48 protein-coding genes and 2 pseudogenes (1 of these 50 running past the window's edge) are annotated in these 56,371 nt (G+C 54.6%); 17 read left to right on the top strand and 33 right to left on the bottom strand.

What is annotated here, in order from left to right; all coding sequences use genetic code 11:
• Window positions 1-123: 123 nt before the first annotated feature.
• The 3 genes from ACUTSU_RS18670 to ACUTSU_RS18660 all read right to left on the bottom strand — a co-directional run bounded on the left by ACUTSU_RS18670 (window position 124) and on the right by ACUTSU_RS18660 (window position 2,497).
• Window positions 124-534: a putative T6SS immunity periplasmic lipoprotein gene (locus ACUTSU_RS18670; RefSeq protein ID WP_445654560.1), complete on the bottom strand. Its 411-nt coding sequence runs from the start codon at window positions 532-534 to the stop codon at window positions 124-126.
• 9 nt (window positions 535-543) lie between these two features.
• Window positions 544-1,065, bottom strand: coding sequence for a type IV secretion protein Rhs (locus ACUTSU_RS18665; protein ID WP_445654559.1), 522 nt, complete (start codon window positions 1,063-1,065; stop codon window positions 544-546).
• 151 nt (window positions 1,066-1,216) lie between these two features.
• Window positions 1,217-2,497 (bottom strand): tyrosine-type recombinase/integrase, encoded by a 1,281-nt coding sequence (locus ACUTSU_RS18660; protein WP_445654558.1) that lies wholly within the window; start codon window positions 2,495-2,497, stop codon window positions 1,217-1,219.
• A gap of 232 nt (window positions 2,498-2,729) precedes the next feature.
• Between ACUTSU_RS18660 and mutS the strand changes: the two genes are divergently transcribed.
• Complete coding sequence (mutS, locus tag ACUTSU_RS18655; RefSeq protein WP_445654557.1) at window positions 2,730-5,291, top strand: DNA mismatch repair protein MutS; 2,562 nt, start codon at window positions 2,730-2,732, stop codon at window positions 5,289-5,291.
• Between the two features lie 80 nt (window positions 5,292-5,371).
• Here mutS and rpoS read toward each other — a convergent pair whose 3' ends face one another.
• From rpoS to surE, 4 genes are all read right to left on the bottom strand, one after another.
• Window positions 5,372-6,370 (bottom strand): RNA polymerase sigma factor RpoS, encoded by a 999-nt coding sequence (gene rpoS, locus ACUTSU_RS18650; protein ID WP_445651429.1) that lies wholly within the window; start codon window positions 6,368-6,370, stop codon window positions 5,372-5,374.
• Between the two features lie 52 nt (window positions 6,371-6,422).
• A complete protein-coding gene (gene nlpD, locus ACUTSU_RS18645; protein WP_445651428.1) occupies window positions 6,423-7,409 on the bottom strand; it encodes a murein hydrolase activator NlpD in 987 nt (328 codons plus the stop codon).
• 324 nt (window positions 7,410-7,733) lie between these two features.
• Window positions 7,734-8,360: a protein-L-isoaspartate(D-aspartate) O-methyltransferase gene (locus tag ACUTSU_RS18640; RefSeq protein WP_012005278.1), complete on the bottom strand. Its 627-nt coding sequence runs from the start codon at window positions 8,358-8,360 to the stop codon at window positions 7,734-7,736.
• A complete protein-coding gene (gene surE, locus ACUTSU_RS18635; protein WP_445654556.1) occupies window positions 8,354-9,115 on the bottom strand; it encodes a 5'/3'-nucleotidase SurE in 762 nt (253 codons plus the stop codon). The genes ACUTSU_RS18640 and surE overlap by 7 nt, the downstream gene beginning before the upstream one ends.
• Window positions 9,116-9,393: 278 nt before the next feature.
• On the opposite strand from surE, the gene ACUTSU_RS18630 reads away from it, so the two are divergent.
• Window positions 9,394-10,500: an acyltransferase family protein gene (locus ACUTSU_RS18630; RefSeq protein ID WP_445651425.1), complete on the top strand. Its 1,107-nt coding sequence runs from the start codon at window positions 9,394-9,396 to the stop codon at window positions 10,498-10,500.
• Window positions 10,501-10,538: 38 nt separating this feature from the next.
• Here the strand turns inward: ACUTSU_RS18630 and truD are convergent, their stop codons facing one another.
• Genes truD through ftsB form a run of 4 tightly spaced genes read right to left on the bottom strand, consistent with a single transcriptional unit; the run spans window position 10,539 to window position 13,105 of the window.
• Window positions 10,539-11,585: a tRNA pseudouridine(13) synthase TruD gene (truD, locus tag ACUTSU_RS18625; RefSeq protein WP_445654555.1), complete on the bottom strand. Its 1,047-nt coding sequence runs from the start codon at window positions 11,583-11,585 to the stop codon at window positions 10,539-10,541.
• Window positions 11,586-11,589: 4 nt separating this feature from the next.
• A complete protein-coding gene (gene ispF / locus ACUTSU_RS18620) occupies window positions 11,590-12,063 on the bottom strand; it encodes a 2-C-methyl-D-erythritol 2,4-cyclodiphosphate synthase (RefSeq protein ID WP_006317702.1) in 474 nt (157 codons plus the stop codon).
• 10 nt (window positions 12,064-12,073) lie between these two features.
• Window positions 12,074-12,781 carry a 2-C-methyl-D-erythritol 4-phosphate cytidylyltransferase gene (gene ispD / locus ACUTSU_RS18615; protein ID WP_445654554.1) on the bottom strand — a complete coding sequence of 236 codons (708 nt, stop codon included), beginning with the start codon at window positions 12,779-12,781 and terminating at the stop codon, window positions 12,074-12,076.
• 3 nt (window positions 12,782-12,784) lie between these two features.
• On the bottom strand, window positions 12,785-13,105 hold the full coding sequence (gene ftsB / locus ACUTSU_RS18610) for a cell division protein FtsB (RefSeq protein ID WP_445654553.1): 321 nt from the start codon (window positions 13,103-13,105) through the stop codon (window positions 12,785-12,787).
• Between the two features lie 406 nt (window positions 13,106-13,511).
• Between ftsB and ACUTSU_RS18605 the strand changes: the two genes are divergently transcribed.
• From ACUTSU_RS18605 to ACUTSU_RS18595, 3 genes are all read left to right on the top strand, one after another.
• Entirely contained in the window at window positions 13,512-14,282 is a 771-nt protein-coding gene (locus ACUTSU_RS18605; protein ID WP_445651422.1) for a basic amino acid ABC transporter substrate-binding protein, read from the top strand.
• Window positions 14,283-14,498: 216 nt separating this feature from the next.
• Entirely contained in the window at window positions 14,499-15,218 is a 720-nt protein-coding gene (locus ACUTSU_RS18600) for an amino acid ABC transporter permease (RefSeq protein WP_445651471.1), read from the top strand.
• The gene (locus ACUTSU_RS18595) at window positions 15,202-15,924 is read left to right on the top strand and encodes an amino acid ABC transporter ATP-binding protein (protein WP_445651421.1); all 723 of its coding nucleotides are present in this window, start codon (window positions 15,202-15,204) and stop codon (window positions 15,922-15,924) included. Before ACUTSU_RS18600 ends, ACUTSU_RS18595 begins: the two co-directional genes overlap by 17 nt.
• Before the next feature lie 52 nt (window positions 15,925-15,976).
• Here ACUTSU_RS18595 and ACUTSU_RS18590 read toward each other — a convergent pair whose 3' ends face one another.
• The 5 genes from ACUTSU_RS18590 to cysG all read right to left on the bottom strand — a co-directional run bounded on the left by ACUTSU_RS18590 (window position 15,977) and on the right by cysG (window position 20,797).
• Entirely contained in the window at window positions 15,977-16,294 is a 318-nt protein-coding gene (locus ACUTSU_RS18590; RefSeq protein ID WP_445651420.1) for a DUF3561 family protein, read from the bottom strand.
• An 84-nt stretch (window positions 16,295-16,378) separates the two neighbouring features.
• Window positions 16,379-17,008, bottom strand: a complete 630-nt coding sequence (gene cysC, locus ACUTSU_RS18585; RefSeq protein WP_445651419.1) for an adenylyl-sulfate kinase — start codon at window positions 17,006-17,008, stop codon at window positions 16,379-16,381.
• Window position 17,009: 1 nt separating this feature from the next.
• Window positions 17,010-18,437: a sulfate adenylyltransferase subunit CysN gene (gene cysN / locus ACUTSU_RS18580; RefSeq protein ID WP_445651418.1), complete on the bottom strand. Its 1,428-nt coding sequence runs from the start codon at window positions 18,435-18,437 to the stop codon at window positions 17,010-17,012.
• 11 nt (window positions 18,438-18,448) lie between these two features.
• Window positions 18,449-19,357 (bottom strand): sulfate adenylyltransferase subunit CysD, encoded by a 909-nt coding sequence (gene cysD / locus ACUTSU_RS18575; RefSeq protein WP_012005266.1) that lies wholly within the window; start codon window positions 19,355-19,357, stop codon window positions 18,449-18,451.
• 9 nt (window positions 19,358-19,366) lie between these two features.
• Complete coding sequence (gene cysG, locus ACUTSU_RS18570; RefSeq protein WP_445651417.1) at window positions 19,367-20,797, bottom strand: siroheme synthase CysG; 1,431 nt, start codon at window positions 20,795-20,797, stop codon at window positions 19,367-19,369.
• Between the two features lie 466 nt (window positions 20,798-21,263).
• Between cysG and ACUTSU_RS18565 the strand changes: the two genes are divergently transcribed.
• Window positions 21,264-22,337, top strand: a complete 1,074-nt coding sequence (locus tag ACUTSU_RS18565) for an aminopeptidase (protein WP_445654552.1) — start codon at window positions 21,264-21,266, stop codon at window positions 22,335-22,337.
• A gap of 61 nt (window positions 22,338-22,398) precedes the next feature.
• Here ACUTSU_RS18565 and ACUTSU_RS18560 read toward each other — a convergent pair whose 3' ends face one another.
• From ACUTSU_RS18560 to cysJ, 3 genes are all read right to left on the bottom strand, one after another.
• The gene (locus ACUTSU_RS18560; protein ID WP_017891640.1) at window positions 22,399-23,133 is read right to left on the bottom strand and encodes a phosphoadenylyl-sulfate reductase; all 735 of its coding nucleotides are present in this window, start codon (window positions 23,131-23,133) and stop codon (window positions 22,399-22,401) included.
• 71 nt (window positions 23,134-23,204) lie between these two features.
• Window positions 23,205-24,920, bottom strand: a complete 1,716-nt coding sequence (gene cysI, locus ACUTSU_RS18555) for an assimilatory sulfite reductase (NADPH) hemoprotein subunit (RefSeq protein ID WP_445651415.1) — start codon at window positions 24,918-24,920, stop codon at window positions 23,205-23,207.
• Window positions 24,920-26,719 carry an NADPH-dependent assimilatory sulfite reductase flavoprotein subunit gene (gene cysJ, locus ACUTSU_RS18550; RefSeq protein WP_445654551.1) on the bottom strand — a complete coding sequence of 600 codons (1,800 nt, stop codon included), beginning with the start codon at window positions 26,717-26,719 and terminating at the stop codon, window positions 24,920-24,922. The genes cysI and cysJ overlap by 1 nt, the downstream gene beginning before the upstream one ends.
• Before the next feature lie 436 nt (window positions 26,720-27,155).
• On the opposite strand from cysJ, the gene queD reads away from it, so the two are divergent.
• Window positions 27,156-27,515 (top strand): 6-carboxytetrahydropterin synthase QueD, encoded by a 360-nt coding sequence (gene queD, locus ACUTSU_RS18545; RefSeq protein WP_012005257.1) that lies wholly within the window; start codon window positions 27,156-27,158, stop codon window positions 27,513-27,515.
• 138 nt (window positions 27,516-27,653) lie between these two features.
• Here the strand turns inward: queD and queE are convergent, their stop codons facing one another.
• Complete coding sequence (gene queE / locus ACUTSU_RS18540) at window positions 27,654-28,325, bottom strand: 7-carboxy-7-deazaguanine synthase QueE (RefSeq protein WP_445651413.1); 672 nt, start codon at window positions 28,323-28,325, stop codon at window positions 27,654-27,656.
• Between the two features lie 323 nt (window positions 28,326-28,648).
• On the opposite strand from queE, the gene ACUTSU_RS18535 reads away from it, so the two are divergent.
• The 4 genes from ACUTSU_RS18535 (at window position 28,649) to ACUTSU_RS18520 (ending at window position 35,168) form a co-directional block, all read left to right on the top strand.
• Complete coding sequence (locus tag ACUTSU_RS18535) at window positions 28,649-29,986, top strand: MFS transporter (RefSeq protein ID WP_445651412.1); 1,338 nt, start codon at window positions 28,649-28,651, stop codon at window positions 29,984-29,986.
• Window positions 29,987-30,449: 463 nt separating this feature from the next.
• Window positions 30,450-32,141, top strand: coding sequence for a urocanate hydratase (hutU, locus tag ACUTSU_RS18530; RefSeq protein ID WP_129934279.1), 1,692 nt, complete (start codon window positions 30,450-30,452; stop codon window positions 32,139-32,141).
• Window positions 32,138-33,673, top strand: coding sequence for a histidine ammonia-lyase (gene hutH, locus ACUTSU_RS18525; protein ID WP_445651411.1), 1,536 nt, complete (start codon window positions 32,138-32,140; stop codon window positions 33,671-33,673). The genes hutU and hutH overlap by 4 nt, the downstream gene beginning before the upstream one ends.
• A 100-nt stretch (window positions 33,674-33,773) precedes the next feature.
• Window positions 33,774-35,168 (top strand): amino acid permease, encoded by a 1,395-nt coding sequence (locus ACUTSU_RS18520; RefSeq protein ID WP_445651410.1) that lies wholly within the window; start codon window positions 33,774-33,776, stop codon window positions 35,166-35,168.
• 46 nt (window positions 35,169-35,214) lie between these two features.
• Here the strand turns inward: ACUTSU_RS18520 and ACUTSU_RS18515 are convergent, their stop codons facing one another.
• The 8 genes and pseudogenes from ACUTSU_RS18515 to ACUTSU_RS18480 form a co-directional block, all read right to left on the bottom strand.
• Complete coding sequence (locus ACUTSU_RS18515) at window positions 35,215-36,405, bottom strand: methionine gamma-lyase (RefSeq protein WP_445651409.1); 1,191 nt, start codon at window positions 36,403-36,405, stop codon at window positions 35,215-35,217.
• A 46-nt stretch (window positions 36,406-36,451) separates the two neighbouring features.
• Window positions 36,452-36,823 carry a hypothetical protein gene (locus ACUTSU_RS18510; protein ID WP_445654550.1) on the bottom strand — a complete coding sequence of 124 codons (372 nt, stop codon included), beginning with the start codon at window positions 36,821-36,823 and terminating at the stop codon, window positions 36,452-36,454.
• A 10-nt stretch (window positions 36,824-36,833) separates the two neighbouring features.
• The gene (locus ACUTSU_RS18505; RefSeq protein ID WP_445651407.1) at window positions 36,834-38,024 is read right to left on the bottom strand and encodes an NAD(P)/FAD-dependent oxidoreductase; all 1,191 of its coding nucleotides are present in this window, start codon (window positions 38,022-38,024) and stop codon (window positions 36,834-36,836) included.
• 313 nt (window positions 38,025-38,337) lie between these two features.
• Window positions 38,338-39,633, bottom strand: coding sequence for a phosphopyruvate hydratase (gene eno, locus ACUTSU_RS18500; RefSeq protein WP_445654549.1), 1,296 nt, complete (start codon window positions 39,631-39,633; stop codon window positions 38,338-38,340).
• 81 nt (window positions 39,634-39,714) lie between these two features.
• Complete coding sequence (gene pyrG / locus ACUTSU_RS18495; RefSeq protein ID WP_315290083.1) at window positions 39,715-41,352, bottom strand: glutamine hydrolyzing CTP synthase; 1,638 nt, start codon at window positions 41,350-41,352, stop codon at window positions 39,715-39,717.
• A 367-nt stretch (window positions 41,353-41,719) separates the two neighbouring features.
• Window positions 41,720-42,514 carry a nucleoside triphosphate pyrophosphohydrolase gene (gene mazG / locus ACUTSU_RS18490; RefSeq protein ID WP_445651405.1) on the bottom strand — a complete coding sequence of 265 codons (795 nt, stop codon included), beginning with the start codon at window positions 42,512-42,514 and terminating at the stop codon, window positions 41,720-41,722.
• 173 nt (window positions 42,515-42,687) lie between these two features.
• Window positions 42,688-44,919 (bottom strand): GTP diphosphokinase, encoded by a 2,232-nt coding sequence (gene relA / locus ACUTSU_RS18485; RefSeq protein WP_445651404.1) that lies wholly within the window; start codon window positions 44,917-44,919, stop codon window positions 42,688-42,690.
• A gap of 9 nt (window positions 44,920-44,928) precedes the next feature.
• Window positions 44,929-45,369: pseudogene (locus ACUTSU_RS18480) on the bottom strand (hypothetical protein); the annotation flags it as partial.
• Between the two features lie 80 nt (window positions 45,370-45,449).
• On the opposite strand from ACUTSU_RS18480, the gene barA reads away from it, so the two are divergent.
• Window positions 45,450-48,170, top strand: a complete 2,721-nt coding sequence (barA, locus tag ACUTSU_RS18475; RefSeq protein ID WP_445654548.1) for a two-component sensor histidine kinase BarA — start codon at window positions 45,450-45,452, stop codon at window positions 48,168-48,170.
• A 59-nt stretch (window positions 48,171-48,229) separates the two neighbouring features.
• Here the strand turns inward: barA and degP are convergent, their stop codons facing one another.
• Complete coding sequence (gene degP, locus ACUTSU_RS18470) at window positions 48,230-49,660, bottom strand: serine endoprotease DegP (protein WP_445654547.1); 1,431 nt, start codon at window positions 49,658-49,660, stop codon at window positions 48,230-48,232.
• A gap of 192 nt (window positions 49,661-49,852) precedes the next feature.
• A complete protein-coding gene (gene dgt / locus ACUTSU_RS18465) occupies window positions 49,853-51,370 on the bottom strand; it encodes a dGTPase (protein ID WP_445651401.1) in 1,518 nt (505 codons plus the stop codon).
• 129 nt (window positions 51,371-51,499) lie between these two features.
• Here dgt and mtnN point away from each other — a divergent pair, with 129 nt between their 5' ends.
• The 4 genes from mtnN (at window position 51,500) to ACUTSU_RS18445 (ending at window position 54,100) form a co-directional block, all read left to right on the top strand.
• Window positions 51,500-52,201, top strand: a complete 702-nt coding sequence (gene mtnN, locus ACUTSU_RS18460) for a 5'-methylthioadenosine/S-adenosylhomocysteine nucleosidase (RefSeq protein WP_445651400.1) — start codon at window positions 51,500-51,502, stop codon at window positions 52,199-52,201.
• Between the two features lies 1 nt (window position 52,202).
• Window positions 52,203-53,009 (top strand): vitamin B12 ABC transporter substrate-binding protein BtuF, encoded by an 807-nt coding sequence (gene btuF, locus ACUTSU_RS18455; RefSeq protein WP_445651399.1) that lies wholly within the window; start codon window positions 52,203-52,205, stop codon window positions 53,007-53,009.
• Window positions 53,009-53,623, top strand: coding sequence for a TRIC cation channel family protein (locus ACUTSU_RS18450; protein ID WP_445651398.1), 615 nt, complete (start codon window positions 53,009-53,011; stop codon window positions 53,621-53,623). The genes btuF and ACUTSU_RS18450 overlap by 1 nt, the downstream gene beginning before the upstream one ends.
• A gap of 228 nt (window positions 53,624-53,851) precedes the next feature.
• Window positions 53,852-54,100 (top strand): hypothetical protein, encoded by a 249-nt coding sequence (locus tag ACUTSU_RS18445; protein ID WP_445651397.1) that lies wholly within the window; start codon window positions 53,852-53,854, stop codon window positions 54,098-54,100.
• A 57-nt stretch (window positions 54,101-54,157) separates the two neighbouring features.
• On the opposite strand, the gene erpA is transcribed toward ACUTSU_RS18445, so the two are convergent.
• From erpA to ACUTSU_RS18430, 3 genes and pseudogenes are all read right to left on the bottom strand, one after another.
• Window positions 54,158-54,502, bottom strand: coding sequence for an iron-sulfur cluster insertion protein ErpA (gene erpA / locus ACUTSU_RS18440; protein ID WP_012005231.1), 345 nt, complete (start codon window positions 54,500-54,502; stop codon window positions 54,158-54,160).
• 89 nt (window positions 54,503-54,591) lie between these two features.
• A pseudogene (locus ACUTSU_RS18435) lies at window positions 54,592-54,984 on the bottom strand (chloride channel protein); the annotation flags it as partial.
• A gap of 40 nt (window positions 54,985-55,024) precedes the next feature.
• The gene (locus ACUTSU_RS18430; RefSeq protein ID WP_445654546.1) at window positions 55,025-55,189 is read right to left on the bottom strand and encodes a hypothetical protein; all 165 of its coding nucleotides are present in this window, start codon (window positions 55,187-55,189) and stop codon (window positions 55,025-55,027) included.
• A 178-nt stretch (window positions 55,190-55,367) separates the two neighbouring features.
• Between ACUTSU_RS18430 and hemL the strand changes: the two genes are divergently transcribed.
• On the top strand, window positions 55,368-56,371 hold the 5' portion of the coding sequence (gene hemL, locus ACUTSU_RS18425) for a glutamate-1-semialdehyde 2,1-aminomutase (RefSeq protein ID WP_174354278.1). Its footprint extends 286 nt past the window's final position; only the first 1,004 of its 1,290 coding nucleotides appear in the window; the start codon lies at window positions 55,368-55,370; its stop codon lies beyond the right edge, outside the window.

Here is a 56,371-nt window from a genome sequence, read left to right as displayed (position 1 = left end):
CTTCGAACAGGCCTCGTCGTGAGGACAGGATATGTCTACTGTCGTGGGGTCAGTCCAACTATAGGGCAGGATCGTCTACCGGGGTGGGGTCAGTCCAAGCATCATCAAGGAGCACGGGTATAGTTAGTTTATATCTTTCACCTTTAACTCCCCTTTATCTACCCACACGGAAAAAGTCACACTATAACTATTCCCATTTTTCATAGTGTGATCTTCTTTTATCCGTATCGCATTAATAGAAAATACATATGATTTACCTGGTTCAAAGATAAAACCGAAATTAGAGATGCATTTATTTGAATGTAATGCAGGTGCATTCCCAATAGTGAATTGTTTATCCATCATATTTTCACTATTACCAATCTCACTTACACTTAATAAAGATATGCTTTCGCCTTCAGTATCTGGCAGTGTAACACAAACACCATCGCCTACAGCACTTACATTAGCACGATGATTTTCTGGGCGAGTATCATTCATGTGGCAGGATGTTATAAATAAAACAGAAATAAATACACTTATGCTTCTCATCATATCTTCCTCTTATAAAATTGATGCTGGCAATATTTTCCTATATAGCGAAATAGTATTTTTATCTAATACTCCATGAAAGCCAGCCTGACGGCCAATTTCGATTTTCAGACCATTTACACCATATTTTTTTAATAAAAAGTAATCAGCAATAATCTGCGCTTGTTGCTCCATGCTGTATTTGCTCAATTTTTTATTCGGCTCGATTGTATATTTGTAAGTTGATGCCCAGCTAAATAAACCTCTTGTTCTAACCCACATTCCGTGCTGATGTTGCCAGACATGCGTCATTTCATGCATAAAAAAATGTTGGTTAGATTTTGAAGACAAAGAGAAATCCTTAAGGTATGTTTCTTTTCTGAAATACATTTCACCATTTGGTGTCATCCCAACAAACTTCCCTTGCAAACCGAATGGGAGATAACTCTCACAATGAACCCATACCTTATGCCATTGAATTGAACTACCGAAAACTGTCTGAGCTAGAATTTTTTCCCCTAATGTTAAGAGACGTAAAGAATTTTCCGTTTCCATAAGTAATCCTCCGTTAGAAACACAAACACGATCATAAAGAGTAAATGATAAACTCTGTGTAAAAGAAACTAAACAGGAGATATCTTTTTAGGAATCATGCCCAAAAAAACAAAAAAATCTGATTACCCTTTGCTATTTCCATAACAGCATGCTAAAGAAGCTCCTCCATATAATCAGCCCACACCTGCAACCACTTCCGGCACTCAGCATCATACTTATACAAATTATAAATCCCTTCAACGCCGCCACTTGTATGCCCCAATACGGCCTCTGCTACCTCATTTGGACACTGCAAACGAGATAACCCCGTTCGTACTGTACGACGCAGATCGTGCGGCGTCCAATGAGGTATATCAAGCATTTGGCCGCTTTCACGTAAACGCCATGAATTCTCGGTCAGATACTTCTGCTGGATTGGCTTTTTAGTCGCCTGCGAAGGAAATAGATATTTGTCGGAGGTAAGGCGTAGTACCTTAAGAAAGTCGATCGCTTGATCCGATAGCTGAACGTAGCGCTCTACCCCTGTCTTGGTTTCCCGCAGATGGATGGTGCCTTTTTCAAGATCAACATCATCCCAGGCCATGTTGCATACTTCACCTGTTCGGCACCCTGTCCAGAGCGTCAGACGCAACACGTTTTTAATCGTTGGCGTATAAGCCGAACCCGGAAGCCATTTTAGAAATTTGCCAAGCTCAGCCTCGTTCAGTACCCGTGTTCCACGACCATTTGTGAGCTTGATTCTGGTCTGTCGTAAGCTGGATTTTGCTAACAACGCCGGATTCGCAAAACTGTCATCAAAGCGCCCAAGGCCAATAGCAAACTCATAAGCGAGTGAAAGTTCCCTCAGAACATTACCAGCCTGTACGGTTGCACCTCTGGCAACAATGCCATTAATTAAATTGATAACATCCTGCCGCGTAATCTCAGCAGCATTTCGTGTTCCTAAGGTTTTAACCGCATCACCATAAAGAGTGCGACGTACCTCTGCTTGCCCTTTAGGCTTTCTGGCACCGAGAATGATCCTCCCATCCTTCGTCTTACGATCCTCAATACGCTCGGTAAGATACAACTCAACCAACCCTTCAACTGTCAGCACTGCCGCTTTCGGTTTTTGGTTCTCTTCTAGTAGGCGTTGCTTCTCATTTTTTAGCTCAGATGCCGGACAACGCCCTTCACTTCTGATTAGTTTGAGTTCTTGCAACTTCATACGAGCCATTGCGAGCGAGGTTTGCGGGAAGCTTCCAATTTTTACCTGTGACAGCTTATTGGTCACTGGGCTAGTATAGCGGTAGAAAAAGGTCTTGATACCAGAAGCTCCACAAGTCACACGCAAGCCTCGGTTCTCACCCGTATCAGCCTTGTTTTTGTCCCCAGGCTTCATCATTTCGACCGCTTTGGATGACAAAGGTTTGCCTGTTGGTTTATCCGTCATATAAGATCCATTTTATGGCTAACCACTTGATTTATTAAGGCTGTAACCCAGCTTTTCTTTCCAAGTGTAGGTTGTGAGTTTATTTAGTGCAATTATACCATAACCCACATAACAACCTACACTTTGACCTACACTTACAAGTGGGATTTGGTGATTTTTTATGAGACAACGTGATATCTAACGAGAACAACAAAATCACAATTTACTTTAAAATCAATGGAATATATAGATTATGTCACTGAATGACAACGTGAATTTAGATTCACACACCCCAATGATGCAGCAGTATCTGCGCCTCAAGGCTCAGCACCCTGAGATCCTGCTGTTCTACCGCATGGGCGACTTTTATGAGCTGTTCTATGACGATGCCAAACGCGCTTCCCAACTGCTGGATATATCGCTGACCAAACGCGGAGCTTCAGCGGGGGAGCCTATTCCCATGGCCGGCGTCCCTCACCATGCGGTCGAGAACTATCTGGCCAAACTGGTGCAGCTCGGTGAATCCGTCGCTCTGTGCGAACAAATCGGCGATCCGGCCACCAGTAAAGGCCCGGTGGAACGCAAAGTAGTGCGTATCGTCACGCCTGGCACCATCACCGACGAGGCTCTGCTGCAAGAACGTCAGGACAACCTGCTGGCGGCAATCTGGCAGGACGCACGCGGTTTTGGCTATGCCACGCTGGACATCAGCTCCGGGCGTTTCCGCGTGGCGGAACCCGCTGATATCGAAACCATGGCGGCAGAGTTGCAGCGCACCAATCCTGCCGAGCTGCTTTACCCTGAAACCTTTGAACAGATGTCGCTTATTGAACAGCGTCACGGCCTGCGTCGTCGCCCACTGTGGGAGTTTGAACCCGAGACCGCACGCCAGCAGTTGAACCTGCAGTTCGGCACCCGCGATCTGACCGGTTTCGGCGTTGAACAGGCCCATCAGGCACTGCGCGCCGCCGGTTGTCTGTTGCAATATGTTAAAGATACTCAGCGCACCTCATTACCACATATCCGTGGCATCACCATGGAGCGTCAGCAGGACGGCATTATCATGGATGCCGCCACGCGGCGTAACCTTGAGCTGACTCAGAACCTGTCTGGCGGCAGCGAAAATACCCTGGCGGCCATCCTCGACCACAGCGTGACGGCAATGGGTAGCCGTATGCTTAAGCGCTGGCTGCATATGCCAACCCGTGACATCAAAGTCTTGAATAACCGCCAGCAGGCGATCGGCTCCCTGCAGGATCTGTATACCGATCTGCAGCCTTCGCTGCGTCAGGTGGGCGATCTGGAACGCATATTGGCCCGTCTGGCATTACGCAGTGCCCGTCCACGCGATCTGGCTCGTATGCGTCATGCTTTCCAACAGTTGCCGGATATCCACGCGTTACTCAAAGGGGTAGAAACCCCGTATGTGCAACAGCTGCTGTCGCAGGTCGGTCAGTTTGATGAACTGCAGGATTTGCTGGAACGCGCAGTGGTTGAAGCACCGCCGGTGCTGGTGCGTGACGGCGGCGTTATCGCACCCGGCTACAATAGCGAGCTGGATGAATGGCGCGCACTGGCCGATGGTGCCACCGACTACCTCGACCGTCTTGAGATCCGCGAACGTGAAAAGCTGGGGCTGGATACGCTGAAGGTCGGCTTCAATGGCGTGCATGGTTATTACATTCAGGTCAGCCGTGGGCAGAGCCACCTGGTACCGATCCACTACGTGCGCCGCCAGACGCTGAAAAATGCCGAACGCTACATCATTCCCGAATTAAAAGAGTATGAAGACAAGGTACTGACTTCAAAAGGGAAAGCGTTGGCAATCGAGAAGGGTCTGTACGAAGAGTTGTTCGACTTGCTGTTGCCGCACCTGGGCGATCTACAGCAAAGCGCTGCTGCATTGGCCGAACTGGACGTGCTGGCCAACCTGGCTGAACGAGCCGAAACGCTCCACTACGCCTGCCCAACCATCAGCGAACAACCCGGTGTACGCATCACTGAGGGTCGCCATCCGGTGGTCGAACAGGTGCTGAGCGAGCCGTTTATTTCCAACCCACTATCGCTGTCGCCTCAGCGGCGAATGTTGATCATTACCGGCCCTAACATGGGTGGTAAAAGTACCTATATGCGCCAAACGGCACTGATCGTGCTGATGGCACACATCGGCAGCTACGTGCCAGCGAGCAAGGCGATCATCGGCCCGGTAGACCGCATCTTTACCCGAGTAGGCGCGGCGGACGATCTGGCCTCTGGCCGCTCTACCTTTATGGTAGAAATGACCGAAACCGCCAATATCCTGCACAACGCCACCGAAAATAGCCTGGTACTGATGGATGAAGTTGGCCGCGGTACCTCAACCTACGACGGTCTGTCCCTGGCCTGGGCCTGCGCCGAGAACCTGGCCAGCCGCATTAAAGCCATGACGCTGTTTGCTACCCATTACTTTGAGCTGACCACCCTGCCGGAGAAAATGGAAGGTGTGGTGAACGTGCATCTGGACGCGCTGGAGCACGGCGACACTATCGCCTTTATGCATAGCGTACAGGACGGAGCCGCCAGCAAGAGCTATGGCCTGGCGGTTGCGGCACTCGCCGGTGTGCCACGTGAGGTGATCAAACGTGCGCGTCAAAAACTGCGCGAGCTGGAAGCGATATCCAGCCATACCGCGACGGGTACCGTTGATGCCACCCAGATGACGCTGCTGAATGAGGAAACCTCACCGGCGGTTGAAGCGCTCGAGGCGCTAGATCCGGATTCACTGTCACCTCGTCAGGCGCTGGAGTGGATTTACCGCCTGAAGAATATGGTCTGACCCTTCGCAGATTGCAGGCATAAAAAAACGGCGAGCATGGTGCTCACCGTTTTTATTTTGATGCGATTCAACTGCCTGGGTTACTCGCGGAACAGTGCCTCAATGCTCAGGCCCTGCATTTGCAGAATTTCACGCAGACGGCGTAAACCTTCAACCTGGATCTGACGTACTCGCTCGCGAGTCAGGCCAATTTCACGACCCACATCTTCAAGCGTTGCCGATTCGTAGCCCAACAGGCCAAAGCGACGCGCCAGTACTTCACGCTGTTTGGCGTTCAGTTCGAACAACCACTTAACGATGCTCTGTTTCATGTCATCGTCTTGCGTGGTGTCTTCCGGTCCGTTGTCTTTCTCGTCGGCCAGAATGTCCAGTAAGGCTTTCTCCGAATCCCCACCCAACGGCGTATCGACAGAAGTGATACGTTCGTTCAGGCGCAGCATACGGCTGACATCATCGACCGGCTTGTCGAGTTGCTCTGCAATCTCTTCAGCGCTCGGTTCATGATCCAGTTTATGAGAAAGCTCGCGCGCGGTGCGCAAATAGACATTAAGTTCTTTGACTATGTGGATAGGCAAGCGAATGGTACGGGTTTGGTTCATGATCGCCCGTTCAATCGTCTGCCGGATCCACCAGGTTGCGTAAGTCGAGAAACGGAAACCGCGTTCTGGGTCAAACTTTTCCACTGCGCGGATCAGGCCGAGGTTACCCTCTTCAATCAGATCCAGCAGCGCCAGGCCGCGATTGCTGTAACGGCGGGCGATTTTCACCACCAGCCGCAGGTTACTTTCAATCATTCGGCGGCGGGACGGCACGTCACCGCGCAGTGCACGCCGCGCAAAATAAACTTCTTCCTCTGCGGTCAGCAGCGGAGAATAACCGATTTCGCCAAGATAGAGCTGCGTCGCATCCAATACGCGTTGGGTCACGCCTTGTGACAACAACTCTTCTTCCGCTAGATCACTCTCACTGGCCTCTTCTTCAACCAGTGCTTTTTCGTCGAATGATTCCGCTTCCGTTGCGTTCTCGTCGAAATCCGCATCGTCATGTAACTCGTTAACTTTCAGCGTATTTTGGCTCATAGCTGCTCCTACCCGTGATACCGCGAGCAGAATACAGCGTATTCTGCCCAATCTATCGCTGCGGAAGATAACGCAGCGGGTTTACGGATTTCCCCTTGTAACGAATTTCAAAATGCAAACGTACTGAACTGGTTCCGGTGCTACCCATGGTGGCTATTTTTTGACCCGCCTTCACTTCTTGTTGTTCCCGGACCAGCATTGTGTCGTTGTGAGCGTAGGCGCTCAGGTAATCATCATTGTGTTTGATGATGATTAGATTACCGTAACCCCGTAAAGCGTTGCCTGCGTACACTACACGACCATCGGCGGTAGCGAAGATAGGTTGCCCACGAGTCCCGGCGATATCGACACCTTTATTCCCACCTTCTGATGAGGAAAAGTTATCAATAATCTTACCGTCAGTTGGCCATCTCCAGGTACTTACTGGGGCGCTGTTGCTGACGGTGCTGCTCACTGGTGGAGCAACGACCGGTGCGGTAACAGGTGCCGTTGCGGTAGTTGCCGCCACTGCGCCTGCTGCAGGTAACATCTTACCTACATTCTGTTTACCCGAATTATCAGAATACGCGTTAGTTGATGGAGAATCAACCGTTGCAGTTTGTATCTGAGAGGTCGATGGTGGCTTAGGAACACCGCCGCTGGTCGCATCTGTTGCCGCCAGCATACCGCCGTTTCCGTTGGCGGAACCATTACCAAGCTGAATGTTTTGACCCACATTCAGGCTGTATGGCTCAGGGATATTATTGCGCTGGGCCAGGTCACGGTAATCGTTTCCGGTGATCCAGGCGATGTAAAACAGCGTATCTCCGCGTTTTACCGTGTAGGTATTGCCGCTGTAGCTCCCTTTGGGGATCGAAGTGTAACTGCGGTTGTAAACAATATGCCCTTCAGCGTTAGCCTGTGCTCCAGCATTGCTGGATGCGGCAGCTCCGCCACCGCCCACACTACTAATAGGGGCCGATGTCGATTCAGTGTTCGTACAACCTGCCAACCACAAACTTACCATCGTACACACCGCAACCCGGCGTAATGTAATCATTGGGCTTCCCGTGCTCATGCTTCCCCCATGACAGCAATATCAGCGATATATCCAAATACCCTTTACATGGTAGCTGAGCTTTTAACATTCTCTCGATTTCTACCCTGAAAGGTGCCCACAGCCGATCCCTGAACGTCAGGAAATCTCATGCCGGAGCCTCAAAACAGCGCGCCAATGCTAACCACATTAGCGCTGCTGCACCATAAGACAACTACGCAGAAAGGCAATTGTATTGAAAATTAGTTTTATTGAAACGTTAAAACCTTAACCGGAGGTGATGAAAGTGCAACAGATTTCGTTTCCTGTCGAAAATTCAGACAATCGCTAGGCCAGTTCCCCCTTAACCAGGGGAACAAAACGCACCGCTTCGACGGTATCGATAACAAATTCGCTGCCCTGACGCCGAATATACTTCAGCGTTTGGGCCTGCTCGCCGACCGGCAACACCAGAATACCACCATCGTCCAACTGCTCCATCAGCGCTGGCGGGATCTCCGGCGGAGCTGCCGTGACGATGATGGCATCAAACGGCCCTCGCGATGCCCAGCCTTGCCAACCATCACCGTGACGGGTGGAAACATTGTGAAGATCGAGTTGTTTCAGCCGGCGTTTGGCCTGCCATTGCAACCCTTTGATGCGCTCAACAGAGCAAACATGCTGTACCAAATGCGCCAAGATAGCGGTTTGATAGCCAGAACCGGTACCGATCTCCAATACCCTGGAGGTTGGCGTCAGGTTCAGCAGTTCGGTCATTCGTGCAACCATATAAGGTTGAGAGATGGTTTGGCCGGAGCCAATGGGTAACGCAGTATTCTCATAAGCCTTGTGTTCAAGTGCCTCATCAACAAAGCGTTCACGCGGCACCGCTTCGATCGCCTGTAGCAACCGTTCGTCCCGGATCCCCTGTTGACGCAGCTGCGTCAGCAATGTTTGCATACGCTTGTTCACCATTCCCCGCCAACCCCTGCTTTGGTTAACCACGTTTTTACCACGTCCTGGGCCGCATAGGCGGTTAAATCCACCTGCAGTGGCGTGATGGCCACATAACCCTGTTCTACTACAGCGAAGTCCGTGTCCGGCCCAGCATCAAACTTATCACCGGGCGGCCCAATCCAATAGAGATTTTGCCCACGCGGATCTTGTTGGCAGAACACTTTGTCAGCCGGATGGCGACTGCCGCAGCGGGTCACACGAATGCCCTTGATCTGATCCAGTGGCAAATCCGGCACGTTGATATTCAGAATTTTACCGGTTCGCAACGGTTCGCGCTGTAACGCACGCAGCACCCGGCAGGTGATCGCCGCAGCAGTCGCATAATGCTGATGGCCGTTCAGCGACACGGCCAGCGCAGGCAATCCCAAATGACGTCCTTCCATGGCAGCAGCCACGGTGCCGGAATAAATAACGTCATCGCCCAGATTGGGGCCCGCATTGATGCCAGAAACCACGATATCGGGCGCAGGCTGCATCAGGGCATTCACTCCCAGATACACGCAGTCTGTCGGCGTTCCCTGCTGGACGGCGATATCTCCATTGGGCATCGTCAGGGTGCGCAATGGAGATTCCAGCGTCAGCGCATTGGAAGAACCACTGCGGTTACGATCGGGTGCCACAACCTGCACTTCGGCGAACTCTCTCAATGCCGCCGCCAGCACCTGGATGCCTGGGGCGGTCACACCGTCGTCATTACTCAGCAATATCCGCATAAAAGATTGTCTTCTTTTTTATCTCTCAATCAGAACGCCTTTAACGCGGCCTGGCATTTAAATACTCGGAATCAACACCCAAAAGGAGGGGCTTAACCAGCAGATATTATGTTTACTCCCCCCGACATGTCCAGTCACCAAGGGAAAGACAGCTTACACCCATGACCCGATGCAGCAGATAAGACCTAAATATCATCACACAATCCTTACGAAAAGCTGACAATATGGTGATTTTTTAGTAAGATCGCGACTCGCTGATTGCAAGGTTTATCCCCTCAATGCCAACAACAAGACTAAAATATTTGGATGGTTTACGCGGTATATTTGCATTGACCGTAGCGTTAAGCCATTTTTTTGGCAGCCAATATGGCTGGCATGACTACCCATTCCAAAATGCCTATATTTCCGTTGATTTCTTTTTTATTCTCTCGGGTTTTGTACTGTCTCACGTTTACGGCCAAGCCCTATCCTCAGGCTTGATGAACGATAGGAAATTTATTTTTTATCGCTTCGCGCGTATGTACCCTTTGCACATTGTCACTATGGTCGTAGTGGGTATCATTTACCTGTTGACGCAACGTGCATTTCCTTTTGACGAGCCATTTTTTTCTGGCATCGCCAATATATTCCTTCTGCAAAATATGGGTTTTGTCAGTAACTGGAGCTGGAATGACCCTAGTTGGTCAATATCTGCTGAGTTTTGGGTTTCTGTTTTTTTAGTTCCCTGGTGTATCCGTCGAGTTAAAACCAACCAACTATTATTTATAGCTTTAATGTGCTACACCGCTTTATATACATCCTTTGGCTCGCTGATGGTCGCTCATGAAATGATGTATGGCATCGTCACCTCAGGCTTTGTCAGATGCATCGCTGGCGTCACGCTGGGGATCGCTGTTTGTCGTATGGGGCAGGGTATGGGGCAGACAGGGCTCAACCATATGCAGAAATCTATTATTGGCTGCCTTGACATGATTCTTTTCGCAGCCGTGGTGTACCTGGTTTATCAAAAAACGCCTATTGGAAAACTCAGCTTCTTACCGATCCCTCTAATTGCGTTGCTGATGTTAAGTCTGGCTACACTGAACTCATGGTTTAATAAAATTATCGGCAGTAGAATTCCAGGCTGGCTTGGTGATATCAGCTATTCTGTTTATCTGATACACACCCCCATTATTCTGGTTATGGGGTCTGTGCTCGCACCACTGAACTTACCCTTCGCAGTAAAGTTCACCGTCTTTCTCACATTGACACTAGTGCTTTCACATCTTACTCATCGTTTCTTTGAGAAACCCTGTTACGAATGGTTAAAAAAACGCTTTTCCGGTCAGGTACAGTCCAATATCAATGAGTTAAAAACTGAAAAAAAGTTTGTCACTCAGCGCTAAAACATTCGAAAAAAAACCTGCATCAGCAGGTTTTTTCATTACTCGCTAATATCCGCATCACTGCTGTCCTGCCGCATAATTTCACGCACCACACTGGTGGCGAAACTGCCGGCCGGCAACCAAAAACGCAGTTCAACGGTAGCATCATCCCACCAGTCCCACTGCATATTTTTGGGTTGTAACAACAGCGCACGGCGGGCCGGATCAACACGCTCACGCTTTAAAAGCGCCATCAGCTCCGGTTGCTCCAGTAAACACTGCTGTTCAAAATGGAGCGCTTCACCGGCGGTACCGGGTTCGCCATCGCCCGGCAAAGGAGCGGTAATCATCAATTCGCCGGCATCCAGCCGCTGTTGCAGCGCTGCCAACTCTTCCGGCTGGGCTACAAACCAACTGCCACGGCCGCTGAGCTGTAAGGCATCGCCTTCCAGCACGGTATGTTGCTGTTGATTGGCCAAACGTCGGCTGGTAATCAGGTTAAATAGCGCACTGCGGCTGGCGGAAAGATAAAAACTGCGCTTGCTGCGTTCTTTAACCCGGATCTCATCATTCGCCCAACGGCGCGCCATCACCAGGTTATTGCCGCCGCGACCAAAACGTTGGCTGCCAAAGTAGTTTGGCACGCCGCCGGTCGCAATCGCCTGCAGGCGCGGCTCGACATCCTGACGGTCAGAGATATGACGTAGAACCAGCGTGAAGGCATTGCCTTTTAGCGTGCCAATACGCATTTTGCGCAGATGGCGGGCACTGGCCAGCACTTCGCAGCCTTCCAGTGAGAACTGAGTAAAATCAGGTGTCTCTTTGCCCGGTAGATGCAGGCAGAACCATTGTTCGGTCACCGCATGACGATCTTTCAGACCCGCGTAGCTGACAGAACGGGCATGAATACCGGCAAAGCGCGCCAAATAATCGGCGACAAACTGGGTGTTACAACCGTTCTTGCGGATGTTCACCAGCACATGTTCGCCTTCGCCGTCCGGCTCAAAGCCCAGGTCTTCCACCACCACGAAATCTTCCGGGTTGGCTTTCAACACGCCAGTACTCTGCGGCTGGCCATACAGCCAAGTCAGGTTAGCCATATCCATGCGTTTATTCCTTGATCAACAAGGCGACCGCTTCACAGGCAATGCCCTCACCGCGCCCGGTAAAACCGAGCTGTTCGGTAGTGGTCGCCTTAACGTTGACGTCGTCCATATGGCACTGCAGGTCTTCCGCCAGGAAAACGCGCATTTGCGGGATATGCGGCGCCATTTTAGGGGCCTGCGCGATAATGGTGATATCCAGGTTACCCAGACGATAGCCTTTGGCGCGAATGCGTTTCCAGGCTTCGCGCAGCAGCTCACGGCTGTCGGCCCCTTTGAACGCCGGGTCGGTATCCGGGAACAGCTTGCCGATATCCCCTAACGCCGCCGCCCCCAACAGAGCATCTGTCGCCGCATGCAGCGCCACGTCACCGTCGGAGTGAGCCAGCAAACCTTTTTCATAAGGGATACGAACACCACCGATCACCAGCGGCCCTTCGCCACCAAATTTATGTACGTCAAAACCGTGACCGATACGCATGATGCGCTCCTTAATTGTCCAACTGAGTTAAATAGAAGGCCGCCAGCGCCAAATCTTCCGGGCGCGTAACTTTAATATTGTCCGAGCGTCCGCTGACCAGCAGCGGATGATAGCCACAATGCTCGAGGGCAGAGGCCTCATCGGTGACCGTCGCACAGTCATCCATCGCACGCTGCAGGCAAAGCTTAAGCAACGCCAGCGGGAACAGTTGCGGAGTTAACGCATGCCACAGATCCTGACGTTCGACGGTGTGGGAGATATCACTGCGACCAGGTTCGGCACGCTTCATGGTATCACGCACTGGCGCGGCCAAAATGCCCCCCACCTCACTGTGTTCTGTAATCGCCAGCAGGCGTTCCAGATCCTCGGCATGCAGGCAGGGTCTTGCCGCGTCGTGTACCAGCACCCATTTGGCCTCACCGGCCAGCTGCAACCCAGCCATCACCGAATCGGCGCGTTGCTGACCGCCGACGGTGACCCGCACGCGCGGATCTCGGGCAATAGGCAACTGGTGAAACTGCTGGTCATCGGGACCGATCGCCACAATCACCTGCGGAATACGCGGATGGCGCAATAGCGCATGGATCGCGTGCTCGAGAATGGTTTGATGGCCGATGGTTAAATACTGTTTCGGGCAATCCGCCTGCATACGGCTGCCGATACCGGCAGCGGGCAGGACGGCAATCACCGGTGGAAAGGTTCCTGCGGAGTGATTCATGCGTTACTTTTGTAGGTTATTTTGCGAGGAGGACGCCGCGTTGCGTCTGGATTGGTCAGGAACCAGACGATAGAAAGTCTCACCGGGCTTAATCATGCTCAGTTCATTGCGCGCACGCTCTTCGATCGCTTCCTGACCGCCGTTCAAATCGTCGATTTCGGCGAACAGCTGATCGTTACGCGCTTTCAATTTAGCATTGCTGCCCTGCTGGACCACAACGTCATCATTGACCCGCACGTAATCGTGAACACCATTTTTGCCCAGCCACAATGAATACTGTAACCAACCGAGCAATGCCAGCAATAACAGCGTAAGTTTTCCCATCTCCGCCCCCTGAAAAACCGCCTAATCATCCCACAACTTTTCGTTGGACTCCACACTGGGAACGGCATTTCACCGCCAAATTCAGAGTAGGATGAGAATTTCTTGAGTTTATAACCTAAATTCGCGCCGAAAGCGGCAAAAAAAAGCACTTTCATCCGATAAGTCACCGCTCGACCTCTCTGCATTACCACTCTCAACTCTTCTATCGGTTATGCAGCAAGAAAAACTGACTGCCCCGCCATTTCGCCAACGCTTCTGCCAGGCACTTTCAACAATTGCATATTTAACACCATTGGAAATCACACCGCCATGTAGGAGTTGTTTTTTTATTTATTGGGGGTTATTTTTATGCACTTATAGTGCATAAATAAATCCAATAAATAACTTTTAATTATCGGGGATAGTGATGTTAAAACGCTTAGTTCTGATTGGTGCCTGCCTGGCCGCCACCCTGTCTGCCTCTGCCCTGGCGGCAGAACCCACTTACGTCGTCGGCTCCGGCGGTACCTATCGTCCGTTCGAATTCGAAAACAGCAGCAAACAGCTGGAAGGCTTTGATATTGACATCATCAAGGCCGTCGCCAAGGCCGAGGGCTTTCAGGTCAAACTGGTAAATACGCCGTGGGAAGGCATCTTTGCCACGCTGAACTCCGGCGATCGCGACATCATTATTTCCGGCATCACCATTACAGACAAACGCAAGCAAATGGTGGATTTCTCTGCGCCTTACTTCCCGGCGGAGCAGACCATCGTGGTCCCCAAAGACTCTCGAGTGAACTCAATCGCCGCGCTGAAAGCGCTGAAAGTTGGCGTGGTGAATTCCAGCACTGGCGACATCGTGGTCTCCGACGTGCTGGGTAAAAACAGCACCGCCATCAAACGTTTCGACAATACCCCGCTGCTGCTGCAGGAACTGTACGAAGACGGTATCGGCGCAGCCGTGGGCGACGTTGGCGTGGCCAAGTTCTACATCAAAACCCACCCGGAAAAAGAGTTCAAACTGGTGTCAGACGCCAAATTCGAACGCCAGTATTTCGGCATTGCCGTTGCCAAAGGCAACGATGAACTACGTGCCAAGATCAACGCCGGCCTGAAGAAAATCATCGCCGACGGCACCTACGCCAAAATTTACCAGACCTGGTTTGACAGCAACGTGCCGACACTGCCTGCCGAGTGAATTAACTGACGCCTACCTGCTGATCGGCAGGCGTAACGAGCTAAGTCATATTGGGTGCGGACAGCGCACAGCCACCGGAGTGGACACGCAGTCCATGAGGATGGCGAGCACTGCCCAATCCCAAGATGACGACGCGTAGTAGCCTGAACATTTTTTAAGAAGGATCCGACCTTGAATTTCCGTTGGGAGATTATCCAGGAGTATGCCCCGCTGTTTATGGAAGGTGCCTGGATGACCATAAAATGCACCATTATCTGCGTGATACTGGGCACCACCTGGGGGCTGCTCCTGGGATTAGGCCGTCTGGCGCAAGCGCCGCATGGCATCTGGAAACCGATACTGCATTACGGCGTACAGTGGCCAGTGCGCATTTATATCAGCGCCTTCCGCGGTACACCGCTGTTCGTGCAGATCATGGTGGTGCATTTCGCCCTGGTGCCGCTGTTTATCAACCCGCGTGACGGCCTGCTGGTCACCAACGGTCTGATGAGCAGTGATTTCGCCCGTTCGCTGCGCTCCGACTACGGCGCGTTTCTCTCCTGCGTGGTGGCTATCACGCTCAACGCCGGTGCCTACGTCTCGGAAATTTTCCGCGCCGGTATTCAGTCAATCGATCGCGGTCAGATGGAAGCTTCGCGCTCGCTGGGCATGGGCTACGGCAAAACCATGCGCAAGGTGATCCTGCCGCAGGCTTTCCGTCGCATGCTGCCACCGCTGGGCAACAACGCCATTGCCATCGTCAAGGACTCCTCACTGGCCTCCGCCATCGGCCTGGCCGATTTGGCCTATGCAGCCCGGACGGTTTCCGGTGCCTATGCCACCTATTGGGAGCCCTACCTGACTATTTCGCTGGTCTATTGGGTCCTCACCTTCCTGCTTTCGCTGATGGTGCAACACATGGAAAAGAGGTTCGGGAAAAGTGATTCGCGTACATAACCTGCAAAAACAATTCGGCGAAAGCCACGTACTGCGTGGTATCTCCTGCGAGATAGCAGCCAACGAAGTGGTCTGCGTCATCGGCCCGTCCGGTTCCGGTAAAAGCACCTTTCTGCGCTGTATCAACGCGCTGGAGACGCTTTCCGGCGGTGAAATTCTGGTGAACGGGTTTGCCATTCACAGCCAGAAAACCGATATCAATAAAATGCGCGAGAGCGTGGGGATGGTATTTCAGCGCTTTAACCTGTTCCCGCATATGACGGTGCTGGAGAACATTATTATGGCACCGATGGGGGTGAAAAAACTGTCGCGCGGCGACGCTATCCTGCGTGCAGAAGCGCTGTTACGTAAAGTGGGTCTGTTGGACAAGATTGATGCCTATCCCAGCAGCCTGTCCGGCGGCCAACAACAACGGGTAGCAATCGCCCGGGCGCTGGCAATGGAGCCGAAAATCATGTTGTTCGACGAACCCACCTCAGCGCTTGATCCCGAGTTGGTCGGCGAAGTTTTGGCGGTGATGAAGTCATTGGCACACGAAGGCATGACCATGGTGGTGGTCACCCACGAGATGGGCTTTGCCCGTGAAGTGGCCGATCGGGTGCTGTTTATTGATCAGGGGATCATTCAGGAAGAAGGCACACCGCAGCAGATTTTCAGCAACCCTGCCAACCCACGCACTCAGGCTTTTCTAAGCAAAGTTTTGTAACCTTCGGCACGGCTTTGCAATGCTTCGGGCGCAGGCAACTGCGCCCACTCTCTCACCAACCGGTCAGAAAACTGAATACCAGCCAGAACAGACACAGCACGATAGCGCCGGTCAGCAACAGCGTCAGGATCAGGCGGCTGCGCAACAGCATGCTGAGCGTGATGCCAATCAGTACCGATACCGGCATCAGGGCCAGGAAGAACGGCCAGGTGTAGAGCAGGAAGAAGAGCGTGTTGGAACCGTAGACCACAAAGGGCACCGCGAACGCCAGCCAGTAGAAAACAAAGCCGCAGACGCCGCCCAGGAAAGAATAGGAGGGCTCCTCTTTCTCCTGGTTTGAGTCAATCAAGATAGGCGAGACATTTTGCATAGTGTTCCCTGGTTATTCGGCACGCTCTCCGGCGGGCTTAGCGTAAAAAGCGTATGGTACAAAACGCCACACGCTTTTCTGAATTCAGGGTTTGATAATAGCCCGACCACGCAGCACGTCTAACAATTGCGCAATCAAATTTGTTACCAATTGTTGGCCGTCAAGGTGAATATCCGGCAGTTGCGGCGCCTCGTAAACCGAGTCGATTCCGGTGAAATTACGCAGCTCTCCGGCCCGAGCTTTTTTGTACAATCCCTTCGGATCGCGCTGCTCACAAATCGCCAGCGGCGTGTCGACGAACACCTCAATAAAGCGATCTTCATCGAGCAATTCGCGCACCATCTGCCGTTCTGCCCGGTGCGGTGAAATAAACGCGGTGAGCACCACCAGCCCGGCATCCACCATCAGTTTGGACACTTCACCCACACGGCGAATATTCTCGCGCCGATCGTCGTCGGAGAATCCCAGATCGCGGCACAAACCGTGACGCACGTTATCGCCATCCAGCAAATAGGTGCTGACGCCCAGAGCATGCAGCGCCTGCTCCAGCGCACCGGCAACGGTGGATTTACCCGAGCCGGACAGCCCGGTAAACCACAACACCACGCCTTTATGGCCATTTCGGGCTTCGCGATCCACACGCGCTACCGCATGCGGATGCCAGACCACGTTGTCATCATCCGGCCCGGTTGGTCGTTGCTCTACGTCGGTCACGTTACTTGCCCCCGATAAGGTCACGTGCGCCCCAATGCGGGAAGTGTTTACGCACCAGGGCGTTCAGTTCCAGCTCGAATGCGCTGAAGTCGCCAGTGGCTGCCTGAGCGTCCTGCAAGGTTTCGCGGATCAACCCGGCGCCAACCGTAACGTTACTCAGGCGATCGATAAAGATAAATCCACCGGTGTCATGATTATGCTGATAGCTGTCCAGCACCAACGGCTCGTCGAAGGTCAGTTCCACCAGGCCAATGCCGTTCAGCGGCAAGGTGTCGGCCTGATGCTGGGCCAGCGAGTTGATTTCAACCTGGTGGCGAATGCCTTCCACCCGTGCACGAGTCTTTTTGCCAGCGACCTTGATGTCGTAGCTCTGCCCCGGTAACAGCGGCTTCTCGGCCATCCACACCACGTCAACCAGTGCGCTTTGCGCCGCCTGCAGGGTTTCCCCGGCATCGACCAGCAAATCGCCGCGGCTGATGTCCACTTCATCCTTCAGCACCAAGGTTATCGCCTCACCCGGTACCGCTTCCTGTAAATCACCATCAAAGGTGACAATACGTGCAACGGTGGATTCCACGCCGGAAGGCAACACCTTCACGCGCTGGCCCACGCGTACGACACCGGCCGATAGGGTGCCTGCATAGCCACGGAAATCCAGGTTCGGACGGTTAACATATTGTACCGGAAAACGCAGCGGTTGCGTTTCGCGCTCGCTAATCACATCCACGCTTTCCAATACCTGCAGCAACGTAGGGCCGTTGTACCAAGGCATCTGGATGCTTTCGCTGGCCACGTTATCGCCGTCCAGTGCCGACAGCGGGACAAACTTGATATCCAGATCCTTTGGCAACTGCTGAGCGAAGGTCAGATAATCCTGCTTGAACTGCTCGAATACCGACTCTTTGTAATCCACCAGATCCATCTTGTTGACCGCCACTACCAAATGGCGAATGCCCAGTAACGTGGCAATAAAGCTGTGTCGGCGGGTTTGATCCAGCACGCCTTTACGCGCGTCAATCAGCAGAATGGCCAGATCGCAGGTGGAAGCACCGGTCGCCATATTACGGGTGTACTGCTCATGCCCAGGGGTATCGGCGATAATAAATTTGCGCTTTTCAGTCGAGAAATAGCGATAGGCCACGTCAATGGTGATGCCCTGCTCGCGCTCGGCCTGCAGGCCGTCGACCAGCAATGCCAGATCGAGCTTTTCGCCCTGGGTGCCAATGCGCTTGCTGTCACTGTGCAGCGTGGACAGCTGATCTTCGTAGATCTGGCGGGTATCATGCAGCAGGCGGCCGATCAGGGTGCTTTTACCGTCATCGACGCTGCCGCAGGTCAGGAATCGTAACAGGCTTTTATGTTGCTGCGCGTACAGGTAAGACTCGACCCCGCCCTGTTCAGCGATTTGTTGTGCAATTGCGTTGTTCATCCGGCGGCTCCTTAGAAATACCCTTGACGCTTTTTCAGCTCCATCGAGCCGGACTGATCGCGGTCGATCATCCGTCCCTGGCGCTCACTGGTGGTGGATACCAACATCTCTTCGATGATTTCCGGCAGCGTTTGCGCTTCGGACTCCACCGCGCCGGTCAGCGGCCAGCAACCCAGGGTGCGGAAGCGCACCATGCGCTGGCTGATCACTTCGCCCGGCTGCAGATCAATGCGATCGTCGTCCACCATCAACAGCATGCCGTCGCGTTCTACCACCGGGCGTGGTTTCGCCAGGTACAAAGGAATGATGTCGATCTTTTCTAGGAAAATGTATTGCCAGATATCTAGCTCGGTCCAGTTCGACAGTGGGAACACACGAATGCTCTCGCCCTTATTGATCTGACCGTTGTAGTTGTGCCACAGCTCCGGGCGCTGGTTTTTCGGATCCCAACGGTGGAAGCGGTCGCGGAAAGAATAGATTCGCTCTTTGGCGCGTGATTTTTCTTCGTCACGGCGAGCGCCACCAAAGGCGGCATCAAAACCGTATTTGTTCAGCGCCTGCTTCAGGCCTTCGGTTTTCATGATATCGGTGTGCTTGGCACTGCCGTGAACGAACGGGTTGATGCCCATCGCCACGCCTTCCGGATTTTTGTGTACCAGCAGCTCAAAACCGTATTCCTTGGCGGTGCGGTCACGAAACTGGTACATCTCGCTGAATTTCCAGCCGGTATCCACATGCAGCAGAGGGAACGGCAGCGTGCCTGGGAAGAAGGCCTTACGCGCCAGGTGCAGCATCACGGAAGAGTCTTTACCGATGGAATAAAGCATCACCGGGTTGCCGAATTCAGCGGCGACTTCACGGATGATATGGATACTCTCCGCCTCCAATTGCCGCAAATGAGTGAGTCGTTTTTCGTCCATAACAGATCCTTAAGCCAAATTCACGACGGCTGGGCGTGATACCCCTTCCGCCTGCGGTTGATGCCCAAACCAGGCGATTTGGTGATGTAATTCCACCACTTCGCCGATCACCAGCAGCGCCGGTAACGGTGCCTGTTGAGCCAATTGTTCGAGTTGTTGCAACGTGCCGGTTTGCACCAGTTGATCCGCACGGGTGCCACGACTGATTACCGCCACCGGCGTTGTGGCCGCACGCCCATGAGCTATCAGGCGCTGGCTGATATCCGCCGCCTTCATGGTGCCCATGTAGATAGCCAGAGTCTGGCGCGCACGCGCCAAATCTGCCCAGTCCAGCCCATCGCCGTCGGGACGACAGTGGCCAGTGATAAAGGTAACGCTTTGTGCGTGATCGCGGTGCGTCAGCGGGATACCGGCATAGGCGGTTGCCCCGGCGGCGGCCGTTACTCCCGGTACCACCTGGAACGGAATACCCGCGGCGGCGGCCACCTGTAACTCTTCACCACCGCGGCCAAAGATAAAGGGATCGCCCCCCTTCAGCCGCACCACACGTTTGCCCTGCCGTGCCAGTTCCACCAGCAGACGATTGGTTTCTTCCTGGATCACCGAGTGTGCACCGGCGCGTTTACCCACGCAGATGCGTTCGGCATCGCGCCGAACCAAATCAAGGATTTCATCGCTGACCAGATGGTCGTACAGCACCACGTCGGCCTGCTGCATCACCTGCAGCCCTCGCAGGGTCAGTAACCCCACTTCGCCCGGCCCGGCCCCCACCAGGGCAATTTCGCCCTGAGTGCCTTCGCTGCCCTGTGCAAACTGCTCTAAGTCCTGCTCCAGTTGCCGCTGCGCCTCGGCGGTTTGGCCATTGGCCACCAGCGTTGCGAAGCGGCCGCCAAAGGTTTTTTCCCAAAAGCGGCGGCGTTCGCCAATGGCATGCAGCCGTTGCTTCACCTGACCGCGCCAGCGCCCGGCGACCTCAGCCATCTGTCCCAGACTGGCGGGCAACAAGGCCTCAAGTTTTTCACGCAGCATGCGTGCCAGCACCGGTGCCTGACCGCTGGAAGAGACGGCTACCACCAAGGGTGAACGGTCGATAATCGACGGGAAGATAAACGAACAGCGCGGCTGATCGTCCACTACGTTGGCCAGCACCCGGCGTTTATCCGCCTCGCTAAACACCTCGGCATTCAGCGCACTGTCATCGGTGGCGGCAATCACCAGGAACACCTCATCGAGTTGCTCAGCGGCAAAAGCCTGCCCCAGCCAGTAGATTTGCCCCTGCTGACGCAGTTGTTCGAGTATCGGTGAGAGTGACTGCGCAACTATCCGTATTTCAGCCCCGGCACGCAGGAGGAAGTCAACTTTGCGCGCAGCCACTTCACCGCCGCCAACGACCAACACCGGACGTTGTTTTAGGTCGGCAAATATAGGTAGATAGTCCACAACAGCCTTTTCATCTATGCAGAAGGATAGTGTGACTATACGGGCTGAGATTTAGCCTCTGAAATGACGAAAAGGAATGACTAGTTCTTTTATGGAATATAGGCCGCAGTGTCAGGGTTTGCGGCGGTTTCACGCTGGCAAGACCGCAGTCATTATCCAGACTGCTCCTGTTATCGCACTTGTCCAGCATCGGGGTTTCTCCTTCGATCCGTATGAACCTTACCTTTGGAGAAAAAACCACACTATAATCATGGCTAAATATCAATTCCCGTAAAATGCCCGGCATTTCGCAAAGTATTTTGCTCGGAACAAAGTTAGACATCATAAGTTGCACACCGTACCGAAATTTTGCCTGTGCCGCGTAAATTTAAGAGCGCTGGAAATTGTTTAATCTGCCGCCGAGTCTCATACTGAGGGCCGCAAAAAGAATCGGTATTACCGACATTAAAAAGAAGGATTTTTCGGTATGTTTTCCCGCTTTTATCTGAAGGCCGGCCTGCTGATGGCAGTGCTCGGCGGTGTTTTCAGCGCTTCTGCCGCCACACAAACCGCGAAAGATCTCCCGATGGGTAAATTCGCCGCTGACCAAATCCGTCATATCGCTACCTATTTCCCCGGCCGTATGGCAGGTAGCCCGGCCGAGTTGCTCACCGCAGACTATCTCAACCAGCAGTTCAGCAAGATGGATTATCAGAGCGATATCCGCAGCTTCAATACCCGCTATCTCTACACCACTAAAGACGGCAAAAAGAACTGGAATAATGTTACCGCCAGCTCAGTGATCGCCGCTAAAAATGGCAGCAATCCGCAGCAAATTCTGATCGTGGCGCATTTTGATACCTATACGCCACAAAGCGACGCCGATCTGGATAACAACCTCGGCGGCCTGACGCTACAGGGGGTCGATGACAATGCCTCCGGCATCGGCGTAATGCTGGAGTTGGCAGAGCGCCTGAAGAACATTCCCACGACTTACGGCCTGCGCTTTGTTGCCACCAGCGCGGAAGAGATCGGCTCATTGGGGGCGCAGAACTATCTGCAGCGCATGAGCCCGGAAGAAAAACGCAATACGGTGCTGGTGATTAACCTCGACAGCCTGATCACCGGCGATCGCCTGTATTTCAACACCGGTCGCAACACGCCACCGAAGCTGGCGAAACAAAGCCGCGATCGTGCACTGGACATTGCCCACCGCTATGGCATTGCCGCCGCCACTAACCCGGGCAGCCAGGAGCATCCGAAAGGCACCGGCTGCTGTTCCGATCAGGAAGTGTTTGATAAAGCCGCTATTCCGGTGCTGTCCGTAGAAGCCACCAACTGGTCGCTGGGCAACAAAGACGGCTATCAGCAACGTGCCGTCAGCCCACACTTCCCACAGGGCATGAGTTGGCACCGCCCACAGTACGATAATCTGCAATACTTGGAGCGTAATTTGCCAGGACGAATCGACAAGCGCAGCCGCGAGAGCGTGCAGATCCTGTTGCCGCTGATCAAAGAGCTGGCGCGAGCGCATCCGCCGAAAGCAGCAAAGAAAAAGTAATCCCCCACAGAAACACCAAGGGCCCAGCCAATGCTGAGCCTTTGGTCAGTTTAATCGGATATTAGCCTTCGTGCAGGCCGCACTCGCGCTTCAGGCCGAAGAAGCGGGTTTCTTCCTCGCTCATGCCCGGTTCCCATTTCTGCGTGGTATGGGTATCCCCGACCGACAGATAGCCTTGTTCCCACAGCGGGTGATAACTCAGGCCGTGCTCGGTCAGGTACTGATAAATCTTGCGGTTGTCCCAGTCGATAATCGGCAGGATCTTGAACACCCCGCGCTGTACCGCTAACACCGGCAGGTGAGCACGACTGCCTGATTGTTCGCGACGCAGGCCGGCAAACCATGTCTGCCCGCCGAGGGTTTCCAGCGCGCGGTTCATCGGCTCAACCTTGTTAATTTGGTTGTATTTCTCAATCCCCTCAACGCCCTGCTCCCACAGTTTGCCGTAGCGTGCCTCCTGCCAGGCAGGCGACTGCTCGGCACGGAACACCTGCAGGTTCAACTTCAGTTTGTCGGCCAACTGATCGATAAACTGATAGGTTTCCGGGAACAGATAGCCTGTATCGGTGAGGATCACCGGGATATCCGGCTTGATCCGGGTTACCAAATGCAGACACACCGCCGCCTGGATGCCAAAGCTTGAGGAGAGTACAAACTCGCCCGGCAAATGCTCCAGCGCCCATTCGACACGTTGCTCGGCAGAAAGAGTTTCCAACTGACCATTAACCACCGCCAGTGCCAACGCCTGCCCTGATTTGGGCAGCGCATTGAGCTCCGCCAGATTGAATTCAGCCATGTTGCCTGCCTCCTGATGCTTGAATCATACCGCGCAGATCCAGCCCCTTGTATCAGCGGGGCCAAATGGCGTCAGTCCCAGAAATCCTGCGCCGGATCAACCACCGGCTTGACCACACCGGCGCGAATGGTGAAATCACCAAAGCCCTCGCCTGCCGTGCGCTCAGTGGCCCAACGGCCTACCAGTTGGTCAATCTCACGCAGAATTTCTTCTTCGTTAATATTTTCACGATACATACGCGGTATACGCGTGCCTTCCCGGTTACCGCCCAAATGCAGGTTATAGCGACCTACCGCTTTACCCACCAGGCCAATCTCCGCCAGCAGCGCGCGGCCACAGCCATTCGGGCAGCCGGTGATGCGCAATACGATATGCTCGTCCCCCACGCCGTGCCGATGCAGGATCCCTTCCACCTTGGTGACGAACTCAGGCAGAAAACGCTCGGCCTCCGCCATGGCTAACGGGCAGGTTGGGAAGGATACGCAAGCCATCGAGTTTTGGCGCTGTACGCTGACCCCATCGTCGATCAGGCCATGATCCCGCGCCAGCGCTTCGATCTTCGCCTTCTCGCTTTCCGGCACACCGGCGACGATCAAGTTCTGGTTGGCAGTCAGGCGGAAATCCCCTTTATGGATACGCGCAATCTCGGCAACGCCGGTTTTCAGCGGACGCCCCGGGTAATCCAACAACCGACCGTTCTCAATAAACAGCGTCAGGTGCCATTGGTTATCGATACCTTTCACCCAACCAATGCGATCGCCACGACCGGTGAATTCGTACGGGCGGATCGGCTCAAATGTGATACCTGCACGTTTTTCTACTTCGGCGCGGAAAATATCCACCCCGACGCGCTCCAGCGTGTATTTGGTTTTGGCATTTTTACGATCGGTACGATTACCCCAGTCGCGCTGGGTGGTCACTACCGCTTCGGCGACCGCCAGCGTGTGTTCCAGCGGGATGTAGCCGAATTCGCTGGCCTGGCGTGCATAAGTTTTCTTGTTGCCATGTTCTATCGACAGGCCGCCACCTACCAACAGGTTGAAGCCCACCAACTTGCCGTTTTTGGCGATCGCCACAAAGTTCATGTCGTTGGCGTGCAGGTCAACGTCGTTTTGCGGCGGGATCACCACCGTGGTTTTAAACTTGCGTGGCAGGTAGGTCGCACCGAGGATCGGCTCTTCGTCGGTGGTCGCCACTTTTTCCTGATCCAGCCACACTTCTGCGTAGGCGCGGGTGCGCGGCAACAGGTGTTCGGAAATCTTCTTCGCCCATTCGTAGGCTTCCTGATGCAGCTCTGACTCCACCGGGTTAGAAGTACAAAGCACGTTGCGGTTAACGTCGTTGGCGGTAGCCAGCGCGTCCAGCCCCAGGCGGCCCAGCAGTTGGTGAACCGGCTTAACGTTGCCCTTCAAAATGCCATGGAACTGGAAGGTCTGGCGGTTGGTGATACGAATGCTGCCGTACAGGGTGCTTTCCTGCGCGAACTTATCAATACCCAGCCACTGCTGAGGAGAGATAATTCCCCCCGGCAGACGGCAGCGCAGCATCATCGCGTGGCGCGGCTCCAGCTTCTGCTCGGCACGTTCGGCACGGATATCACGGTCGTCCTGCTGGTACATGCCGTGAAAACGGATCAGCAGGAAGTTGTCACCGGTAAAGCCACCGGTCAGGCCATCCTTCAAATCTTCAGCGATGGTGCCGCGCAGGAAGTTGCTTTCTTTCTTCAAACGCTCGGCATCGGCCAATTTGCCTTCAACCACCAGAGGCCCTGGGTGTTTATCACTCATCAGTAAACATCTCGCTGATAACGGCGCTCAAGGCGCAGCTCACTTAAAAATTCATCCGCCAGCTCGGTATCCATACCACCGTGCTCGGCCACCAGTTCCAGTAATGTGTTTTCTACGTCTTTTGCCATGCGGTTGGCATCGCCACAGACGTAAATATGCGCGCCTTCCTGGATCCAACGCCATACCTCTGCGCCCTGTTCGCGCAGTTTGTCTTGTACGTAGACTTTATGCTGTTGATCGCGCGACCAGGCCAGATCGATGCGGGTCAGCAGGCCATCCTTAACATAGCGCTGCCATTCGACCTGATACAGGAAATCTTCGGTAAAGTGCGGGTTGCCGAAGAACAGCCAATTCTTACCGGCGGCACCGTCAGCGTCACGCTGCTGCATAAAGGCGCGGAACGGCGCAATGCCGGTACCGGGGCCAATCATGATCACCGGCGTTTCCGGGTTGGGCGGCAGGCGGAAGTTGTCGTTGTGCTCGATGAACACCCGCACATCGCCATCTTCTTCCAGGCGATCAGCCAAGAAGCTGGAAGCGCCTCCGGCACGAGCACGACCGTCGATGTCGTATCGCACCACGCCAACGGTAACGTGCACTTCGTTTTCGTTTTCAGCCTGCGACGAAGCGATGGAATACAGGCGCGGCGTCAACGGACGCAGCAGGCCAATCAACTGTTCGGCGTTGAGATCGGCCGGTGCCTGACGCACCATATCGACAATCGGCGTATTGTGCGCGTAATGCTGCAGCGCAGCTTTATCTGCCAGCAGGCCAATCAGCTTCTCATCACGCGACAGCGCCGCGTATTTGTCGACGATCAGCGTAGTGTTCTGCGTCAATTCGAAATGGCTGCGCAACGCTTGCGCCAGCGGCAGAGTTTTACCTTCGACCTCCACCGGCTCGTCGCCTTTCAGCCATAGCAGTTGTACCAGTTCGTCCACCAGCGCAGGATCGTTATCGAACCAGACGCCCAGCGCGTCACCCGGTCGGTAGCGCAGACCAGAATCGCCCAGATCAATCTCGATATGGCGTACGTCTTTATCTGACGCACGGCCGGTAATTTTTTGTTTCACCGCCAGTTGCGCGGTCAACGGCTGTTCTTTGCTGTACGGGCTGCTGCCCGGCAGATCAACTGCGCCGCTGGCCAACACGCCCGGTGCAGCATTTTCCGCCGGCGCGCGTGCTTTCAGCACTGCCACTACCTGTTTACGCCAGGCAGTGGCCAGTTCCTGATATTCCACATCGGCGTCAACCCGCTCAACCAGGCGCTCTGCCCCCAGTTCGGCCAGCTTGCCATCGAAGTCTTTACCCGACTGACAGAAGTTTTCGTAGGAAGTGTCCCCCAGGCCGAATACCGCAAACGCGGTTTCGTTTAGCTTGGGTGCCTTCTTCGAGAACAGGAATTTATGCAGCGCTACCGCCTCTTCCGCTGGCTCGCCTTCCCCCTGCGTAGAGGCGACGATCACCAGCAAACGTTCCTGGGCAATCTGTTTGAACTTGTAGTCACCGGCATTCACCAGGGTGACGCTCAGCTTGGCGGCCAACAGATCGTCGCGCAGCTGTTCCGCCAGACGGCGTGCATTGCCAGTCTGTGAAGCAGAGATCAGCGTGATGCTGGCGGCAGCGGAAGCTACCGGCGCAATGGCAACGCTGCCCGGCTGTTGATTTACCATTCCCCAGAAATAACCTGACAGCCACGCCAGTTGCGTTGATGAATATTCACCAATCGCTGCCTGCAGGCTTGAGAGCTGTTCGGGCGTCAGCGGGAGCAAAGATGTTGGAGGTGCCTGAGTCGTCATTGCAGTACTTATTTCCTATACATGGCACCTATCCAGCCAGGTGCTCGCCAGTGTCAGCCGCCTTTTTTCGTTCGGTCTGCGGTCCTGAAAAGATCAGGAGAGTTTGTAAGGTTACCCAGCCGATTGGCAACGATTAAATAAGGGATAGCAATAAATAATAACTAAAATGACTAAGCTGTTTTTCTGGTAACGGATAGTGCTTAAAGCGCTAAGCGGATTTTTTTATCCACATGAAAATTAAACCGTTTTTTTGACTATTGTTGAATGAATCGCATTTAGCACTCATTACCCCAATCGATAGGTCTCATTCATACCAAACAAAAAAAGTGTTAAGCCAACTTTGCTCGCGCTACCGATAGACCAAAGCGGTATAAATGGCAAGCAAGCTCCGTTTCCGGTAAACTTCGGCGGTTTTTGAGTCAATGAGGCCGTAATAATGGCAACCACGCTGTTTAAAGATTTTCAGTTTGAAGCCGCACACCGCTTGCCGAACGTAGCGGAGGGCCATAAATGCGGCCGTCTGCATGGGCATTCGTTTATGGTGCGTCTGGAAGTGACCGGTGAAGTGGATGCACACACCGGTTGGGTGATGGATTTCGCCGAGCTTAAAGCCGTGTTCTCCCCAATCTGGGAGCGCCTGGATCACAATTATCTCAATGATATTCCAGGATTGGAAAATCCCACCAGCGAAGTCCTTGCAGCCTGGATTTGGCAGCAGCTCAAACCCCAGTTGCCGGAACTGACTGCGGTGATGGTGAAAGAGACTTGTACCGCAGGATGCGTATATAAAGGCTGATCCCCTTCATACTTGAAGTGGCATCGGTGTTGGCTGCGCTCACTCCCCCGAATCACTGACCGATGTCAGCTCATCGGGCTTCGTTTGCTGGCCGCCTTGATGCCACTCCAATTATTTCGGGATCTGGTTTAACCGTTCTTAAGCAATATTCAAATACTTATGCGTTTGCATCGACAGGCGCCAGTTGCGCGCTATGCAGGTTTCAATACACAGGCGGGTCGCCTCTTCCTTCTGACTGATCGGCTGCAATGCGATAATCCGTGGTTTCTCATCGTGCAGGGTCGCCAGCAGCGCATCCAGCGCTTCAATATCACGCTCGCGTCCGACCGGATGCTTCACTTCATCAGCACGTTGCAAAGCCTGACTCAACACCTTCATGCCACCGCGCATATTCACCTTGGGTGAAACCGTTACCCAGGTTTTCGCCGAACATTGGATCTCATGAGTGCCGCTGGTTTCAATCTGGCAACCATAGCCATCGTCTTCCAGCAATTCGGTCAGCGGGGTCAGATCGTAAATGCAGGGTTCGCCGCCGGTGATCACCACGTGGCGAGCGGTGTAGCCTTGTTGGCGAATGACTGCCAGTAACTGCTCGGCACTGGCGCTGCCCCAGGCATCGCTCTCTTCGGTTTTCACCAGAATCCGTTGCATATCCACTTCCCGATTGGCTTCCTTTTCCCAGGTATGTTTGGTATCGCACCAGCTGCATCCTACCGGGCAGCCCTGCAGACGGATAAAAATGGCCGGAACGCCGGTAAAAAAGCCTTCGCCCTGCAAGGTTTGGAACATTTCATTAATCGGGTACTGCATCGGTTTCTCAATCTGGATAGGTAAAAAGGGATTATCGCAGATTCCAGCCCGGCGACCAAACAGGCGAAATTGTATTAAATTTTATCCGCCGTGCTGCTACCAGCTTATCTCACCGGCTATCGACTTCATTTAATTCACTTACTGTGCAATCTCCTGCCGCTGACAATGTAATCCGCTCCGCAAAAACAACATTTAGATAACGTATAAGATAAATATATTTGACATAAACCGCTCATACGCAGATGTATATACAGGCAAGCACAAGTCGGACGCCAGTTCCGGCGGTTCATTCATCACAATCACATCTGCGTTTAGAGGGTGCTATGGCTCATTCCACCGAATTGAATATTCAGCAGGCCATCGACGACAGCAAATTCTCGCTGTTTCACTGGACCTTGATCATTTTGGGATTCCTGATCCTGGCCATTGATGGCTTTGACACTGCAGCCATGGGGTATATCGCCCCTTCGGTCGCCAAAGACTGGGGCATTGTAAAACAGGATCTCGGTCCGGTACTGAGCGCCGCCCTGTTGGGCCTGTCACTCGGTGCGCTGGTTGCCGGGCCAATCTCCGATCGTATCGGTCGCAAACGGGTATTGGTGTTTTCATGCCTGTTCTTCGGTCTTTCGAGTCTGGCCACCGCCTATGCCGACTCGCTCAATAGCCTGACGCTGTGGCGTTTTCTCACCGGTCTAGGGCTGGGAGCGGCAATGCCGAACGCCATCACGCTGATTTCCGAATATGCACCGCAGCGCTGCCGTTCATTGGCAATTAACACCATGTACTGTGGTTTCCCTCTGGGTGCCGCAGGCGGCGGAGCGATTTCGTCATGGCTTATCCCGGCCTATGGCTGGCACAGCGTGCTGTTGCTGGGAGCGATCGCTCCGCTGGTGTTGACGGTGTTGTTGATCCTGTTTCTTCCGGAATCGGTGAAGTACATGGTTAACCGCGGCAAAGACGCGATCAAAATCAAACGCATTGCCCAGCGTTTTGTCAGCCAGGACCTGGACAAGGTAACGCGCTTCTATCTGTACGAAGAGAAATTGGCCCAGTCAAAAACCAGCGTCGGCCTGTTGTTCACCCGGCCTTATCTGACCGGTACGCTGATGCTGTGGCTGACCTATTTTATGGGGCTGGTGATTTATTACGTGTTGCTGAGCTGGATGCCCATTCTGATGCAGGGGCTGGGCTATCAATTGGAGCAGTCGGCGATCCTGACCTCGCTGTTCACCTTCGGTGGAACCCTTGGCATTCTGGTAGCCGGCTGGCTGATGGACCGCTGGAACGCCCACAAGGTGGTGTCGAGCGGCTTTGTCATTACCGCACTGCTGATCGTGGCGATGGCCACCGAGGACAGCCATATCGTGCTGCTGGGCACCTTTATCTTCCTGATGGGGATTACCATGAACGGTGCGCAGTCCGGCCTGCAAACGCTGGCGGCGACCTTTTACCCAACCCATAGTCGCGCAACCGGCATTGCCTGGATGCAGGGCATCGGTCGCTTTGGTGGCGTGGCGGGAACCATGATGGGGGCGCAACTGCTGGCCATGCAGTGGGAAGTGCAGAGTATTTTGATGTTCCTGTGCGTGCCGGCGTTGATCGCCGCTATCGCCACGGTATTCAAAATGACCCGTCGAGCGGTGTTACAGCCTGCAGCATAAGGTTGTATACCCACCATACCACGTAATTATCACTGAAGTAGTCCCCCTATTCCCTTGGGAGAGGGGACTACTTCAGCTAAACTTTATCTATGATGTGCCCGCCTTCTGGCGGGCGTTTTGCTTCCAGCGATACGACTTTTTTATCACAGCCCCTAACTTGTAATAGGTATGTGAATTTATTGTGATTTGACGCGCAAAATTGACCCATTTTTAATTCATTTTTGTCGAATAGCTCACTGTTCTCCCCTGCCCAGCTAATGACCTCAACGTCCGATTAAATATCATCACATTGATTATTAACAAAAATAACTTTCTCTTATGCCATTTTCGTCCTCCACTGGTCGGTGTTGCATATGCTTGTACATACAAGTATATGTTAATAAACCCTACGCATTGTTATGGCGTGGTGATTTACCCCACCGCGTTATGGGATTCTGCACCAATACTGTTTGAGGAAAATGCTGTGACTGCAAATAACAAAGTTCGCAATGTCGAAGTACGCGCGCCACGCGGCACAAAATTAAATGCAAAAAGCTGGCTGACCGAAGCGCCGTTGCGCATGCTGATGAACAACCTCGATCCTGAAGTGGCGGAGAACCCGCATGAGCTGGTGGTATACGGCGGTATCGGCCGCGCCGCGCGTGACTGGGATTGCTACGACAAAATTGTCGCCACCCTGAAAACCCTGGAAGACGACGAAACCCTGCTGGTGCAGTCCGGCAAGCCGGTCGGGGTTTTCAAAACCCACAGCAACGCGCCACGCGTACTGATCGCCAACTCCAACCTGGTGCCACACTGGGCAACCTGGGAACACTTTAACGAACTCGACGCCAAAGGCCTGGCCATGTACGGCCAGATGACCGCCGGCAGCTGGATTTACATCGGTAGCCAGGGCATCGTCCAGGGCACCTACGAAACCTTCGTGGAAGCGGGTCGCCAGCATTATGACGGCAGCCTGCAGGGCCGCTGGGTACTGACCGCCGGTCTGGGTGGCATGGGTGGCGCGCAGCCGCTGGCTGCCACGCTGGCAGGCGCTTGCTCGCTGAACATCGAATGCCAGCAGAGCCGCATCGATTTCCGCCTGAAAACCCGCTATGTCGATGAACAAGCGGTGGATCTGGACGACGCACTCGCCCGCATCAAGAAATACACCGCCGAAGGCAAAGCCATCTCCATCGCCCTGTGCGGTAACGCGGCGGACGTTCTACCGGAGTTGGTACGCCGCGGTGTGCGCCCAGACATGGTCACCGACCAGACCAGCGCCCACGACCCGCTGAACGGCTACCTGCCTAAAGGTTGGAGCTGGGAAGAATACCGTCAGCGTGCGCTGACCGAACCCGCTCAGGTAGTGATCGCCGCCAAACAGTCAATGGCCGAACACGTCGAAGCCATGCTGGCGTTCCAGAAAATGGGCGTGCCAACCTTCGACTACGGCAACAACATTCGTCAGATGGCGAAAGAAATGGGCGTCAGCAATGCCTTTGACTTCCCAGGCTTCGTACCGGCCTATATCCGCCCTCTGTTCTGCCGCGGTGTTGGCCCGTTCCGCTGGGCCGCGCTGTCTGGCGATCCGCAAGACATCTACAAAACCGACGCCATGGTTAAAGAGCTGATCCCGGATGACGAGCATCTGCACCGCTGGCTGGATATGGCACGCGAGCGCATCAGCTTCCAGGGTCTGCCGGCACGTATCTGCTGGGTCGGCCTGGGCCAGCGCGCCAAACTGGGTCTGGCGTTCAACGAAATGGTGCGTAGCGGCGAGCTGTCCGCACCTATCGTCATCGGCCGTGACCATCTGGACTCCGGCTCGGTCGCCAGCCCGAACCGTGAAACCGAATCAATGAAAGACGGCTCAGACGCCGTGTCCGACTGGCCGCTGCTCAACGCCCTGCTCAACACTGCCAGCGGCGCGACCTGGGTTTCCCTGCACCACGGCGGCGGCGTCGGCATGGGCTTCTCCCAGCACTCCGGTATGGTTATCGTTTGTGACGGCACCGATGAAGCCGCGGAACGCATCGCCCGCGTATTGCATAACGACCCGGCCACCGGCGTAATGCGTCACGCCGATGCCGGTTACGACATCGCCATTGAATGCGCCCGCGAGCAAGGTTTGAACCTGCCGATGGTGGCTGCGACTCAAGGAGACAAAGCATGAAAGCGCTGACTATCCGCCCTGGCCAACTGACGCTGGCGCAACTGCGTGAAATTTATCAACACCCGGTCACCCTGACTCTGGACGACAATGCCTACGCAGATATCCAGAAAAGCGTTGCCTGCGTTGAGCGTATCGTTGAGGAAAACCGTACCACCTACGGTATCAACACCGGTTTCGGCCTGCTAGCCTCCACCCGCATCGCCCGCGAAGATCTGGAAGACCTGCAGCGTTCTATCGTGCTGTCACATGCCGCCGGCGTCGGTGCCCCCACCGACGACAATCTGGTGCGCCTGATTATGGTGCTGAAAATCAACAGCCTGTCACGCGGCTTCTCCGGCATCCGCCTGGAAGTGATCCAGGCGCTGATGGCGCTGGTCAACGCCGAAGTCTATCCGCATATCCCGCTGAAAGGCTCCGTGGGTGCCTCCGGCGACTTGGCACCGCTGGCACACATGAGTCTGGTGTTGTTGGGTGAAGGCAAGGCCCGTTATCGGGGTGAATGGCTGCCTGCCACCGAAGCGCTAGCCAAAGCGGGCCTGAAGCCGCTGACGCTGGCGGCCAAAGAAGGCCTGGCACTGCTGAACGGCACCCAGGTTTCCGCCGCCTTTGCCCTGCGCGGTTTGTTTGACGTAGAAGACCTGTACGCTGCAGCAACGGTCACCGGTAGCCTGACGGTGGAAGCCGCTCTGGGCTCACGCAGCCCGTTTGATGCGCGCATTCATGCCGTGCGCGGTCAACGTGGTCAGATTGACGCCGCCGCCGCTTACCGCCATCTGCTGGGCGAGCGCAGTGAAGTGTCCGATTCACACCGCAACTGTGAAAAAGTGCAAGATCCCTACTCCCTGCGCTGCCAACCACAGGTGATGGGTGCCTGCCTGACGCAGATTCGCCAGGCCGCCGAAGTACTGGAAATTGAAGCCAACGCGGTGTCCGACAACCCACTGGTCTTTGCTGAACAGGGCGACGTGCTGTCCGGCGGCAACTTCCACGCCGAACCGGTCGCCATGGCCGCCGACAATCTGGCGCTGGCGTTTGCCGAAATCGGTTCACTGTCCGAACGCCGCATCTCGCTGATGATGGATAAACACATGTCGCAGCTGCCACCTTTCCTGGTGGACAACGGCGGCGTGAACTCCGGCTTTATGATTGCCCAGGTGACCGCCGCGGCACTGACCAGCGAAAACAAGGCGCTGGCGCACCCGGCCAGTGTCGACAGCATTCCAACCTCCGCCAACCAGGAAGATCACGTTTCCATGGCACCGGCCGCCGGTCGTCGCCTGTGGGAAATGGCGGATAACGTTCGCGGCATTCTGGCCGTCGAGTGGCTGGCTGCCTGCCAGGGGCTGGATCTGCGTAAAGGGCTGAAAACCACCGAAAGCCTGGAGCAGGCCCGTCACACACTGCGCGAGCAAGTCAGTTACTACGATAAGGATCGTTTCTTCGCCCCCGACATTGAAGCTGCCAGCCTGCTGTTGGCGGCCGGTCACCTGACCTCGCTAATGCCTGCAGCACTGCTGCCTAGCCAGGCATAAATAACACCTACCACGCAGTTTGTTCTGTCCCACCGGGCGCTATCCGCCCGGTGCGGATAGCGCGTGCCTGTTCTGCCGTAAAAACTTGACGGGAAGCAACATGCATAACGAAACACTACAACTCAGACGCGGATTAAACGCGCGACATATCCGCTTTATGGCACTCGGATCCGCCATCGGCACAGGGCTGTTCTACGGCTCCGCCGGAGCGATCCAACTGGCTGGTCCTGCGGTGCTGCTGGCCTATCTGGTGGGCGGCGCGGCGGTCTTTATGGTCATGCGCGCGCTGGGAGAAATGGCGGTACATCAGCCGGTTTCCGGTTCGTTCGGCCACTACGCCAGTCACTATCTTGGCCCGCTGGCCGGTTTCCTCACCGGCTGGACCTATACCTTCGAAATGGTGATTGTCGCCCTAGCGGACGTGACCGCCTTCGGCATCTATATGGGGCTGTGGTTCCCGGACGTCGCCCAATGGGTGTGGGTACTCAGTATTATCATGTTTATCGGCGCGCTCAATCTGTGCAGCGTGAAAGTGTTCGGCGAAATGGAGTTCTGGCTGTCGCTGATCAAGGTTGCCGCCATTGTGGCGATGATCGTCGGCGGTGCGGCCGTGATGCTGTTTGGTTTTGGCCAGACTCAGCACGCCACTGGCATCAGCAATCTGTGGGCGCACGGCGGCTTTATGCCTAATGGCATCGGCGGCGTGATCGCTTCATTGGCGGTGGTGATGTTCGCCTTTGGCGGCATTGAAATCATCGGCATTACCGCCAGCGAGGCACAAGACCCCGCGAAAGTGCTGCCGAAGGCGATCAATGCCGTACCGATCCGCATTTTGCTGTTTTATGTGCTGACGCTGCTGGTGCTGATGGCTATCTATCCGTGGAACAGCATCGGCCAGAATGGCAGCCCCTTTGTTGAGATCTTCAGCAATCTGGGCATCAGCTCGGCCGCCAACGTACTGAACGTGGTGGTGATCACCGCCGCCATTTCCGCCATTAACAGCGACATCTTTGGCGCAGGCCGCATGATGTACGGCATGGCGCAGGATGGTCAGGCACCGAAAAGCTTCTCCAAACTGACCTCCAGTGGCGTGCCCTGGATGACGGTGTTGGTGATGTCGGTCGCCCTGCTGCTCGGCGTGGTACTCAATTACCTGATCCCAAAACAGGTATTTATGATCATCGCCTCCATCGCCACTTTCGCCACCGTCTGGGTATGGCTGATGATCCTGCTTTCGCAGATTGCCATGCGCCGCACCCTGACACCACAGGAGGTCAGCAAGCTGAGTTTCCCGGTGCCGTGGTGGCCGGTCGCACCGGCGCTGGCAACGATATTTATGCTGTTCGTTATCGGCCTGCTCGGTTACTTCGAAGACAGTCGCATCGCTCTGTACGTCGGGCTGGTGTGGGTGACCTTCCTTACCCTAGCTTACTGGGTGTGGGTGCGCAAAAAAGGCGGGGGTTCACCTGTCACTACTGCGACACAAAACACCTAACTGTCTGATGTCATCATGATGAAACCCGCTGATGCGGGTTTCATCATTAGAGCAGTACTAAGGCTTGGCGGATGTCCGCCTGAAGATCATTAAGATCTTCCAGCCCAGCGGACAAACGTATCAGTCCATCGCTGATATGATGGCGCTGCCGCTCCTCAGGGCTGTAGGCCGAGTGGGTCATGCTGGCGGGATGCTGCGCCAGCGACTCACAATCCCCCAGGCTAACCGCGCGCAAGATCAAACGCAGCGCATTGAGGAAGCGGATCCCCGCAGCCATACCGCCTTTGAGTTCAAACGCCAGCATGCCGCCCGGGCGCGCCATTTGCCGCTGCGCCAACCCATATTGAGGGAAATCTTCCAGACCAGGATAATAGACACGTTCTACCGCCGAATGTTGGGCCAGCATTTCCGCCAGTCGTTGAGCATTGTCGCAGTGGCGCTCCATACGTAACGGCAAGGTTTTCAGGCCACGCAGTAACAGTGCGGCATCCTGCGCTGACAACACCGCCCCATTCATGTCCTTCAGCCCGACCAAACGAATGTCCTGCGCCAGATCCCGACGCGTTACCGCCAGCCCGGCCAGCAGGTCACCGTGTCCGCCGATGTATTTGGTGGCGGAATGCACCACAATGTCGGCCCCCAATTCCAGCGGTCGTTGCAGATACGGCGTGCAATAGGTGTTATCCACCAACAGCAGCGCCCCCTGACGGTGGGCAATCTCGGCCACTGCTGCAATATCGACCAGGCGCATATTCGGGTTGGCCGGCGTTTCGCAATACACCAGCCGGGTACGCGGGCCGATCGCCGCCGCCAACCGCTCCGGCCGGGTCAGGTCAACGTGGGTAATTTTCACGCCGTAGCGCGCCAGCCCATGATGAAAATAGCTGAAGGTGCAGCCATAAATTGTCTCATCGACGATCAGCTCATCTCCCGGACTGAGCAGCGTCCAGCAGCAGGCGGTAATCGCGCCCATGCCGGAGGCAAACGCCACAGCCGCCTCTCCACCCTCCAGATCGGCAATTCGCTGTTCCAGCAGATTGACCGTTGGATTGGCAATACGCGAATAAAAATAACCTGACTCAGTACCGGCAAAACAGGCACCGCCGTATTCCGCCGTCGGGAAGGTAAAGGTCGAACTCATAAACACCGGTGGGCAGAGCGCTCCCAGATATTGCTGGGGATCGTAGCCATGGTGGATCGCACGTGTGGCAAAACCGTGCCGAAATGTGGCAGACATGACAACTCCTTTCCTGAGTGAGTGAAAGCAATTCCAATGATTTCGCTTAAACGTCCGGCGGTAGCGCGCTGCTGCGTACCCGCTGGCCGATGATTTGCAGGGTGCGCAGTACCAGCATCAGACCCAGCAAAGTATCCGGCTGCCGCAACAAGGCATACAGCGAGCGAAAATTAGCGGGCGAGGGATCTGACTGCAGCTCAGTGTGTGCCATCTTCAGCGCCATTCCCCCTTCCCAGCCTGCCGTCACCAAGCCTTCAAACACCCCGGACAATTTTTCCACCAGCGCGTTATCGGCGATATCCACCAGGTCCGACAGCAGTGACAATAAATCGACCACGTTATCGAGCCGCCCACTGGCCAGCAATGGCTGCAACTTGTCGAGCAAGGGTGCCAGGGATGCTTGTTCAGATGCGTTCATAAACCCTCCGTTAAATCAGCCCGCGTACCGTCGCCCAATAGAGCCCGCGATTAAAACCGTTGCGCAGCATGCCGCCCACCTTGGTTGACGGCGTCGGCAATACATCATGGCGATAGTCGTAAACCAGCGGCATACCGGCCTGCAGCCCCATTTGGGCGATCGCCTGCACCTTGCCGTCGTAGTGGCTGACGGTCTGGCCCAGTCGCAGTTCAGCCACGATATTGTCGGCGATCACCGGAGCCTGATTGTGGCAAGAGCCGCCGGCCTTGCTGACCGGCAGATCCACCGTATCGCCAATGACGTAAATTCCTTGCTGGCCATAGACCTGCAGCGTCTGATGGTCGGTCGGCAGCCAGCCTTCACCATTGTTGCCCTCACTAAGGCCGGTATTGCGCACTGCCTCTACGGCGCGGATCGGCGGCGTGGCCATCAGGATATCGAACGGCTGTTCCTCTCCCTCAGCGGAGTAGGCGATTTTCTGCTGTGCATCGACCCGGCTGAGGGTAAACCCACGCTGGTGGCGAATATCACGCGCCGCAAAGATGCCCGGCAAGGCTTCGGCCGTCGGGCGTTGCAAAAACAGGCAGTTGCGCAGCAACTGCGAGACGCTGGGATAGGTATAAACAATTTCAACCGCCTTACGTACCCCGCGCCGACGCAGGTAATCATCGAGCATCAAGGTAGTTTCTATCGGGGCAATGCCGCACTGATGTGGCACGTTAGGAGTTTCGGGGAAGGAGACGGTAATAAAGATTCGGCCTTTTTCTATGGTTGCCAGCTTTTGGGCCAGCTGCCGGGCGGCCTGATATTGGTAAAAATGATCGCCCGCCTGCGCCAACCCGTCGATACGATCCGGCCAAGGCACACAGCCAGTGGCAAACACCAGAAAATCATAGGGGTAATGTTTACCACTTTGGCAGTGAATGACCCTTTGGGATAAATCGAATCGCTCGGCTTTATCGACAATAAATTTTATTTCCGGGCGCAGCAGACTTTGCTGAGAGCGGGTTAATTCCTGTTGGAAAAAAGCGTTAAAGGCAACGTACATAAATGCCGGTTTATAATAGTGGGCCGGAGAATCAGAAATCATTAATAACTCAACTTTATTATTCAAGATCTCCCGGTGTAATTTCGCCGCCAGTAAATTGGCCAAAATGGTGCCGCCGGTACCACCGCCGACAATCACAATCCTGTTTATCATCAAGCCCTCGCCCAGCCGGCCAGTGGGCCGGCAGCCATGTTATGGGAAACGAACTGAGGCAGGACGACGGGGGATAAGTACTCTGCCTTACTGGCAGTCTAGTAACTAAAAGATATAAAGCAATTCAAAAAGGAATTTATAATTAGGATTTTTATTATTACAATTAAATTATAGAGTTAAATCTCACAAATAATAAATTAATAACCCACTAATAAATAACACACTATAACTGACTGTAATTATAGTTCAATGAATAATTCCCATAAAAAAACCCGCCGCAGCGGGTTTTTATTTAACACGAATCAAGCCGTTATTACTGACCTTTAACTTCTTTCAGGCCATTGAACGGTGCGCGTGAACCCAGCGCTTCTTCGATACGGATCAGTTGGTTGTATTTGGCAACGCGGTCAGAACGGCTCATGGAACCGGTTTTGATCTGGCCAGCCGCAGTACCTACCGCGAGGTCTGCGATAGTTGCGTCTTCGGTTTCACCTGAACGGTGAGAGATCACCGCGGTGTAGCCTGCGTCTTTCGCCATCTTGATAGCAGCCAGAGTTTCGGTCAGAGAACCGATCTGGTTGAATTTGATCAGGATGGAGTTAGCGATGCCTTTCTCGATGCCTTCTTTCAGGATCTTGGTGTTGGTAACGAACAGGTCATCGCCCACCAGCTGGATTTTGCCGCCCAGCACTTTGGTCTGGTATGCGAAACCATCCCAGTCAGATTCGTCCAGACCATCTTCGATGGACACGATTGGGTACTGTTTGGTCAGGTCTTCCAGGAAGTGAGTGAACTCTTCAGAAGTGAAGGCTTTGTTGCCTTCGCCGGCCAGTACGTATTTACCGTCTTTGTAGAACTCGGAAGCCGCACAGTCCATGGCCAGGGTCACGTCTTTGCCAAGCGTGTAGCCTGCTGCTTTTACCGCTTCAGCGATAACCGCCAGCGCTTCAGCGTTGGAACCCAGGTTTGGTGCATAGCCGCCTTCATCACCAACAGCCGTGTTCAGGCCTTTGGCCTTCAGCACTTTGGCCAGGTGATGGAAAACTTCAGAACCGATGCGGACGGCTTCTTTCAGGGATTTAGCGCCAACCGGCTGAATCATAAATTCCTGAATATCGACGTTGTTGTCAGCGTGCTCGCCGCCGTTGATGATGTTCATCATAGGCAGTGGCATAGAGAATTTGCCTGGGGTGCCGTTCAGCTCAGCGATGTGCTCATACAGCGGCATACCTTTGGAAGCCGCAGCCGCTTTGGCAGCAGCCAGAGAAACCGCCAGAATGGCGTTAGCGCCGAACTGGGATTTGTTTTCGGTGCCGTCCAGGTCGATCATGATCTTGTCGATGTTAGCCTGGTCTTTGGCATCTTTACCCAGTACTGCCTGAGCAATCGGGCCATTTACTGCAGCAACGGCTTTCAGTACGCCTTTACCCAGGAAACGAGATTTGTCACCGTCACGCAGTTCCAGTGCTTCACGGGAACCGGTAGAAGCACCTGACGGCGCAGCAGCCAGACCTACGAAACCGCCTTCCAGATGCACTTCGGCTTCAACAGTCGGGTTACCGCGGGAGTCGATGATTTCACGACCGATGACTTTAACGATTTTGGACATTAGGTTTTCCTCAGTACAAGTTAAACTAAAACTCCAGACAAACAGCGCGCGGTTCTCACCGCGCGCCGCCTACCAAATATTTTATTTCACCTGGCGCTTCTGATACTCACCAGCGGCCTTCACAAAGCCGGCGAACAACGGATGACCATCACGCGGCGTCGAAGTAAATTCCGGGTGGAACTGACAAGCTACAAACCACGGGTGATTCGGCAGTTCGATAATCTCAACCAGCTTGTTGTCTGCGGAACGGCCGGCAACACGCAGCCCGGCGGCTTCGATCTGCTTCAACAGCATGTTGTTAACTTCATAACGGTGACGATGACGTTCAACAATGGTCGGTTCGCCGTACATCTGACGCACCAGGCTATTGTCGGTCAGGTGGCATTGCTGACCACCGACACGCATCGTGCCACCCAAATCGCTTTCTTCAGTACGCACTTCGACGTTACCGTCTTCGTCACGCCACTCGGTGATCAACGCCACCACCGGGTACTTACAGTCTGGTACAAACTCGGTAGAGTTGGCGTTCTCCATGCCCACCACGTTGCGGGCGAACTCCATCAGTGCCACCTGCATCCCCAGGCAGATGCCCAGGTAAGGGATGTTATTCTCACGCGCATAACGCGCGGTCATCACCTTGCCTTCCACACCACGGTAACCGAAGCCGCCTGGGATCAGGATTGCATCCAGACCTTTCAGCACTTCTACGCCGCGGGTTTCCACATCCTGCGAGTCGATCAGCTTGATGTTCACGGTCAGACGATTTTTCAGGCCGCCGTGTTTCAAGGCTTCAATCACCGACTTATAGGCATCCGGCAGTTCGACATATTTGCCGACCATACCGATGGTCACTTCGCCGCCCGGATTGGCTTCTTCGTAAATCACCTGCTCCCATTCAGCCAGGTTGGCTTCCGGCGCATTGAGGCTGAATCGTTTACAAATATAATCATCAAGCCCCTGAGATTTCAATAGGCCTGGGATTTTATAAATAGAATCAACGTCTTTCAGGGAGATAACCGCTTTTTCCGGCACGTTACAGAAAAGTGCGATTTTTGCACGTTCGTTAGCAGGAACGGCCCGATCGGAACGGCAAATCAGCACATCAGGCTGAATACCGATGGAAAGCAGCTCTTTTACGGAATGCTGGGTAGGTTTGGTTTTTACTTCACCGGCAGCGGCCAGGTACGGCACCAGCGTCAGGTGCATGTACAGGGTGTGCTCACGGCCCACTTCCACGGCCATCTGGCGGATGGCTTCCAGGAACGGCAGCGATTCGATATCGCCGACGGTACCGCCGATCTCAACCAACACCACGTCGTGGCCTTCGCCGCCTTCGAGGATGCGCTCTTTGATCGCGTTGGTGATGTGCGGGATGACCTGTACGGTTGCGCCCAGATAGTCGCCACGGCGTTCTTTACGCAGAACGTCGGAGTAAATGCGACCGGTGGTGAAGTTGTTGCGGCGCGACATTTTGGTGCGGATGTAGCGCTCGTAGTGACCCAAATCCAGATCGGTTTCTGCGCCGTCTTCGGTGACGAAAACTTCCCCATGCTGAATCGGGCTCATGGTGCCCGGATCCACGTTGATGTACGGGTCCAGTTTCATGATGGTAACGTTGAGGCCACGGGCTTCAAGAATAGCCGCCAGAGAGGCTGCGGCAATGCCTTTACCCAGAGAGGATACGACCCCGCCGGTCACAAAAATATAATTAGTTGTCATGCTGAACCTGAGAGTTTAGGTTTAAAGACGATGGAAGAACCAAGACGGGAAAGTAGTATACCCGAACCTCTCCAGACCTACAAACGATCGTTTTACTGTCCATCATCTCTGTCACCATCAAGGGTTCATCAGGGTTTACTCTATCGGCCTGCCAGAGCCTGTCTTTTTAAAACAATGAGTTAGCACAGAAAAATTTATTTTCCCGCCCTTTCGAGACAATAAAACGCCTTAGATTTCAGTTTGTTGGCGTTTTGCTGTCGGTAAGCCACGGTTCAGCAAACTATGACCCTGAGCTTAACCGTTTCAGCTTAGGTGAACCTTGTCGCCGATCAACATTGCGACAATCATAGGACAGCACTGCTACCGATTAGTTTTCCTGGCGTTTAACCTGTTGCCACGCCTCTTCCATCTGCTCCAGCGTGGCTTCCCCCATTTGCAACCCGCGCTGTTTGACGATCTCTTCCACTTGACGGAAACGGCGCTCGAACTTGCGATTGGCGGCCTGTAGCGCGTTTTCTGCTTTATGGCCAAGATGGCGTGATAAATTCACCGTGGCGAACAGCAGATCGCCGATTTCCTCTTCCAGTTTCTGTTCGTCGACTACCGCCTGCTGCGCTTCATGCATCACTTCGTCGATCTCTTCGTACACCTTGTCCAGCACCGGGCCCAACGTATGCCAGTCAAAACCGACCGAAGCGCAGCGTTTCTGAATCTTGTGCGCCTTCATCAGCGCCGGCAGCGCCTGAGGAATGTCATCCAGCGCAGAATGCAGCGCTTTCTCTGCACGCTCACCGGCCTTCAACTGCTCCCAGCGGGCCGCAACGGCCTCGCTGTCGGCAGCCTCGGCTTCCCCGAAAATGTGCGGATGACGACGTTCCAGCTTGTCGCTGATGGCGTTACACACCTCGTCGAAGTCAAACAGCCCCTGCTCCTGGCCCATCTGGGCGTAGAACACCACCTGGAATAGCAGGTCCCCCAGTTCGTCACGCAGATCGCCGTAGTCCTGACGTTCGATAGCGTCCAGTACCTCGTAGGTTTCTTCCAGCGTGTAAGGGGCGATGGTGGCGAAGGTTTGTTTGCGGTCCCATGGGCAACCGACCTGCGGATCGCGCAGCGTTTTCATAATCTTCAGCAAGCGGTGTAACGAAGTGGGTTCAGTCATAAAAAATCTCTGAAAAATGGGGGCTCATTTTTGTGTCCGTCCTGGTGAATCCCCAATGGATTTCGAGTCGCATCTAGGCGGCAAGAACGTAAATCCCCAGGAGCTTAGTAAACTAAGTGACTGGGGTGCGCGTTCGCAGCCAACAACGATGCGGCTCGAAAGACGAAGGGGATTTAGCTGCCATGCAGGCGTTTGGCGTCTATCACATCCGGCAGTTGATTGAGCTTGGCCAATACCCGGCCCAGCACCTGCTGGTTGTAGATTTCAATATCCATATCTATGGTTGCCAACTGCTTTTTGGTGTCGCTGCGGCTGGCGACGCCCAGCACGTTGACCTTTTCGTTGGCCAAAATGGTAGTGATGTCACGCAGCAGGCCGCTGCGATCGTTGGCCATCACGCGCACCACCAGCGAGTAACCACTGGAATAGCTTTCGCCCCACACCGCATCCACGATACGTTCCGGCGCGTGCGATTGCAGATCCACCAGTTGGTCACAGTCTGCCCGGTGGATAGAGATACCGCGGCCCTGGGTGATAAAGCCGATAATGTCGTCGCCCGGGATCGGCTGGCAGCAGCGGGCAATGTGGTGCATCAGGTTGCCTACCCCTTCCACCACCACCCGGCCGTTGTCCTTGCTGCGAGTTGCCGGCGGCGCTTTGTGCTGAACCAATTGGCGCAACGCTTCGCGATCCTGTTCCTCGGCGCTAGGTTTGTTGAACTTGCCCTGTAGGAAATTCACCATCTGATTGAGACGGATATCCCCACCGCCAATCGCCGCCAGGATCTCATCCAGCGAATTCATGTTGTAACGCGGGATCAGTAGCTTCTCGGCCTCTTTCAGGCTGATACCGAGGTGCTCCAGCTCGTTGTCCAGCATCTGGCGACCTGCCAGGATGTTCTTGTCCCGATCCTGCTTGCGGAACCAGTTGTGGATCTTGGAACGCCCACGGCTGGTGGTGACATAGCCCAGGTTTGGGTTCAACCAGTCGCGGCTCGGGTTCGGCTGCTTCTGGGTGATAATTTCAATCTGATCGCCCATCCGCAGCTGGTAGGTGAAGGGCACGATGCGGCCGCCAATTTTTGCGCCAATGCAGCGGTGGCCGACGTCACTGTGAATATGGTAGGCAAAGTCGAGCGGCGTAGAGCCTGCCGGCAGATCCACCACGTCACCTTTCGGGGTAAACACATAAACCCGATCGTCGAATACCTGGCTGCGAACCTCGTCGAGCATCTCGCCGGAGTCTGCCATTTCTTCCTGCCAGGCGATCAGTTTGCGCAGCCAGGCGATACGTTCTTCGTAGCCGGAACGTACCGTCGCAACCGCGCCCTCTTTGTATTTCCAGTGCGCGGCTACGCCCAGTTCGGCATCTTCGTGCATCTGGCGGGTGCGGATCTGGATTTCCAGCGTTTTGCCGCGTGGCCCCAGAACCACGGTGTGGATCGACTGATAGCCGTTGGGTTTCGGGTTGGCGACATAGTCGTCGAACTCATCCGGCAAATGACGAAAGTGAGTATGCACAATCCCCAATGCCGCATAGCAGTCCTGCAAGCGCTCCACCACCACGCGTACCGCACGTACATCAAAAAGCTCGTCAAACGCCAGCGCCTTCTTCTGCATCTTGCGCCAGATGCTGTAGATATGTTTTGGGCGACCGTAAATGTCCGCCTTGATGCCCTCGTCGCCCATAGCCCCGCGCAATGTCGCGACGAAATCATCGATAAACTGTTCGCGATCGATGCGGCGTTCATGCAGCAGCTTGGCAATGCGTTTGTATTCGTCCGGGTGCAGGTAGCGGAAGCAGAAATCTTCCAGCTCCCATTTCAGTTGCCCGATACCAAGACGATTGGCCAGTGGTGCATAGATATTCGAACACTCTTTGGCCGCCAGTACCCGTTCGTCTTCCGGCGCGTCTTTCACTTCACGCAGGTGGGCGATACGCTCCGCCAGCTTGATCACCACGCAGCGGAAATCCTCCACCATAGCCAACAGCATGCGGCGCACGTTGTCGACCTGTTCGGAGGCCATCGAATCGTTTTGGGTGGCTTTCAGTTGGCGGATGGCGTCCATATCGCGTACGCCATGTACCAGATAGGTGATGCCCTTGCCGAAGGCTTCGGTCAGGGTTTCTTCCTGTACGATACCGGCATCCACCAACGGGAACAGCAGCGCGGCGCGCATGCTGTCGTTGTCCATACTCAGGGTGGAGAGTATTTCAACCATTTCCAGCCCGCGCCACAGCAACAGCGACGAGTTGGGATGGTTCTGGGTATGTTGCTCACAGTAGCGCCAGGTTGCGGCTAATCGCTCACATGACTGCGGGTTAGGTAGCCCCAAGCTGGCTATCCACTCGTCGAGTGCAAATTCGCCAGCCGTGTTCAGATGTGCACTTCTTACCGCAACCATAACCTCTCCCTACTTTGCAGCGAACTCTGGCGCACCACCGTTAATCAACAGCGCCATTGACTCAAGATGCCCCGTATGCGGAAACCTGTCCAACATCCACACACGCGCAAGACGATAAGATAAGAAGCCAGCGTGACTCAGCCTATTCTTATGTGCATTATATTGCCCATTCGCTTCCGGTGTGGCAACACCTTCTCTACCTGCCACCGCAGCGGCACAGCGCGCCAACGGCGGGCTAAAATGCCCAGGGCCGCATAAAAGATCCAATACCCGATCATTGGGTTGAATCGCGAACCATTCAAGGGCAGGCGCCACCATTAACTGATTTAATAAGCTATTTATCTGAATAAAGTCACACCAACCAAAGTCTAAGCGTAGCCCGTCGCTCCGATAATACGGCGTTTCAGCGCACAGTTTTTCGAGGCGATCGCTGCCCGCTACCGAATAAAGAATTGCGCCATAGTTTGTCGATCGAGTGCCGGTTCATTTAAAGTAGAGGCTGTCCGGCAATTTTCCCACACTGGAACCCCATGACCAAATACAGCCTGCGGGCGCGCATGATGATCCTGATTCTGGCCCCAACGCTGTTGATTGGTCTGTTACTCAGCACCTTCTTTGTGGTGCATCGCTACAATGAATTACAGGAACAATTGGTTGATGCTGGGGCCAGCATTATCGAACCGCTGGCAGTGGCCAGCGAGTACGGTATGACGTTCCGCAGCCGCGAGTCGGTCAGACAATTGGTCAGTCTGTTACATCGTCGCCACTCGGACATCGTCCGTTCCATTACGGTGTTCGACGCGCAGAATAATCTGTTTGTCACCTCCAATTACCATCACAGCTTTACCCAGCTGCAGTTGCCGAAAGGGGTGCCTATCCCCACCGATCTGATGCTGACACGGCGTGGCAACTCACTGATCCTGCGTACCCCGATCCTGGCAGAGAGCCAGTATCCGGATCAAACCGCCAGCAGCGATCCTCAGCAGGACAACCGCCTGGGCTATGTGGCGATCGAGCTAGATCTGCAGTCGGTCCGTTTGCAGCAATACAAAGAGGTGTTTGTCTCTACCCTGCTGCTGTTGTTGTGCATGTGTATCGCCATTCTGTTTGCTTACCGCCTGATGCGCGACGTCACCGGCCCGATCCGCAATATGGTGAACACCGTTGACCGCATCCGCCGCGGTCAGCTCGACAGCCGCGTCGAAGGCTTTATGCTCGGCGAACTACACATGCTGAAAAACGGTATCAACTCGATGGCGATGTCGCTCACCGCCTACCACGAAGAAATGCAGCAAAATATCGATCAGGCGACCTCCGATCTGCGCGAAACGCTAGAGCAGATGGAGATCCAGAACGTCGAGCTGGACCTGGCGAAAAAACGCGCCCAGGAAGCGGCGCGTATCAAATCCGAATTCCTGGCGAACATGTCGCACGAACTGCGTACCCCGCTCAACGGCGTGATCGGCTTTACCCGCCAGATGCTGAAAACCGAAATGAGCGTCACCCAGACCGACTATCTGCAAACCATCGAGCGCTCAGCTAATAACCTGCTGACCATCATCAACGACGTGCTGGACTTCTCCAAGCTGGAGGCCGGCAAGCTGGTGCTGGAGCATATCCCATTCTCGCTGCGTGAAACGCTGGACGAGGTGATAGTGCTGCTGGCACCCAGCGCCCATGAGAAAGGACTGGAGCTGACGCTGGACGTGCATAACGACGTGCCGGAACAGGCGATTGGCGACTCCTTGCGGTTGCAACAGATCATAACCAACCTGTTGGGCAACGCGATCAAATTTACCGAAACCGGCAACATTGATATCCGCGTCGAGCTGCGTGGCCAGCAGGAACGCCAGATGGAGCTGGAAGTGCAAATCCATGACACCGGCATCGGTATCTCTGAACGGCAGCAGTCGCAGCTGTTCCAGGCGTTCCGCCAGGCGGATGCCAGTATTTCACGCCGTCACGGCGGAACCGGGCTGGGGCTGGTGATCACCCAAAAACTGGTGAAAGAGATGGGAGGCGATATCTGCTTCCACAGCCAGTTGAACCGGGGTTCGGCCTTCTGGTTCCATATCACCCTCGACCTGCATGAGGGCATGCTGTCGCTGCCGTCAAACCTGCCGGATCTACAGGGCAAGACCCTGGGCTATATCGAAGCCAACCCGATGGCAGCGCAGGCAACGCTGAATATGCTGAGCGTCACCCATTTGGTAATCACCCATTCGCCAACGCTGGCCCAGTTACCGAAGAAAAGTTACGACTTCCTGCTGGTGGGAGTACCGATCCCGTTCCGTGAGAATATGGCGCAGCACGAAAGCAAGCTGCTGGCGGCGTTGAAGATAGCCGACCGGGTGATTCTGGCGCTGCCCTCCCAGTCACAGATCAATGCCGAGCAGCTTAAACAGCAAGGTGCCGCCGGCTGCCTGATCAAACCGATCACCAGTAACCGTTTGTTCCCACTGCTGCGTATGGAAACACCGCTGCGCCTCGCCGCCGTGCCGGAACATAAACGCCTGCCGCTGACGGTGATGGCGGTCGACGATAACCCGGCCAACCTGAAGCTGATTGGCACTCTACTGGCCGAACAGGTGGAAAAGACCCTGCTGTGTGAGAGCGGAGAAGAAGCATTGCTGCTGGCGCGCGACAACGTGCTGGACTTGATCCTGATGGATATCCAGATGCCCAATATTGACGGCATTCGTACCAGCGAGTTGATTCGCCAACTGCCGCACCACAATTCGACGCCAATCGTTGCCGTCACCGCCCATGCCGTCAGTGGCGAACGTGAGCATTTGCTGCAGGCCGGGATGGATGACTATCTGGCCAAGCCGATTGACGAAGCGATGCTGACACGCGTTTTGGCGCGTTATTACAGCGACGAGCCGGAACCGGAAACGGCGGTCAATCAACCGCCGCTGTCGCTCGACTGGCCGTTGGCACTACGCCAGGCGGCAAACAAACCCGATCTGGCACATGATCTGCTGCAGATGCTGCTCGATTTCCTGCCGCAGGTCAGCGAGCGGGTGCAAGCGATACTGGACGGCATGCCGGATGACGGCATTCTCGATCTGATCCACAAACTGCACGGTAGTTGCAGCTACAGCGGCGTACCGCGTCTGAAACAGCTGTGTTTCTACCTTGAACAGCAATTGCGTCAGGGCGTCAACAACGAAGAGCTGGAGCCGGAATGGCTGGAACTGTTGGACGAGATTGAACTGGTCAGCCAGGCGGCTCGTGCTCATCTGGGCTGATACCGCACGCAGTAAAAAAGGCACGCCGAAGCGTACCTTTTTAGCCAGGGGCTGATTAATTACTGCATCAGCAGATACAACGTGGTATCGCCGCGCAGGATATTCAGCGCCAGTACCGACGGTTTGCTGTCGAGGATTTTACGCAGTTCGCCCAGGTTCTGGATCGGATGCTGGTTAACCCCAAGGATAAAGTCGCCTTTTTTCAGGCCGATGCGTGCAGCGGCGCTGCCTGCCTTGACGTTATCCACCTTCACGCCTTTCTGAGCGCCAGCCTGACCATTGCTCAGTTCTGCGCCTTCAATACCGGTGTAGATATTGCCGGATTCAACCTGAGTCTGAGAACTCTGCTCCAGGGTAACGTCCACGGTGACAGGCTTGCCGTCGCGGATGATCCCCAGCGACATTTTGCTGCCTACCGGCAGAGTACCGATTTCCGCCCGGAGGGATGCAAAGCTGGAGATGGCTTTACCATTCATGGTAACAATCACGTCACCGGCCTTGATACCCGCTTTGGCGGCAGAAGATTTCGGCATGACCTGGCTGACAAAGGCCCCACGCTGCGCGTCCACTTTCATCGCTTTCGCCAGCTCAGAATTCAGCTCGGCCCCCATAATGCCCAATTCGCCGCGTTTCACCTGACCATACTCGACCATCTGCGTCGTCAGGTTTTTCACCATGTTGCTCGGGATGGCGAAACCGATACCGATGTTGCCGCCGTCCGGTGCCAAAATAGCGGTGTTAATGCCGATCAGTTCGCCGTTCAGGTTAACCAACGCGCCGCCGGAGTTACCGCGGTTAATCGCTGCATCGGTCTGGATAAAGTTCTCGTAATTTTCGATATTCAGCCCGCTACGACCCAGCGCAGAAACAATGCCTGAGGTAGCGGTCTCACCCAACCCGTACGGGTTACCTATAGCAACGGTGTAATCGCCTACGCGCAGTTGTTCGGAGTCCGCCATCTTGATCGCCGTCAAATTTTTAAAGTCTTTCAGCTGGATCAACGCGATATCGGAACGCGGATCCTTACCGATCACCTTGGCGTCAAATTTACGGCCATCGCTCAGTTTGACCTGAATTTTGTTGGCGTTCTCCACCACGTGGTTGTTGGTCACCACGTAGCCTTTCGCGGCATCAATCACCACCCCGGCCCCCAGCGCCTGGAATTTCTGCTGAGTCCCCTGGCCTGGTGCACCCGGCCCGCCGCCCTGGCACATCGGCGAAGCCTGGAACGGCGAACCGTCCTGGCAGAACGGCGAATCTTCACCGAAGAACTGTTGGAACTGCGGCGGCATCTTTGCCGTGTTGACCGTGGTGCTACCTTCAACATTAATGCTCACCACGGAAGGCATCACTTTTTCCAGCATCGGTGCCAGGCTTGGCAATTGCTGAGTGCTGGAAGAAGCGGTTTCTGCGGCGCTGGCCGTCATCGGGCCCATCGCCATACCAATACTGAATGCCAATGCGCTCAGAACTAATGCGGTTTTTTTCATCTGTGTGTCTCTTATAAAAGTCGTTCAGAAAGTATTAGGGTCTTTGTGCATAATCAGAACCTATTAATACCGCTAAGTTCCAGCGCAGGTTATTGGTAATAGTAAACAAATATTGTCCGTCTTTACAAAACTCGAAATAGATCCTGCGCCGCCAGGCAAAATGCTTAAAATAATATTTATTAGCCGAATGAATTATTCAGCAGCCATTAATCGCCGATATTCGTCATAGGCATAAAGATCGGTCATGCCACTGATATAATCCTGCAGCAAACGCGCACGGAAATAATACTCGCGGATCGCCAACTGCTCGGATGACAGATGTTGCAGGCCTTCAATCGCTTCGATATAGGCCAACCGATGCTTGGTTGAAAGCTTATGAAACAGACGCGTTTCGATCGGATAGGCACGATGGCTGTCCTCCTGTACCAGCAAGGTAAAGTCCGCCAGAGGCATCGCCAACAGTGGACTGTAGATATCCAGCAGACCGCTGATGACCCGGTAGCCCTGCAGCTCAAGCTGCTCTACTTCCGGGTGATTGAACACGTGTTTAAACGCGACATTTTTGAAGATTTTCAGCAATTGGTAAGCCGGGCTGGAGTCCTCCAGCAGCGCCTGATTAAAGTTCCCCTGATAAACCGCCTCTAGGTTATCAATAAAACGCTGCGCCGCATGCGGGACCAACCGCGCCACGGTAAACACCCTTAAATACATGAAGAACTGATCTTCGCTACTGCGCCGCGCGCCACCGCGATCGATCTTGCGAAAAGCGCTGGTCACGGTTTTATCAAACAAATCGCCCGACGTAACTTCGCCCCATTCCTGAGTTAAATGCTGATAAAGCTGCTCGACGGTGAAAATGTTTTTTTCCACCGCATCTTCCAAATCGGCCACGCAGTACGAAATATCATCAGCCGCTTCCATAATATAGGTCAATGGAAAGCGGTCGAACTCGCCCATATTCAGCTCGCGTCGCAGTCGATCGACAAACGCCTCTTCCGCCAGATAATAGCCCGGTTTTTTCATCAGGTAGTTATGGCTGGCAGGAAGAGCGCTGGCCCAATAGGCCGGGCGGGTATATTTCAGAATGCAGCCCACCTGTGCGTAGGTCAGATTAAGCTTCAGCAGGGTATGCACCAAGCGGATCGCCTGGGCATTGCCTTCAAAATGGCTGAGATCCTGACGGATACGACTGCGCAGGCGGTTAAGATCGCTCTCGCCTTCATGCAACCGCAGCGCACTGACCTGGCAGCGATCGTTGCTGGCCGGTTCACTGCCGCAGCTGGCGGGATCGAGACGCTGGGAAAACCAGTTGTTGATCGCCGACTCACCAAAGTGCCCGAAGGGCGGATTGCCGATGTCATGCATCAGACAGGCCATCTCGACAATACTCTCAAAGGGATCCAGCAGTTTGGTCAGGCCGAGTTCATCGACTCGCCCGTCTTGTTTAAAACGATTGAGGATCTCTTTGGCGATATGCCTTCCGACCTGTTGCACCTCCATCGAGTGCGTCAGGCGACTGCGAACCGCGGCATTGCGCTCGAGAGGAAACACCTGGGTTTTTTGCTGCAGACGGCGAATGGCGGCGGAATTGACTATACGTCCGCGATCGCTCTCGAACTGCCGGACAATGTCGTATTCTTCTCCGGCTTCAATTGGCTTGCTGAATGGCCGCTGGAAGCTGATTTTCTGCTTAAAGTCGATCCCGGACATCTGTTTCTCCGCCGTTGCACCCTGCCCCCGTGATAACAATTCCCGGCGGCATATGCAACGGATTATCTCTCTATGAGAGCCATGATAGACTATGGCGAAATTCCCACAGCCAATCAGTGAGTGTTATTTATGAAAGTAGGCATCATCGGCGCAATGGAGCAGGAAGTCACCCTGCTGCGCGATCAAATTGAAAACCGTCATACCCTTCAACGCGCGGGCTGTGAAATCTATACCGGCCAAATCGGTGGCGTTGACGTGGCGCTGCTCAAATCCGGCATCGGTAAGGTTTCTGCCGCCATGGGCACCACCCTGCTGCTGGAACACTGCAAGCCGGACCTGGTGATCAATACCGGTTCCGCCGGTGGCCTGGCCAGCACGCTGAAAGTCGGTGATATTGTGGTTTCAGAAGAAGTGCGTTACCACGATGCCGACGTGACCGCCTTTGGTTACGAGCCAGGCCAGATGGCCGGCTGTCCTGCCGCGTTTGTGGCAGACGACACGCTGATTGCTCTGGCGGAAGACTGCATAAAACAGTTGGGCCTGAACGCAGTGCGCGGTCTGATCTGCAGCGGTGATGCTTTCATTAATGGTGCAGAGCCACTGGCACGCATCCGCGCTACCTTCCCAAGCGTGGCGGCGGTGGAAATGGAAGCGGCAGCAGTCGGGCATGTCTGCCACCTGTTCGGGACGCCGTTTGTGGTAGTGCGCGCTATCTCTGACGTTGCCGACAGCGAATCGCACATGAGTTTTGAAGAGTTCCTTACCGTGGCGGCCAAGCAATCTACGCTGATGGTCAACGCCATGCTGCAGACACTGGCTAAGCGCGGTTGATGTGACTCGACGCTTTTCAGCCCTATTGTGGCTGCTGGCATTAGGAATATTGCTGCCTGCCGGCGCCGCCCAACGGGTGATCAGCCTGGCACCCAACACCACCGAGCTTGCCTATGCTGCCGGCATGGGCGACACCCTGCTGGCAGTGAGCGCTTATTCCGACTATCCCCCGGCTGCCAGAAAGCTGGAGCAAGTCGCCTCTTGGCAAGGCATCAACCTGGAGCGGGTGCTGGCGCTGAAGCCGGATCTGATCCTGGCCTGGCGCGGCGGCAATCCACAACGGGTGCTCGATCAGATCGCCGCTTTTGGTATCCCGATCTTTTATGCCGATGCCACCACCATCGATGACATCGCGCAGCGGCTGGACGACCTGGCACAATACAGCCCGCATCCTGAGCAAGCGCACCAGGCAGCGAAGGCGATCCGTCAGCAAATTGCCGCGCTGAAAGCAAAATATCCCCATAGCCAGCCGCGGCGGGTGTTGCTGCAATTCGGCACCCAGCCGCTGTTCACCAGTTCCGGAGCCACATTGCAAAGCCAGGTGCTGTCACTGTGTGGCGCTGAGAACATCTTTGCCGACAGCCGCATGCCGTGGCCGCAAATCAGCCGCGAACAGGTACTGGCCCGCCAACCGCAGGCCATCGTCATTACCGGTGACCAAAAAGAAATCGCCAGCGTGAAAGCCTTCTGGGCGCCGCAACTGCAGGTGCCGGTACTTGCAGTGAATGGCGACTGGTTCAACCGTGCCGGCCCGCGCATCATGCTGGCGGCGCAGCAACTGTGCAGCCAACTGGTGGAGATTCATTAATGCTGGTGTTTTGGCTGGATATTCTCGGCACTGCGGTTTTCGCTATCTCTGGAGTATTGCTGGCGGGCAAGCTACGGATGGATCCGTTCGGCGTACTGGTGCTGGGTGTGGTCACGGCGGTCGGCGGCGGTACCATCCGTGATATGGCATTAGCCAACGGGCCGGTATTTTGGGTGAAGGATCCCACCGATCTGGTGGTCGCGATGATCACCTGCGTGCTGACGCTGCTGCTGGTTCGCCAACCACGCCGTCTGCCCAAGTGGCTCTTGCCGGTACTGGATGCCGTTGGGCTGGCAGTATTTGTCGGCATCGGGGTCAATAAAGCCTTTGCTGCCGACGCCAGTCCGCTGGTGGCAATCTGCATGGGAGTGATCACCGGGGTGGGTGGCGGTATTATCCGCGACGTGCTGGCGCGAGAAATTCCGATGATCCTGAGAACTGAAATTTACGCCACCGCCTGCATCATCGGCGGCATCGTGCATGCTACGGCCTATGCGACCTTCGGTATGCCGCTGCAACAGGCAATGATGCTAGGCATGGGCATCACGCTGGCGATCCGCCTGGCTGCCATTCGCTGGCACCTGAAACTACCCGCCTTTATCCTCGAACGCTAACGCCTCCGCCTGTCTCTACGGGCGGAGTCTTATCTGCTCGTCACATTTCAAAACAGAATTTTCAACTAATTAATGAGTAAAGTGTTATTATCAACGACTGAAAAAACCAGGGAAAACAATGTAATAAACTTTTTAACCCCAAGTTAATTATTATCCCGCCCTGTTAAATCTTATTAATTTTTTGCCGATAAGCCATTATGTGATTGCTTACGGATGGCTATTCCCTAAATGATGAAAAACATTCTCTTTTTATTCAGTGTAATACTGTTCAGTCCCTTCGTTTACGCCGGTGCCACCAGCGGACAAATCGGTGTCAGCCTGACTATTACCCCAAAGTGCAGCGTGCATATCGATGACTCAGTGCCTCAGGTAAAGTGCAGTGGTACGGCCAATAGTCAACCTAAAGTCACCCGCAGCCGGTTGCTGGCCGAAGGTGAAAATGAGCCTCACCAGGAACTGGTCACCGTCGAATGGTAACGATAAAAAACCCGCGAACCGGTGAGGTTGGCGGGTTTAATACTGTTGCAGGCAGGATCAGACGCTGAACGAGGATCCGCAACCGCAGGTGGTTTTAGCGTTCGGGTTGGTCACCACGAAGCGGGAGCCTTCCAGCCCTTCGGTATAATCGACTGAGCCACCGACCAGATATTGCAGGCTCATTGGGTCTACCACCAGCGCAACCCCCTGCTTCTCGATGGTCATGTCACCATCGTTGACCTTGTCGTCAAAAGTAAAGCCGTACTGGAATCCGCTGCAGCCGCCACCGGTAATATAAACCCGCAACTTCAGATCCGGATTTTCTTCATCAGCAATCAGGACTTTAACCTTGCTTGCTGCTGCCTCGGTAAATTGCAGGGGCAGTGCTGTTTCATCACTCATACTCTTTACTCCCAACATTGTTCTGCATCAGGCCGCTACAATGGCGACCGGATTAATGTTATTGATTATCTAATACCTGAGTGTCGCGTTCAAGTATTCACCGCATTTGTTGTATCTTCTTTACCTGTTTTATCTGCCGCTTCGCGCGCCAGCCTCGCTTCCTGACGCTATAAGGTACGGGCCAATATTGAGGAATACAACGGCTTACCTCCGAGGAACTGGGCCACCAGGGTAGCACCCAGGCAGGTAATAATCATTGGCAGTATCAGCTGGTAGTTATCGGTCATTTCCAACACCAGCACGATGCCGGTCAGGGCCGCACGCACCGTGGCAGAAAACAGAGCGCCCATACCGGCAATGGCAAAGGTACCGGCCTCGATGCAGTACGCGGGGAACAAATGGGCACCGGCCAGACCAAAGGCGGTACCAAACAGCCTACCCAGCGCCAGCATCGGCGCATTGAAAGCGGCAGAAAGGCCGGCCACCGCACCGGTAGCCAGCAACGAATGGCGTGTTTCAGTTTTATCGAACCGCCACGCCGAGCAAACCCGCCAGGGTTCCCACCAGCGCCGCCATGAGCAGGATCACCACCGGCGTTTTATCACGGCGCAGAAGCTGACGCACCGCGTCACTGCGTTTCAGGCGAGGAGCCCGCGCTAACGGCGGCTGTTGCTGTAATTCAGCCATAATGGGTTATTCATTAATGGAATTAAATGTAATACAAATAGGCCAGCCGATTATCCTAGCCTACCTGCCAACTGACCGCCCCTCAAAATAGGTATCTGTCTGTGATCGTTTCATATCGACGAACACTTCACTAGAATAGCGCGGTCAAATCATTCCAACAGAATCCAGGAGCCGATTTATGAGCTTACACAGCAAGTCCGAAAGTCTGTATGCCCAGGCAAAACAGGTAATCCCAGGCGGGGTTAACTCTCCGGTGCGTGCATTCAACGGCGTTGGCGGTGTGCCACTGTTTATCGAACGAGCGGACGGGGCTTACCTGTTCGACGTCGACGGCAAAGCCTATATCGACTACGTCGGTTCCTGGGGCCCAATGGTACTGGGACACAACCACCCGGCGATCCGCGACGCAGTCATTGAAGCGGCACAGCGTGGCCTGAGCTTTGGTGCCCCTACCGAAATGGAAGTCAAAATGGCGGAACTGGTCACCGAACTGGTGCCGACCATGGATATGGTACGCATGGTGAACTCAGGGACCGAAGCCACCATGAGTGCCATTCGCTTGGCGCGCGGCTATACCAACCGCGATAAAATCATCAAGTTTGAAGGCTGCTACCACGGCCACGCCGACTGCCTGCTGGTAAAAGCCGGCTCTGGCGCGCTCACTCTGGGCCAACCAAATTCCCCGGGCGTGCCGGCCGACTTTGCCAAGCACACCCTGACCTGCACCTTTAACGATCTGGACTCGGTACGCACCGCATTCGAACAGTACCCTTCCGAGATCGCCTGCATCATCGTCGAGCCGGTCGCCGGTAACATGAACTGCGTACCACCACTGCCGGAATTCCTGCCGGGCCTGCGCGCGCTGTGCGACAAGTACGGTGCGTTGCTGATTATCGATGAAGTCATGACCGGCTTCCGCGTGGCGCTGGCCGGGGCACAGGCTTATTACGATGTGGTGCCTGATCTCACCTGCCTGGGTAAAATTATCGGTGGCGGCATGCCTGTCGGCGCGTTTGGCGGCCGTCGTGAAGTGATGGCAGCGCTGGCCCCTACCGGCCCAGTCTATCAGGCAGGCACGCTGTCCGGTAACCCGATTGCGATGGCGGCTGGCTTTGCCTGCCTGACCGAAGTTTCGCAGGTGGGTGTCCACCAGACGCTGACCGAACTGACCGATATGCTGGC

The organism is Serratia sp. NA_13 (assembly GCF_052691735.1).
Note: the sequence above shows the minus strand (reverse complement) of the source record. Positions and strands in the feature narration are given on the sequence as shown.

Coding starts and splice junctions, on each gene's coding strand:
- ACUTSU_RS18670 (WP_445654560.1), bottom strand. CDS start 534: ATGATGAGAAGCATAAGTGTATTTATTTCTGTTTTATTTATAACATCC.
- ACUTSU_RS18665 (WP_445654559.1), bottom strand. CDS start 1,065: ATGGAAACGGAAAATTCTTTACGTCTCTTAACATTAGGGGAAAAAATT.
- ACUTSU_RS18660 (WP_445654558.1), bottom strand. CDS start 2,497: ATGACGGATAAACCAACAGGCAAACCTTTGTCATCCAAAGCGGTCGAA.
- mutS (WP_445654557.1), top strand. CDS start 2,730: ATGTCACTGAATGACAACGTGAATTTAGATTCACACACCCCAATGATG.
- rpoS (WP_445651429.1), bottom strand. CDS start 6,370: ATGAGCCAAAATACGCTGAAAGTTAACGAGTTACATGACGATGCGGAT.
- nlpD (WP_445651428.1), bottom strand. CDS start 7,409: ATGATTACATTACGCCGGGTTGCGGTGTGTACGATGGTAAGTTTGTGG.
- ACUTSU_RS18640 (WP_012005278.1), bottom strand. CDS start 8,360: ATGGTGAACAAGCGTATGCAAACATTGCTGACGCAGCTGCGTCAACAG.
- surE (WP_445654556.1), bottom strand. CDS start 9,115: ATGCGGATATTGCTGAGTAATGACGACGGTGTGACCGCCCCAGGCATC.
- ACUTSU_RS18630 (WP_445651425.1), top strand. CDS start 9,394: ATGCCAACAACAAGACTAAAATATTTGGATGGTTTACGCGGTATATTT.
- truD (WP_445654555.1), bottom strand. CDS start 11,585: ATGGATATGGCTAACCTGACTTGGCTGTATGGCCAGCCGCAGAGTACT.
- ispF (WP_006317702.1), bottom strand. CDS start 12,063: ATGCGTATCGGTCACGGTTTTGACGTACATAAATTTGGTGGCGAAGGG.
- ispD (WP_445654554.1), bottom strand. CDS start 12,781: ATGAATCACTCCGCAGGAACCTTTCCACCGGTGATTGCCGTCCTGCCC.
- ftsB (WP_445654553.1), bottom strand. CDS start 13,105: ATGGGAAAACTTACGCTGTTATTGCTGGCATTGCTCGGTTGGTTACAG.
- ACUTSU_RS18605 (WP_445651422.1), top strand. CDS start 13,512: ATGTTAAAACGCTTAGTTCTGATTGGTGCCTGCCTGGCCGCCACCCTG.
- ACUTSU_RS18600 (WP_445651471.1), top strand. CDS start 14,499: ATGGAAGGTGCCTGGATGACCATAAAATGCACCATTATCTGCGTGATA.
- ACUTSU_RS18590 (WP_445651420.1), bottom strand. CDS start 16,294: ATGCAAAATGTCTCGCCTATCTTGATTGACTCAAACCAGGAGAAAGAG.
- cysN (WP_445651418.1), bottom strand. CDS start 18,437: ATGAACAACGCAATTGCACAACAAATCGCTGAACAGGGCGGGGTCGAG.
- cysD (WP_012005266.1), bottom strand. CDS start 19,357: ATGGACGAAAAACGACTCACTCATTTGCGGCAATTGGAGGCGGAGAGT.
- ACUTSU_RS18565 (WP_445654552.1), top strand. CDS start 21,264: ATGTTTTCCCGCTTTTATCTGAAGGCCGGCCTGCTGATGGCAGTGCTC.
- ACUTSU_RS18560 (WP_017891640.1), bottom strand. CDS start 23,133: ATGGCTGAATTCAATCTGGCGGAGCTCAATGCGCTGCCCAAATCAGGG.
- cysI (WP_445651415.1), bottom strand. CDS start 24,920: ATGAGTGATAAACACCCAGGGCCTCTGGTGGTTGAAGGCAAATTGGCC.
- cysJ (WP_445654551.1), bottom strand. CDS start 26,719: ATGACGACTCAGGCACCTCCAACATCTTTGCTCCCGCTGACGCCCGAA.
- queD (WP_012005257.1), top strand. CDS start 27,156: ATGGCAACCACGCTGTTTAAAGATTTTCAGTTTGAAGCCGCACACCGC.
- queE (WP_445651413.1), bottom strand. CDS start 28,325: ATGCAGTACCCGATTAATGAAATGTTCCAAACCTTGCAGGGCGAAGGC.
- ACUTSU_RS18535 (WP_445651412.1), top strand. CDS start 28,649: ATGGCTCATTCCACCGAATTGAATATTCAGCAGGCCATCGACGACAGC.
- hutH (WP_445651411.1), top strand. CDS start 32,138: ATGAAAGCGCTGACTATCCGCCCTGGCCAACTGACGCTGGCGCAACTG.
- ACUTSU_RS18520 (WP_445651410.1), top strand. CDS start 33,774: ATGCATAACGAAACACTACAACTCAGACGCGGATTAAACGCGCGACAT.
- ACUTSU_RS18515 (WP_445651409.1), bottom strand. CDS start 36,405: ATGTCTGCCACATTTCGGCACGGTTTTGCCACACGTGCGATCCACCAT.
- ACUTSU_RS18510 (WP_445654550.1), bottom strand. CDS start 36,823: ATGAACGCATCTGAACAAGCATCCCTGGCACCCTTGCTCGACAAGTTG.
- ACUTSU_RS18505 (WP_445651407.1), bottom strand. CDS start 38,024: ATGATAAACAGGATTGTGATTGTCGGCGGTGGTACCGGCGGCACCATT.
- eno (WP_445654549.1), bottom strand. CDS start 39,633: ATGTCCAAAATCGTTAAAGTCATCGGTCGTGAAATCATCGACTCCCGC.
- pyrG (WP_315290083.1), bottom strand. CDS start 41,352: ATGACAACTAATTATATTTTTGTGACCGGCGGGGTCGTATCCTCTCTG.
- mazG (WP_445651405.1), bottom strand. CDS start 42,514: ATGACTGAACCCACTTCGTTACACCGCTTGCTGAAGATTATGAAAACG.
- relA (WP_445651404.1), bottom strand. CDS start 44,919: ATGGTTGCGGTAAGAAGTGCACATCTGAACACGGCTGGCGAATTTGCA.
- barA (WP_445654548.1), top strand. CDS start 45,450: ATGACCAAATACAGCCTGCGGGCGCGCATGATGATCCTGATTCTGGCC.
- degP (WP_445654547.1), bottom strand. CDS start 49,660: ATGAAAAAAACCGCATTAGTTCTGAGCGCATTGGCATTCAGTATTGGT.
- dgt (WP_445651401.1), bottom strand. CDS start 51,370: ATGTCCGGGATCGACTTTAAGCAGAAAATCAGCTTCCAGCGGCCATTC.
- mtnN (WP_445651400.1), top strand. CDS start 51,500: ATGAAAGTAGGCATCATCGGCGCAATGGAGCAGGAAGTCACCCTGCTG.
- ACUTSU_RS18450 (WP_445651398.1), top strand. CDS start 53,009: ATGCTGGTGTTTTGGCTGGATATTCTCGGCACTGCGGTTTTCGCTATC.
- ACUTSU_RS18445 (WP_445651397.1), top strand. CDS start 53,852: ATGATGAAAAACATTCTCTTTTTATTCAGTGTAATACTGTTCAGTCCC.
- erpA (WP_012005231.1), bottom strand. CDS start 54,502: ATGAGTGATGAAACAGCACTGCCCCTGCAATTTACCGAGGCAGCAGCA.
- ACUTSU_RS18430 (WP_445654546.1), bottom strand. CDS start 55,189: ATGGCTGAATTACAGCAACAGCCGCCGTTAGCGCGGGCTCCTCGCCTG.